52 protein-coding genes (2 of these 52 cut by a window edge) are annotated in these 55,549 nt (G+C 72.3%); 29 read left to right on the top strand and 23 right to left on the bottom strand.

The genetic code is table 11. The features are described from left to right. The 5 genes in view from ACFVN5_RS17360 to ACFVN5_RS17380 are tightly spaced (at most 1 nt apart) and all read right to left on the bottom strand, a layout consistent with a single transcriptional unit that may run on beyond the window. Nucleotides 1-943, bottom strand: the 5' portion of a protein-coding gene (locus ACFVN5_RS17360) for a DUF58 domain-containing protein (protein WP_376956665.1). 395 nt of this gene lie to the left of the window's left edge; 943 of the gene's 1,338 nt are visible here — the first part of the coding sequence; it begins with the start codon at nucleotides 941-943; the stop codon falls past the left edge of the window. A 1-nt stretch (nucleotide 944) separates the two neighbouring features. Continuing rightward, on the bottom strand, nucleotides 945-1,919 hold the full coding sequence (locus tag ACFVN5_RS17365) for an AAA family ATPase (protein WP_376956666.1): 975 nt from the start codon (nucleotides 1,917-1,919) through the stop codon (nucleotides 945-947). Further along, the gene (locus tag ACFVN5_RS17370) at nucleotides 1,916-3,214 is read right to left on the bottom strand and encodes a DUF4350 domain-containing protein (protein ID WP_376956668.1); all 1,299 of its coding nucleotides are present in this window, start codon (nucleotides 3,212-3,214) and stop codon (nucleotides 1,916-1,918) included. The genes ACFVN5_RS17365 and ACFVN5_RS17370 overlap by 4 nt, the downstream gene beginning before the upstream one ends. Beyond that, nucleotides 3,211-3,867, bottom strand: a complete 657-nt coding sequence (locus tag ACFVN5_RS17375) for a DUF4129 domain-containing protein (protein WP_376956670.1) — start codon at nucleotides 3,865-3,867, stop codon at nucleotides 3,211-3,213. The genes ACFVN5_RS17370 and ACFVN5_RS17375 overlap by 4 nt, the downstream gene beginning before the upstream one ends. Beyond that, nucleotides 3,858-5,255: a hypothetical protein gene (locus ACFVN5_RS17380; protein WP_376956673.1), complete on the bottom strand. Its 1,398-nt coding sequence runs from the start codon at nucleotides 5,253-5,255 to the stop codon at nucleotides 3,858-3,860. The genes ACFVN5_RS17375 and ACFVN5_RS17380 overlap by 10 nt, the downstream gene beginning before the upstream one ends. A 204-nt stretch (nucleotides 5,256-5,459) precedes the next feature. On the opposite strand from ACFVN5_RS17380, the gene mtrA reads away from it, so the two are divergent. The 6 genes from mtrA to secA all read left to right on the top strand — a co-directional run bounded on the left by mtrA (nucleotide 5,460) and on the right by secA (nucleotide 14,073). Then, nucleotides 5,460-6,140 (top strand): MtrAB system response regulator MtrA, encoded by a 681-nt coding sequence (mtrA, locus tag ACFVN5_RS17385; protein ID WP_376956675.1) that lies wholly within the window; start codon nucleotides 5,460-5,462, stop codon nucleotides 6,138-6,140. Nucleotides 6,141-6,150: 10 nt separating this feature from the next. Then, the gene (mtrB, locus tag ACFVN5_RS17390; RefSeq protein WP_376956677.1) at nucleotides 6,151-7,824 is read left to right on the top strand and encodes an MtrAB system histidine kinase MtrB; all 1,674 of its coding nucleotides are present in this window, start codon (nucleotides 6,151-6,153) and stop codon (nucleotides 7,822-7,824) included. After that, on the top strand, nucleotides 7,817-9,490 hold the full coding sequence (locus ACFVN5_RS17395) for a GerMN domain-containing protein (RefSeq protein WP_376956679.1): 1,674 nt from the start codon (nucleotides 7,817-7,819) through the stop codon (nucleotides 9,488-9,490). The genes mtrB and ACFVN5_RS17395 overlap by 8 nt, the downstream gene beginning before the upstream one ends. Before the next feature lie 121 nt (nucleotides 9,491-9,611). After that, entirely contained in the window at nucleotides 9,612-10,361 is a 750-nt protein-coding gene (locus ACFVN5_RS17400) for a ComF family protein (protein ID WP_376956681.1), read from the top strand. Between the two features lie 23 nt (nucleotides 10,362-10,384). After that, a complete protein-coding gene (hpf, locus tag ACFVN5_RS17405; protein ID WP_376956683.1) occupies nucleotides 10,385-11,086 on the top strand; it encodes a ribosome hibernation-promoting factor, HPF/YfiA family in 702 nt (233 codons plus the stop codon). A 194-nt stretch (nucleotides 11,087-11,280) separates the two neighbouring features. Further along, on the top strand, nucleotides 11,281-14,073 hold the full coding sequence (gene secA, locus ACFVN5_RS17410; protein WP_376956685.1) for a preprotein translocase subunit SecA: 2,793 nt from the start codon (nucleotides 11,281-11,283) through the stop codon (nucleotides 14,071-14,073). 90 nt (nucleotides 14,074-14,163) lie between these two features. Here secA and ACFVN5_RS17415 read toward each other — a convergent pair whose 3' ends face one another. Then, complete coding sequence (locus ACFVN5_RS17415; protein ID WP_376956687.1) at nucleotides 14,164-14,610, bottom strand: Rv3235 family protein; 447 nt, start codon at nucleotides 14,608-14,610, stop codon at nucleotides 14,164-14,166. 176 nt (nucleotides 14,611-14,786) lie between these two features. Here ACFVN5_RS17415 and ACFVN5_RS17420 point away from each other — a divergent pair, with 176 nt between their 5' ends. Further along, on the top strand, nucleotides 14,787-15,392 hold the full coding sequence (locus tag ACFVN5_RS17420) for a hypothetical protein (RefSeq protein WP_376956689.1): 606 nt from the start codon (nucleotides 14,787-14,789) through the stop codon (nucleotides 15,390-15,392). On the opposite strand, the gene ACFVN5_RS17425 is transcribed toward ACFVN5_RS17420, so the two are convergent. Then, nucleotides 15,389-15,682, bottom strand: a complete 294-nt coding sequence (locus tag ACFVN5_RS17425; protein ID WP_148731936.1) for a helix-turn-helix domain-containing protein — start codon at nucleotides 15,680-15,682, stop codon at nucleotides 15,389-15,391. The two genes, ACFVN5_RS17420 and ACFVN5_RS17425, sit on opposite strands and share 4 nt — an antisense overlap. A 120-nt stretch (nucleotides 15,683-15,802) precedes the next feature. Here ACFVN5_RS17425 and ACFVN5_RS17430 point away from each other — a divergent pair, with 120 nt between their 5' ends. Genes ACFVN5_RS17430 through ACFVN5_RS17440 form a run of 3 tightly spaced genes read left to right on the top strand, consistent with a single transcriptional unit; the run spans nucleotide 15,803 to nucleotide 19,222 of the window. Further along, nucleotides 15,803-16,432: a hypothetical protein gene (locus ACFVN5_RS17430; RefSeq protein ID WP_376956691.1), complete on the top strand. Its 630-nt coding sequence runs from the start codon at nucleotides 15,803-15,805 to the stop codon at nucleotides 16,430-16,432. After that, on the top strand, nucleotides 16,432-17,679 hold the full coding sequence (locus ACFVN5_RS17435) for a CpaE family protein (RefSeq protein WP_376956693.1): 1,248 nt from the start codon (nucleotides 16,432-16,434) through the stop codon (nucleotides 17,677-17,679). Before ACFVN5_RS17430 ends, ACFVN5_RS17435 begins: the two co-directional genes overlap by 1 nt. Nucleotides 17,680-17,728: 49 nt before the next feature. Continuing rightward, nucleotides 17,729-19,222 (top strand): sensor histidine kinase, encoded by a 1,494-nt coding sequence (locus ACFVN5_RS17440; protein WP_376956695.1) that lies wholly within the window; start codon nucleotides 17,729-17,731, stop codon nucleotides 19,220-19,222. 45 nt (nucleotides 19,223-19,267) lie between these two features. Here ACFVN5_RS17440 and ACFVN5_RS17445 read toward each other — a convergent pair whose 3' ends face one another. Beyond that, nucleotides 19,268-19,516, bottom strand: a complete 249-nt coding sequence (locus ACFVN5_RS17445) for a WhiB family transcriptional regulator (RefSeq protein ID WP_055859573.1) — start codon at nucleotides 19,514-19,516, stop codon at nucleotides 19,268-19,270. Between the two features lie 231 nt (nucleotides 19,517-19,747). On the opposite strand from ACFVN5_RS17445, the gene ACFVN5_RS17450 reads away from it, so the two are divergent. Next, on the top strand, nucleotides 19,748-20,179 hold the full coding sequence (locus tag ACFVN5_RS17450) for a hypothetical protein (RefSeq protein WP_376956839.1): 432 nt from the start codon (nucleotides 19,748-19,750) through the stop codon (nucleotides 20,177-20,179). Between the two features lie 47 nt (nucleotides 20,180-20,226). Here the strand turns inward: ACFVN5_RS17450 and bcp are convergent, their stop codons facing one another. The 3 genes from bcp to aroA form a co-directional block, all read right to left on the bottom strand. Next, nucleotides 20,227-20,697: a thioredoxin-dependent thiol peroxidase gene (gene bcp / locus ACFVN5_RS17455; protein WP_376956697.1), complete on the bottom strand. Its 471-nt coding sequence runs from the start codon at nucleotides 20,695-20,697 to the stop codon at nucleotides 20,227-20,229. 79 nt (nucleotides 20,698-20,776) lie between these two features. Further along, a complete protein-coding gene (gene rsgA, locus ACFVN5_RS17460; protein ID WP_376956699.1) occupies nucleotides 20,777-21,811 on the bottom strand; it encodes a ribosome small subunit-dependent GTPase A in 1,035 nt (344 codons plus the stop codon). Continuing rightward, a complete protein-coding gene (aroA, locus tag ACFVN5_RS17465) occupies nucleotides 21,808-23,178 on the bottom strand; it encodes a 3-phosphoshikimate 1-carboxyvinyltransferase (RefSeq protein WP_376956701.1) in 1,371 nt (456 codons plus the stop codon). Before aroA ends, rsgA begins: the two co-directional genes overlap by 4 nt. Before the next feature lie 109 nt (nucleotides 23,179-23,287). Between aroA and ACFVN5_RS17470 the strand changes: the two genes are divergently transcribed. The 3 genes from ACFVN5_RS17470 (at nucleotide 23,288) to ACFVN5_RS17480 (ending at nucleotide 26,598) form a co-directional block, all read left to right on the top strand. Beyond that, entirely contained in the window at nucleotides 23,288-23,950 is a 663-nt protein-coding gene (locus ACFVN5_RS17470; RefSeq protein ID WP_376956703.1) for a sigma-70 family RNA polymerase sigma factor, read from the top strand. Then, nucleotides 23,947-24,204, top strand: a complete 258-nt coding sequence (locus ACFVN5_RS17475) for a zf-HC2 domain-containing protein (protein ID WP_376956705.1) — start codon at nucleotides 23,947-23,949, stop codon at nucleotides 24,202-24,204. The genes ACFVN5_RS17470 and ACFVN5_RS17475 overlap by 4 nt, the downstream gene beginning before the upstream one ends. A 117-nt stretch (nucleotides 24,205-24,321) precedes the next feature. Continuing rightward, entirely contained in the window at nucleotides 24,322-26,598 is a 2,277-nt protein-coding gene (locus ACFVN5_RS17480; RefSeq protein ID WP_376956707.1) for an MMPL family transporter, read from the top strand. Between the two features lie 75 nt (nucleotides 26,599-26,673). On the opposite strand, the gene ACFVN5_RS17485 is transcribed toward ACFVN5_RS17480, so the two are convergent. Next, the gene (locus ACFVN5_RS17485; RefSeq protein WP_376956709.1) at nucleotides 26,674-30,525 is read right to left on the bottom strand and encodes a multifunctional oxoglutarate decarboxylase/oxoglutarate dehydrogenase thiamine pyrophosphate-binding subunit/dihydrolipoyllysine-residue succinyltransferase subunit; all 3,852 of its coding nucleotides are present in this window, start codon (nucleotides 30,523-30,525) and stop codon (nucleotides 26,674-26,676) included. Nucleotides 30,526-30,672: 147 nt separating this feature from the next. On the opposite strand from ACFVN5_RS17485, the gene ACFVN5_RS17490 reads away from it, so the two are divergent. The 5 genes from ACFVN5_RS17490 to ACFVN5_RS17510 all read left to right on the top strand — a co-directional run bounded on the left by ACFVN5_RS17490 (nucleotide 30,673) and on the right by ACFVN5_RS17510 (nucleotide 35,879). After that, entirely contained in the window at nucleotides 30,673-32,112 is a 1,440-nt protein-coding gene (locus ACFVN5_RS17490) for a GuaB1 family IMP dehydrogenase-related protein (RefSeq protein WP_376956711.1), read from the top strand. A 61-nt stretch (nucleotides 32,113-32,173) separates the two neighbouring features. Continuing rightward, the gene (locus tag ACFVN5_RS17495) at nucleotides 32,174-32,602 is read left to right on the top strand and encodes an ArsR/SmtB family transcription factor (protein WP_376956713.1); all 429 of its coding nucleotides are present in this window, start codon (nucleotides 32,174-32,176) and stop codon (nucleotides 32,600-32,602) included. A gap of 381 nt (nucleotides 32,603-32,983) precedes the next feature. After that, entirely contained in the window at nucleotides 32,984-34,318 is a 1,335-nt protein-coding gene (locus tag ACFVN5_RS17500) for a hemolysin family protein (RefSeq protein WP_376956714.1), read from the top strand. After that, the gene (locus ACFVN5_RS17505) at nucleotides 34,315-35,352 is read left to right on the top strand and encodes a hemolysin family protein (RefSeq protein ID WP_376956716.1); all 1,038 of its coding nucleotides are present in this window, start codon (nucleotides 34,315-34,317) and stop codon (nucleotides 35,350-35,352) included. Before ACFVN5_RS17500 ends, ACFVN5_RS17505 begins: the two co-directional genes overlap by 4 nt. A gap of 92 nt (nucleotides 35,353-35,444) precedes the next feature. After that, nucleotides 35,445-35,879, top strand: coding sequence for a VOC family protein (locus ACFVN5_RS17510; protein ID WP_376956718.1), 435 nt, complete (start codon nucleotides 35,445-35,447; stop codon nucleotides 35,877-35,879). A gap of 9 nt (nucleotides 35,880-35,888) precedes the next feature. Here the strand turns inward: ACFVN5_RS17510 and ACFVN5_RS17515 are convergent, their stop codons facing one another. Both ACFVN5_RS17515 and ACFVN5_RS17520 read right to left on the bottom strand, forming a co-directional pair. Beyond that, nucleotides 35,889-36,998 carry an NADH:flavin oxidoreductase/NADH oxidase gene (locus tag ACFVN5_RS17515; RefSeq protein WP_376956719.1) on the bottom strand — a complete coding sequence of 370 codons (1,110 nt, stop codon included), beginning with the start codon at nucleotides 36,996-36,998 and terminating at the stop codon, nucleotides 35,889-35,891. After that, nucleotides 36,995-37,630, bottom strand: a complete 636-nt coding sequence (locus tag ACFVN5_RS17520) for an HAD family hydrolase (RefSeq protein WP_376956721.1) — start codon at nucleotides 37,628-37,630, stop codon at nucleotides 36,995-36,997. Before ACFVN5_RS17520 ends, ACFVN5_RS17515 begins: the two co-directional genes overlap by 4 nt. 23 nt (nucleotides 37,631-37,653) lie before the next feature. Here ACFVN5_RS17520 and ACFVN5_RS17525 point away from each other — a divergent pair, with 23 nt between their 5' ends. Continuing rightward, nucleotides 37,654-38,496, top strand: a complete 843-nt coding sequence (locus ACFVN5_RS17525; protein WP_376956723.1) for an NAD(P)H-hydrate dehydratase — start codon at nucleotides 37,654-37,656, stop codon at nucleotides 38,494-38,496. Between the two features lie 34 nt (nucleotides 38,497-38,530). Here ACFVN5_RS17525 and ACFVN5_RS17530 read toward each other — a convergent pair whose 3' ends face one another. From ACFVN5_RS17530 to ACFVN5_RS17540, 3 genes are read right to left on the bottom strand one after another with little or no spacing between them, the layout of a single operon-like run. Beyond that, entirely contained in the window at nucleotides 38,531-39,325 is a 795-nt protein-coding gene (locus ACFVN5_RS17530) for an amino acid ABC transporter ATP-binding protein (RefSeq protein ID WP_376956724.1), read from the bottom strand. Beyond that, a complete protein-coding gene (locus ACFVN5_RS17535) occupies nucleotides 39,322-40,197 on the bottom strand; it encodes an amino acid ABC transporter permease (protein WP_376956726.1) in 876 nt (291 codons plus the stop codon). Before ACFVN5_RS17535 ends, ACFVN5_RS17530 begins: the two co-directional genes overlap by 4 nt. After that, complete coding sequence (locus ACFVN5_RS17540; protein WP_376956727.1) at nucleotides 40,194-41,033, bottom strand: ABC transporter substrate-binding protein; 840 nt, start codon at nucleotides 41,031-41,033, stop codon at nucleotides 40,194-40,196. Before ACFVN5_RS17540 ends, ACFVN5_RS17535 begins: the two co-directional genes overlap by 4 nt. A 103-nt stretch (nucleotides 41,034-41,136) precedes the next feature. On the opposite strand from ACFVN5_RS17540, the gene ACFVN5_RS17545 reads away from it, so the two are divergent. The 3 genes from ACFVN5_RS17545 to ACFVN5_RS17555 all read left to right on the top strand — a co-directional run bounded on the left by ACFVN5_RS17545 (nucleotide 41,137) and on the right by ACFVN5_RS17555 (nucleotide 44,150). Further along, nucleotides 41,137-42,411 carry a glycosyltransferase 87 family protein gene (locus ACFVN5_RS17545; protein WP_376956729.1) on the top strand — a complete coding sequence of 425 codons (1,275 nt, stop codon included), beginning with the start codon at nucleotides 41,137-41,139 and terminating at the stop codon, nucleotides 42,409-42,411. 61 nt (nucleotides 42,412-42,472) lie between these two features. Then, a complete protein-coding gene (locus ACFVN5_RS17550) occupies nucleotides 42,473-42,793 on the top strand; it encodes an MTH1187 family thiamine-binding protein (protein ID WP_376956730.1) in 321 nt (106 codons plus the stop codon). Between the two features lie 82 nt (nucleotides 42,794-42,875). Beyond that, nucleotides 42,876-44,150, top strand: coding sequence for an MFS transporter (locus tag ACFVN5_RS17555; protein WP_376956732.1), 1,275 nt, complete (start codon nucleotides 42,876-42,878; stop codon nucleotides 44,148-44,150). Nucleotides 44,151-44,220: 70 nt separating this feature from the next. Here the strand turns inward: ACFVN5_RS17555 and ACFVN5_RS17560 are convergent, their stop codons facing one another. The 6 genes from ACFVN5_RS17560 to ACFVN5_RS17585 form a co-directional block, all read right to left on the bottom strand. Beyond that, the gene (locus tag ACFVN5_RS17560; RefSeq protein WP_376956733.1) at nucleotides 44,221-44,871 is read right to left on the bottom strand and encodes a response regulator; all 651 of its coding nucleotides are present in this window, start codon (nucleotides 44,869-44,871) and stop codon (nucleotides 44,221-44,223) included. Further along, a complete protein-coding gene (locus ACFVN5_RS17565) occupies nucleotides 44,864-46,135 on the bottom strand; it encodes a hypothetical protein (protein WP_376956735.1) in 1,272 nt (423 codons plus the stop codon). The genes ACFVN5_RS17560 and ACFVN5_RS17565 overlap by 8 nt, the downstream gene beginning before the upstream one ends. Next, the gene (locus tag ACFVN5_RS17570) at nucleotides 46,132-47,292 is read right to left on the bottom strand and encodes a sensor histidine kinase (protein WP_376956736.1); all 1,161 of its coding nucleotides are present in this window, start codon (nucleotides 47,290-47,292) and stop codon (nucleotides 46,132-46,134) included. Before ACFVN5_RS17570 ends, ACFVN5_RS17565 begins: the two co-directional genes overlap by 4 nt. Nucleotides 47,293-47,413: 121 nt before the next feature. Then, a complete protein-coding gene (locus tag ACFVN5_RS17575) occupies nucleotides 47,414-48,619 on the bottom strand; it encodes a homoserine O-acetyltransferase (protein ID WP_376956738.1) in 1,206 nt (401 codons plus the stop codon). A 152-nt stretch (nucleotides 48,620-48,771) separates the two neighbouring features. Then, nucleotides 48,772-50,097, bottom strand: a complete 1,326-nt coding sequence (locus ACFVN5_RS17580) for a bifunctional o-acetylhomoserine/o-acetylserine sulfhydrylase (RefSeq protein ID WP_376956740.1) — start codon at nucleotides 50,095-50,097, stop codon at nucleotides 48,772-48,774. 116 nt (nucleotides 50,098-50,213) lie between these two features. Further along, nucleotides 50,214-51,374 (bottom strand): acyltransferase family protein, encoded by a 1,161-nt coding sequence (locus tag ACFVN5_RS17585; protein WP_376956742.1) that lies wholly within the window; start codon nucleotides 51,372-51,374, stop codon nucleotides 50,214-50,216. Between the two features lie 120 nt (nucleotides 51,375-51,494). Here ACFVN5_RS17585 and ACFVN5_RS17590 point away from each other — a divergent pair, with 120 nt between their 5' ends. The 6 genes in view from ACFVN5_RS17590 to ACFVN5_RS17615 are tightly spaced (at most 26 nt apart) and all read left to right on the top strand, a layout consistent with a single transcriptional unit that may run on beyond the window. Further along, complete coding sequence (locus ACFVN5_RS17590) at nucleotides 51,495-52,280, top strand: SDR family NAD(P)-dependent oxidoreductase (protein ID WP_376956744.1); 786 nt, start codon at nucleotides 51,495-51,497, stop codon at nucleotides 52,278-52,280. Further along, nucleotides 52,280-52,987, top strand: coding sequence for a potassium channel family protein (locus ACFVN5_RS17595; RefSeq protein WP_376956746.1), 708 nt, complete (start codon nucleotides 52,280-52,282; stop codon nucleotides 52,985-52,987). Before ACFVN5_RS17590 ends, ACFVN5_RS17595 begins: the two co-directional genes overlap by 1 nt. Nucleotides 52,988-53,013: 26 nt before the next feature. After that, nucleotides 53,014-53,532, top strand: coding sequence for a phosphoribosyltransferase (locus ACFVN5_RS17600; RefSeq protein WP_376956748.1), 519 nt, complete (start codon nucleotides 53,014-53,016; stop codon nucleotides 53,530-53,532). Next, the gene (locus ACFVN5_RS17605; RefSeq protein ID WP_376956750.1) at nucleotides 53,529-54,254 is read left to right on the top strand and encodes a Type 1 glutamine amidotransferase-like domain-containing protein; all 726 of its coding nucleotides are present in this window, start codon (nucleotides 53,529-53,531) and stop codon (nucleotides 54,252-54,254) included. Before ACFVN5_RS17600 ends, ACFVN5_RS17605 begins: the two co-directional genes overlap by 4 nt. A gap of 7 nt (nucleotides 54,255-54,261) precedes the next feature. Next, entirely contained in the window at nucleotides 54,262-54,987 is a 726-nt protein-coding gene (locus ACFVN5_RS17610; protein ID WP_376956841.1) for a uracil-DNA glycosylase, read from the top strand. A 9-nt stretch (nucleotides 54,988-54,996) separates the two neighbouring features. Further along, nucleotides 54,997-55,549: the 5' portion of a GNAT family N-acetyltransferase gene (locus ACFVN5_RS17615; RefSeq protein ID WP_376956752.1), read on the top strand. Its footprint extends 26 nt past the window's final position; only the first 553 of its 579 coding nucleotides appear in the window; the start codon lies at nucleotides 54,997-54,999; its stop codon lies beyond the right edge, outside the window.

A 55,549-nucleotide genomic window follows, 5' to 3' on the forward strand; every position in this document is an offset into this window, starting at 1 on the left:
CGGCCATGGTGTCGACGAGCCGGGCGAGCAGCTCGGCGCCGCTCGCACCGTGCACGCGGCCGCGCACGCGCCGGTCCCACGCGAGGAAGTCGATCCGGTCGCCGGCGTGCGACGCGAGCGCCGAGAGCAGCAGCGTCGACTCCCACGCGGTGTCGAGCCGTGGCTCGTCGGCGATGCGGGCCGCGGCGGTGCGCGACGTGTCGGCCACGATCACGATGCGCCGGTCGCGCTCGGGACGCCACGTGCGCACCATGAGGCGTGCGCTGCCGGGCACCTCGAGGTTCGCGTGGCGGGCGGTCGCACGCCAGTCGATCGAGCGGATGTCGTCGCCGCGAACGTACTCGCGGATCGAGTCGAACTCGGTGCCCTGGCCGCGGATGAGCAGCGGCGTGCGACCGTCGAGCTCGCGCAGCCGCGTGAGCCGCGACGGGAGGTGCGCGCGCGAGCGGAAGGGCGGCAGCACCCGGATCCGGCCGGGGGCGGCGAGCGTCGCCTGCTGCGACCAGAGGCCGAGCGGTCCGGCCGAGCGGATCGTCACGTGCTCGACCCGACGGTCCCCGCGGCGCCACGGCGTGAGCTGGAGCGTCATCCGCCGCCGCTCACCCGGCGGGATGCGCAGGCGCGTGCGGTTGGGGCCGGCGACCCCGGCCGAGGGCTCCCAGCCGTCGCGGACGGTGGCCCGCAGCATCCGCGGGCCCGTGTGCTGCAGGGCGAGCTCGGCCGTCACGGTCTCGCCGAGCCGCACCCGGTCGGGCAGGCCGCGCTCGAGGATCACGCGTCGCGGCGACGCCGCGAGCGACAGGTCCACGATGCCCGCGACGAGCGCGAGCCCGAGCCACGCAACCAGCGCGAGCCACGCCGCGCCGGCGTCGCCGAGGCCCGCCGCGACGACGGGGACCACCCCGAGCGCGACGAGGAGCGCGAACCGACCGGAGACCGCCATGTCAGAGGGGCACCTGCACCTGCTGGACGATCGAGCGCAGCACGGCGTCGACGGCCACGCCCTCGAGCTCGGCCTCGGGCCGAAGCTGCACTCGGTGCCGCCACACCGGCAGGAGCATCGCCTGCACGTGGTCGGGCGTGAGCGAGTCGTAGCCCGTGAGCCATGCCCACGCCTTCGAGGCCGCGAGGAGGCCCGTCGTCGCACGCGGGCTCACCCCGAGCCGCATCGACGGGCTCCGGCGCGTGGCGCGGGCGAGGTCGACGACGTACGCGAGCACGTCGTCGGAGACGCGGACGGATGCCGCGGCGGCACGCGCCGCAGCGAGCTCCTCGGCGCCGAGCACGGGCGTGACGCCCGCGGCCGCGAGGTCGTGCGGATCGAAGCCGTCGGCGTGCCGGCGGAGGAGCGACACCTCGGCGTCGCGCTCGGGCACGTCGAGCACGAGCTTCAGGAGGAAGCGGTCGAGCTGCGCCTCGGGCAGCGCGTACGTGCCCTCGTACTCGATGGGGTTCTGCGTGGCCGCGACCATGAACGGGACGGGCAGCGGCCGGGTCACGCCGTCGGCCGAGACCTGGCGCTCCTCCATGGCCTCGAGCAGCGCGGACTGCGTCTTCGGCGGCGTGCGGTTGATCTCGTCGGCGAGCAGGATGTTCGTGAACACCGGCCCCTCGCGGAACGCGAACTCGCCCGTGCGCGGGTCGTAGGCGAGCGAGCCCGTCACGTCGCCGGGCATGAGGTCGGGCGTGAACTGCAGGCGACGGGTGTCGAGTCGCAGAGTGCGGCTGAGCGTGCGCACGAGCAGCGTCTTCGCCACGCCCGGCACGCCCTCGAGCAGCACGTGGCCGCGCGTGAGCAGGGCGATGATGAGGCCCGTCACGGCGCCGTCCTGGCCCACGACGGCCTTGCCGACCTCGGTGCGCACGCGGTTCAGCGCGGCGCGCAGCTCCTGGTCGGTGGTCGTGGTCGCGTCGGTCATGGTCGCCTTCCTGTCGGGTGCGGTCGGTCGTCGGAGTCGGAGTCGGAGCCGGCCGGGCCGGCGGACGCGGGTCGCACGGAGTCCGCGACCTCGTGCTCGAGTCGGTCGAGCTCCACCGCGAGGTCGACGAGCTCGCGATCGCCGGCGGGCTCGGTGCCGATGAGCAGTCGGGCGACGGATGCCGCGTCGCGTCCGGTCGCGACCGCCGCGGCCTCCGCGACCGCGTGCGCCGGTGCCGATCGCGGCAGCTTCAGGACCGACGCGATGCGCCCGACCGCGCCGATGCGCAGCTGGTCGAGCGCGTGCCCGCGCGCGCAGCCGCGCGCATAGAGCCGCGCCCGTCCCTCGCTCGTCTCGCCGGCCGGGACCTGCACGGGCAGGCGTTCGACGACGAGCGGTCCGAAGCGTCGTCCCCGCCAGATGCCGGCGACGACGGTCACGACGATGACGAGCACGAGCACCGGGCTCACCCATCCGGGCGTGAGCTCGGCGATCGTCGGCGCGGACCCGGCGTCGGCGTCGGCCGGGCCGGGGAGGTACCAGGCGAGCTCCGCGGATGCCCCGAGCAGCCCGATCGCGAGCGCGGCGTTGCCCGCCTCGTCGACGTGCTCGTTCTCGAACACGGTGGTCGCGGCGACGATCGTGACCTCGGCGCCCGACGGACCCGGTCCGGCGGCCACGGCGAATGCCTCGCCGTCGCGGAAGCACCCCTGCCAGCCCTCCGCCGCCGCCTCGTCGTCGACGGTGACGAGCCGCTGCCCGTCGGACAGCTCGCCGGCTCGCTGGGCGGGCCGCACGTCGCAGGCCACGTCGTCGAGCGCGCCGCTCGCGACCCCGCCGAGCCGCACGCCCGGGGCGAGCGTGCGCAGGGCCGCGAACCCGGGCTCGACGACGACGAGCCGGTCGGATGCCGCGGCGAGCTCGCCGAGGCCGTCGGCGTCGAGGATGCCCAGCTCGTCGGAGAGCAGCACCGTGGCGCCGCCGTGCGCGAGGTCGACGGCGGCGTCGAGCGAGGAGGCCTCGGTCACCTCGACGCCCTGCTGGCGCAGCACCTCGACGAGGGCCTTCGACCCGGCGGGCGCGGCGTTGGCCGGACCGAGCAGTGGGCCAGGCGCGCGGACGCCGCCCTGCACCACGAGGAGCACGAGGGCGCCCACGACGAGCACGATCCCGATCACGATCCACGGGCGCCGTCGCCGCAGCTGCTCGCGGACCGTCGGCGTGAGGGCCTCGGCGGTCGGCGAGCCGTCGGCGGATGCGGGGGCGGGGGACGCGGCTGGTGCGGTCACGGTCATGCCGGCGCCCCCGCCGTCCCGGCGTGCTCGGGCACGGCCGCCTCCACGGCGAGGTCGAGGCGCACGATCGCCTCGTAGCGCTCGCGCGAACCCGCACGACCCAGGTACCGCACCGCGTCGAAGTCGGCGGCGGCCGCCCGCAGCGCCTCGGCGTGCGCGGGCAGCGGGCGGCCCGCGGCATCCGCGAAGCCGTGCGCCGTCGTGCCCGGATGCACCTGCACGAGGTCGCGGTCGACGACGCCCCGCACGATCGCCCGGAAGCGCTCCTCGATCGCGAGCGCCCAGTCCTCCGACCCGGCGGCCGCCTCGGCGGCGCGGCGGAGCGTGCGGAGGTCGCGCAGGTCGTGGTCGTCGAAGAGCGGCGCAACCGCGCGCCGGCGCCGACGCAGGCGGGGGAGGCCGTACACGAGGAGCGCGACGACGAGCAGCACGGCCACCACGATCACGGCGAGCAGGGCGAGCAGCGGGCCGGGAACGCCCGTCGCGCCCTCGAAGAGGCTCGCGATCCAGTCGCGGATCGCCTGCATCGCGAGGTCGAACGGCGTCGGTTGCGCACTCGCGTACTCGGGCTTCGAGAGCTCCTCGACGACCCAGCGTCGCGCCTCGGGCGCGTCGGGATCGAGCGGGATCTCGAAGTGCGGGATCAGGACCACGTCGCCGGCTGCTCGCTTCCGGCCGCCGGCGCCTCCGGGGCGGGTGCACGGTACGGGTCGTCGCTCGGCTGTCCGGCCTCGCGACGCTCGACGAATCGCTGGAGCTCGAGGTCGAGACCCTCCTTGCGCATGCGGAGGTCGATGTAGATGACGGCGACGAGCGCGGCCTGCACGACCGCCGTGATCGCGCCGATGAGCAGCGACAGCACCGTGGTGACCACCGTCGTGATGATCGTGATGGTGAGGTACGCGCCGGTGCCGGTGGGGTCGATCACGACCCCGAGCAGGGTGCCGACGATCGAGACCGGCTGCACGACGACCTGGGCGGCGAAGTTGAGGATGGCCCCGACGAGCAGGAGCACGCCGAACGTGCGCCAGAAGTACCCGTCGGTGAGCCGCCACGAGCGTGCCACGGCCTGGCGGATGCCCGCGTGCTCGAGCACGATGACGCTCGGCACGAGCGAGAGCTTGACGCCGATCCAGGCTCCCAGCACGGCGAGGCCGAGGCCGAGCAGCACCGCGATGACGATGCCGACGACGAGCCCGGTCGTCGAGACGGATGCCGCGAGCACGACGATGAGCACCAGGAACGCGACGCCGACGATGAGCGCGAGCCCGACGAGCAGCGTCCAGCCGATGAGGGGACCGATCCGCTTCGCGGCCCGCTTCCACAGGGCCGCGAAGCCGAGGCGGTCGCCGACCGTGCCGGTCGCGACGTCGACGACCATGACGCCCTGGAGGAAGGCGCTCGCGACGAGCGAGATGCCGACGGGCACGAGGAAGAGCAGCAGCAGCGCGCCGACCGTGCCGGACGTGATGGCGTCGAGATCGTCCGCCGTCGCGCCCTCGATGCGGGAGAACGTGTAGAGGAAGAACGGGACGAACACGGCGGCCGTCGCGACGACCGACACGAGCTGCACGACGAGGCCGCTGCCGAACGTGGCGGCCGGGTTGCGTCGCAGGGTGCGGAACGGCGCCCAGAGCAGCGTGCCGAACCCGAGCGGGCGGAGCGGGAGCAGGCCCGGCTTGGGCGGCGGCGTCCACCCGCCGGGCGCGGTGGGAGGGTACGTGCCGGGTGCGGCATACGACGGCTCCGCGTAGGCGGGGTTCCCGTAGGCGGGCTGCCCGTAGGCGGGCTGGCCGTAGGCCGGCTGGCCCGGGGCCGGCGGCGGGGGATACGCCGGCTGTCCGTAGGTCGGCTGCCCGTACACCCGCTGGCCGGAGGGTGGCGGGTACGCGGGCGGAACGGGCGGCGGCGGCGGTGCCGCGGCGGGGCCGGACGGAGGCGCGGGCGGCCCGGATGCGTCGTCGGGCGCGGGCTCAGCGGCATCCGATTCGTTCGAGCGCGGCGCCGGTGCGCCGGGTGCCTGCCAATCGTGATCGGACACCTGCATGCGCTCCTTCCGGCGGGGTGTCCCCATGCTCGCATATTTCCGGTCGGCGAGGGCCGTCGAGCGGCGCCGCGACCCGCTGCGAGGCGGGTTCGGCGCGCAGGCGGCGTCCAGCGCGCTTCCGGGCGACTCACGGCCTGGAGCGGATACAGTGGAGCCACCAGTGGCCTGCCCTCGCGGGCCCAGACGGAGACCGGACGGATGACCCCACGCGTACTCGTCGTCGACGACGACACGGCCCTCGCGGAGATGATCGGCATCGTGCTGCGCACGGAGGGCTTCGAACCCGTGTTCTGCGCCGACGGTTCCGGTGCGCTCGCGGCGTTCCGCGAGTCGAAGCCCGACCTCGTGCTGCTCGACCTCATGCTGCCCGGCATCGACGGCATCGAGGTGTGCGGTCGCATCCGCGCGGAGTCCGGCACGCCGATCATCATGCTCACGGCCAAGACCGACACGGCCGACGTGGTCAAGGGCCTCGAGTCCGGCGCCGACGACTACATGGTGAAGCCGTTCAACCCCAAGGAGCTCGTCGCCCGCATCCGCACGCGCCTGCGGCCGGCGCCCGAGCCGGTCGTCGAGACGCTCGCCGTCGGCGACCTCACGATCGACGCGGCCGGCCACGAGGTGCGCCGCGGCGACGAGCGCATCAACCTCACCCCCCTCGAGTTCGACCTCCTCCTCACCCTCGCGTCGAAGCCGCAGCAGGTCTTCACGCGCGAGATGCTGCTCGAGCAGGTCTGGGGGTACCACTACAAGGCCGACACCCGGCTCGTGAACGTGCACGTGCAGCGGCTCCGCGCGAAGGTCGAGCACGACCCCGACAATCCGCGCATCGTCATGACCGTGCGCGGCGTCGGCTACCGGGCCGGCGCGACGACGTAGGCCGGTCGGGATGTCTGCGGCCGACACCTCCAAACTCCTCGCCGCGGGCCCGTGGCGGGAGGTGCCGCGTCGGCTCGCCGCACTCTGGCGGCGCTCGCTGCAGTTCCGGACGGTCATCATCACGCTCGGCCTGTCGGGGCTCGCGATCCTCGTGATCGGCCTCTACATCTCGTTCAGCGTGGCCTCGAACCTGTTCCAGGCGCAGCGCGAGAGCGTGCTCGAGGCTTCGAACAACGCCACCGCCGCCGCGCAGAGCATCCTCGACTCGTCGGCTGCCGCGGACCGGGCGTCGCTGCAGTCCCTGATGGGCGACGCGGTCTCGACGATCACGAGCATCTCGGGGAGCTCGGACTACGCCATCTTCCGCGCGCCGGGCCAGGCCGTGAACACGAACGCACCGCCCGACCAGCTCAGCCGCGGGCTCGGCGGCGTCATCACGCCCGAGCTCCGCCAGCAGGTGCAGGAGAACCCGGGCGGGCAGTACTGGCAGTCGGTCGCGCTGACGAACGCCGACAGCGGCACCGACCCCGGCATCGTCGTCGGCAGCACGCTGAACGTGCCGGCCGCCGGTCGCTACGAGCTGTACCTCGGCTACAACCTGGCCGAGGCCGAGGAGACGCTCGCCTTCATGCAGGTCACCGGGATCGTGGGCGCGGCCGCGCTGCTCGCGCTGCTCAGCGCGATCACGCTCGTCGTCGTGCGCGGCGTCATCGAGCCGATCCGGGAGACCGCGGCGACGAGCCGGCGGCTCGCGGCCGGCGACCTCGGCGTGCGCATGCCCGAGCGCGGGGAGGACGAGCTGGCGACGCTCGCCGCCTCGTTCAACGGCATGGCCGACAGCCTGCAGGCGCGCATCCGCGAGCTCGCCGAGCTCTCGGTCATGCAGCAGCGCTTCGTGTCCGACGTGTCGCACGAGCTGCGCACCCCGCTCACCACGATCCGCCTCGCGGGCGACGTGCTCTACGGGCAGCGCGAGGACTTCCCCGGGCCGACCTCCCGCACGGTCGAGCTCCTGCACACGCAGACCGACCGGTTCGAGCGACTCCTCGCCGACCTGCTCGAGATCAGCCGCTATGACGCCGGCAGCGTGACGCTCGCGACCGAGCCGACGAACCTCGTGCACCTCGCGGGCGACGCGATCGAGTCGATGCACGAGCTCGCCTTCGAGCACGGCAGCGAGCTGCGGCTGGTCGCGCCGGGGGGCCACCTCGACGCCGACGTCGATCCGCGCCGCATCAAGCGGATCGTGCGCAACCTCATCGGCAACGCCATCGAGCACGGCGAGGGCCGGCCGATCGTCGTCGCCGTCGACAGCAACGAGACGGCCATCGCGCTCTCGGTGCGCGACTACGGCATGGGCATGACCGAGGAGGAGGCGGCGCGGGTCTTCGACCGGTTCTGGCGCGCCGACCCGAGCCGCACCCGCACGATCGGGGGCACCGGCCTCGGACTCGCGATCTCGCTCGAGGACGCCGTCGCCCACGGCGGCGGCCTCGACGTCTGGTCGAAGCCCGGACAGGGCACCGTGTTCCGCCTCACGCTGCCGCGCACTCCGGATGCCGCGACGGTCGTGTCCCCGCTGCCGCTCGAGCCCGACGACCCCGCCGCCGACGGGCCGCCGCCCACGGGCGCGACCGGCGCGATCGAGGCCGAGCTCGCCGAGCGGGAGGTGCACGATGCGTAGGGGACTCGCCGCGGCATCCGTGGCCGTCATCGCACTGCTGCTGTCGGGCTGCGCCTCGATCCCGAGCTCGGGCCCGGTGCAGGCGGGCGATCCGCAGCCCGCCGACGCCGCCAACGACGTCGACATCCTGGTGCCCGGACCCGCGGCAGGCGCCAGCCAGCGGGACGTCCTCGAGGGCTTCATCACCGCGGCCCTGAGCCCGCGCAACAACTACCAGGTCGCGCGCGAGTTCCTTACCACCGAGTTCGCCGACGAGTGGCAGGCCGACGCCGGGGCGACGATCGACGTGCTCGCCGATCGGGAGCTCGTCACCGTCGACGACACGACCATGCGCGTCGACGCGACCCCCGCGGCCGCGCTGCTCGAGAACGGGCAGTACGAGGAACCCGACGTGCGCACGCCGATCCCGCTCGACTACCGGTTCGAGCAGGTCGACGGCGAGTGGCGCATCTCGAGCGCGCCGACCGGGATCCTCATCGACCAGATCGGGTTCACGCAGGTGTTCCGCGAGTACCCGCTCTACTTCCTGGATCCGACGTTCGGGTACTTCGTGCCCGACGTGCGCTGGTTCTCGGGGCCGGAGTCGGCGCAGACGAGCATCGTGCAGGCGATCCTCGCCGGGCCCGCGGAGTGGCTCGCGCCGGGCGTCGTCTCCGCATTCCCCGAGGGCGTGGAGCTCGACCCCGCCGCCGTACCCGTGTCGGGCGGCGTCGCGAGCGTCTCGCTCGTCGGCGCGGCGTTCGAGGACCTGTCGACCGTGCAGCGCATGGAGGCGCAGCTCGACGCCAGCCTCGTCGGCGTCCGCAACATCGACTCGGTCGCGCTCACGCTGAACGGCGTGGATCCGGCCGCGCCGCCGCTCACGCCCGAGCCCGTGCGGACCCCTCGCGTCGATCCCCGCAGCGTCGTCTACGACGGCGAGACGTTCGGCTACCTCGCGACCTCGGGCGAGGGGGTCGACCCCATCGCGGGCATCTCCGACCAGGTCGCGTCGCTGACCCCGACCGGCGCATCTCTCGGGCTCGACGCCGAGGCGGCCGCCGTGCGGAACGCCGACGGCGTCTGGGTGGTGCGCGCCGGCGAGGAGGCGGTGCTGCTCGACCCGCGCGAGGGGCTCGTGACGCCGGCGATCGACGGGCAGGGCGTCGTCTGGTCCGTGCCCGCGGACGCGCCCGACCAGCTCGCGTGGTTCGCGCCCGACGCCACCTCGGAGCAGGTCCCAGTGCCGTGGACGGGCTCCTCGATTGCGGCGATCGAGATCTCGCGCGACTCGACGCGCATGGCGGCGCTGCTCTCCGAGGGCGGGCGGACGCACTTCGTCGTCGCCTCCATCGAGCGCGGACGCGACGGCAAGCCGGTGGGGCTCGGCCCGACCGTGCTCGAGCTCGCCGACGTCGCCGGAACGCCGCTCGACGTGGCCTGGCTCGACTCCCGCAGCGTCGCCTCGATCACCGGAGTCGACGGCGGCGCCACGCGCATCGTCACGCAGGAGCTCGGCGGCTTCGCCCGCGACCGCGATGGCCCCCCGAACGGCGTGCTCATCGACGGCGGCAACAACGACCTCCGCGTGCTCACAGCCGTCGGCGACCTCGACGTGGCGAGCGGCGTGGGCTGGCAGGTGCGCGCGGGCGGCATCCGGTTCGTCGCGTCGCAGCAGCCCGGCTGACGCGCGGCGGTCGGCGGCCGGCGGCCGGCTCTCGTCCTCCCCAGCGGTGCGACGCGAGTCGGTCGGATGCCGCGAGGCGGCGTCGGGCGCGGGCTGCGGCGCCGTTCGCGAGGCTCGTCGCATGCCCGCGCTCGCGTCCGTCCGCCGCTCCGCCCTCGACGCGCTCGCGCTGCTCGTGCCGGTCGCCTGCGCCGGGTGCGGCGACCCCGACCGCTCCGTGTGTCCGGCGTGCGTCGCCGCCCTGCGGCCGGCGCCACGGCTCGCGCACCGCGACGCCGTGTCGGCCTGGGCTGCCCTCGACTACGCGGGCGCGGCGGCGGCGGTCATCGGCGCATACAAGGACGGCGCGAGGACGGATGCCGCAGCGCCGCTCGCCGAAGCCCTCGCCGCGTCGATCGCCGCCGCGCTCGCCGCGCTGCCGTCGGGCTCCGTCGAGGTGTGCACCGTGCCCTCGACGCGTGCCGCGATGCGGCGGCGCGGGTACGCGCCCGTCGACGCGCTGCTCGCCCGCTGCGGCATCCGACCGTCGCGCGTGCTGCGGCCCGCCCGCGCCCGCGACGACCAGGCCGGACTCGGCGCCGACGCCCGCCGGCTCAACGCGCAGGGCGCGTTGGTCGCCCGCGCCGACCTCCGCGGGCGGCGCTTCCTCCTCGTCGACGACATCCTCACGACGGGCGCCACGCTCGCCGAGGCGGCCCGCGCGGTGACGGCCGCGGGCGGATCCGTGGCGTCCGCGGCGGTGCTCGCGCAGACCCCGCTGCGACATCCGGGACGCTTGGTCGCTTCTCGGGACGCACTCCGTGACATCGCGAGCGAGTCCGGCTACGGTGGCAGGACAGGCGTGGTCGATCCACCCTTCAGATCCGGGTGACACGCCGGTGGATGGAGGTCGTCATGGAACTGAACATCGTTGGACGAAACCTGGGAATCACCGATCGATTCCGCGCCTACGCAGCGGAGAAGGCCGAGAAGGTGACCAATCTCGCCGAACGGGCGATCTCCCTCGACGTCAAGCTGAGTCGTCACAACGAGAAGAACGGCAACACCGGGCTCGACCGCGTCGAGCTCACCCTGGTCGGCAAGGGGCCCGTCGTGCGGGCGGAAGCCGACGGATCCGACAAGTACGCCGCGTTCGACGTCGCCCTCGGCCGACTGCTCGAGCGCATCCGCCGCGCCAAGGACCGCCGCAAGGTCCACCGCGGCCAGCGCCGGCCGACCTCGCTCCGCGAGGCGACCGACATCGGCTTCGCCGAGGTCGGCGTGCAGGCCGCAGCGCCCGAGGTGCTCGAACAGGTGCGCACGGGCAGCATTCCGATCGTCGAGGAACAGCCCCAGGCGACCGAGGAGGACGACGTCTACTGCCCGGTGGTCATCCGCCGCAAGGTCTTCGCATCCACCCCCATGACCGTCGACGACGCGCTCTACTTCATGGAGCTCGTCGGCCACGACTTCTACCTCTTCGTCGACTCCGAGACGGGGCGGCCCAGCGTCGTCTACCGCCGCAAGGGCTGGGACTACGGCCTGATCGGCATCGACGACCGCGCGGACGTCCCGTCCGACGCATCCGTCGACGAGTACGAGCGCGCCACCGCCTGAGACCGGGCGCCGTCGCGGGCCGGACGCGAGCCGAGGGCTCGCCTCCGGCCCGCTCCATGTGCGGCGGGCTCCCCGTCGGCACCCAGCTTGCGGCCCGCTAGCATGGCTATGATGACCGTCTGCACGGCGGTGACGGGCGCGCCCTGCCGTTCCGAACGAGGAACGCGGCGCCCGACGACTACAGGAGACAATTCGTGGCTTCGATTCTGGAAAAGGTCCTGCGCGTCGGCGAGGGCCGAACCCTCCGACGACTCGAGAACTACGCAGCGGCGATCAACGCGCTCGAAGACGACTTCCAGGCCCTCAGCGACGAGGAGCTGAAGCACGAGACGGTCGAGCTCCGCGAGCGCTACGGCAACGGCGAGTCCCTCGACGACCTGCTGCCCGAGGCGTTCGCGGCCGTCCGTGAGGCGAGCCGTCGCACGCTCGGCCTGCGCCACTTCGACGTCCAGCTCATGGGCGGCGCGGCGCTGCACCTCGGCAACATCGCGGAGATGAAGACCGGTGAGGGCAAGACCCTAGTCGCCACGACGGCGGCCTACCTCAACGCGCTGACCAGCCGCGGCGTCCACGTCGTCACGGTCAACGACTTCCTCGCGAGCTACCAGTCCGAGCTCATGGGCCGCGTGTTCCGCGCGCTCGGCATGACCACCGGATGCATCGTGGCCGGCCAGACGCCGACCGTGCGCCGCGAGCAGTACGCGGCCGACATCACCTACGGCACGAACAACGAGTTCGGCTTCGACTACCTGCGCGACAACATGGCGTGGCAGGCGGCCGACATGGTGCAGCGCGGCCACCACTTCGCCATCGTCGACGAGGTCGACTCGATCCTCATCGACGAGGCCCGCACGCCGCTCATCATCTCGGGCCCCGCCTCCGGCGAGGCGAACCGCTGGTTCACCGAGTTCGCGCGCCTCGCGCAGCGTCTCGTGCCCGGCGACGATTACGAGGTCGACGAGAAGAAGCGCACCGTCGGCGTACTCGAGCCCGGCATCGAGAAGGTCGAGGACTACCTCGGCATCGAGAACCTCTACGAGTCGGCGAACACCCCGCTCATCTCGTTCCTCAACAACTCGATCAAGGCCAAGGCGCTCTTCAAGCGCGACAAGGACTACGTCGTGATGAACGGCGAGGTGCTCATCGTCGACGAGCACACGGGCCGCATCCTCGTGGGCCGCCGCTACAACGAGGGCATCCACCAGGCGATCGAGGCGAAGGAGGGTGTGCAGGTCAAGGCCGAGAACCAGACCCTCGCCACCGTCACGCTGCAGAACTACTTCCGCCTCTACGAGAAGCTCTCGGGCATGACCGGTACCGCCGAGACCGAGGCCGCCGAGTTCATGTCGACGTACAAGCTCGGCGTGGTGCCGATCCCCACCAACAAGCCGATGGTGCGCATGGACCAGCCCGACCTCGTCTACAAGAACGAGGAGGCCAAGTTCGCGCAGGTCGTCGAGGACATCGTCGGCCGGCACCAGAAGGGCCAGCCCGTGCTCGTCGGCACGACGAGCGTCGAGAAGAGCGAGTACCTCTCGCGGCTCCTCGCGAAGAAGGGCGTGCGCCACGAGGTGCTGAACGCCAAGAACCACGCGCGCGAGGCCGCGATCGTGGCGCAGGCCGGGCGCCTGGGCGCGGTCACCGTGGCCACCAACATGGCCGGCCGCGGCACCGACATCATGCTCGGCGGCAACGCCGAGTTCATGGCCGTGCAGCAGATGCACGAGCGCGGCCTCAGCCCGGTCGACACCCCCGACGAGTACGAGGCGGCCTGGGACGGCGTCTTCGACGGCGTCAAGGCCGAGGTCGCGACCGAGGCCGACAAGGTCATCGGCGCGGGCGGGCTCTACGTGCTCGGCACCGAGCGCCACGAGTCGCGCCGCATCGACAACCAGCTCCGCGGCCGCTCCGGCCGTCAGGGCGACCCGGGCGAGAGCCGGTTCTACCTGTCGCTGACCGACGACCTCATGCGCCTGTTCAACGCCGGCGCCGCCGAGAGCCTGATGTCGCGCGGGGTGCCCGACGACGTCGCGATCGAGTCGAAGGTGGTCACCCGCGCCATCCGCTCGGCCCAGTCGCAGGTCGAGGCGCGCAACGCCGAGATCCGCAAGAACGTGCTGAAGTACGACGACGTCCTCAACCGCCAGCGCGAGGCGATCTACTCCGACCGCCGCCACATCCTCGAGGGCGACGACCTGCACGAGCGCACGCAGAACTTCCTCGAGAACGTCATCGACGAGGTGCTCGACCAGCACACCGCCGACGGCAACCCAGACGAATGGGACTTCGACGCGCTCTGGACCGAGCTGAAGACGCTCTACCCGATCGGCATCACGATCGACGAGGTCGTCGCCGAGGCGGGGGAGAAGGGTCGGATCAACCGCGAGTTCATCCGCCGCGAGATCCTCTCCGACGCGAAGCTCGCCTACCGGCGCCGTGAGGAGCAGCTCGGCAGCCCCGCGATGCGCGAGCTCGAGCGCCGCGTGGTGCTCTCGGTGATCGACCGCCGCTGGCGCGACCACCTCTACGAGATGGACTACCTCAAGGACGGCATCGGACTGCGGGCCATGGCCCAGCGCGACCCGCTCGTGGAGTACCAGCGCGAGGGCTACGCGATGTTCCAGCAGATGATGGGCTCGATCCGCGAGGAGACCGTCGGCTTCCTGTTCAACCTCGAGGTCGAGGTCGCCGCCCAGGGCGCGACCGGTGCGACGATCGAGGCGAAGGGCCTCGGCCGCCAGGGCGCCTCGGACGACAGGCTGAGCTACTCCGCGCCGAGCGACTCGGGCGGCGTCGAGGTGCGCAACCAGCGCGGCCAGGTGCAGCAGGCGGCGACGCAGCGCGCCCGTCGCGCGGTGGCGCAGGCGCAGGCGCCCCAGGCCGAGCCGTCGCGCGGGGCCTTCGGCCAGCGCACCGACGGCGGCGGCGGGGAGCTCCAGCCGCAGAACCGCGCCGAGCGGCGCGCCCAGGACCGCAAGGGCCGCTGAGCTCGAACGGATGCGCCGCGCCCCCGGTGTGGGGCGCGGCGCATCCGTCGTTCGTGCGCCGGGCGGGGATCGGCGCACGGCGAAGACCCGCTAGAGGACGCTGATGGCGCTGGCGCGCCAGCGCTGGTCGAGGCCCTCGAGTCGGATGGCGACTGCGCGCGAACGTGCTCGCTGGTGCACCATCACCACGGCCTCGACCACGCCGTCGGCGGGCTCGCAGGTGCGCACCCGCCCGACGGTGAACGCCGGACGCTGCGGCGCCTGCCCCTTCACGCGGCGGGCGCGGGCGGCGAGCACGACGCGCTTCGACAGGTTGCGGTAGACGTCGTCGTTGACCCAGCGCGCGAGTTGCTCGAGGTCGCGCGCACCGGCGAGCACTTCGATGACGCAGTGCGTGAGGCTGCGCAGCAGCTGCTCGGGGTCGGGGAGGTCGGTGCGTCGAGCGGGCTGACGTCCGAAGTACTCGTCGTCATCGTCGAGGAACTGGCGGGCAGAACCTCGCGCCGGGGCGTGGCCGGCGGCAGGGCGTGCGGTCATCTCGGCTCCATGAGGGGGTGGCCACGGCCTCGCGGCCGACGACAGGATCACCCCCGATCGGGGGTGTTCGAGGGATCCTGACTGAACCGTATTGATCGGGCCCGAGGCGTGTCAAGGAAATTCCCCGACTGTGGACAACCGCGGGCCGGATCGATCGCCGGGGGTAACGTTCCTGCATGCGCTGGGACCTCCTGTTCGACGACCTCGAGTCCCAGCTCGACCAGGAGCAGCGCGACGAGGAGCGGGCGCTGGCGCTCGAGGAGGAGCGCCTGCGGCTCGCGCGGCTGACGCTGCGCGACCGCCTGACCGCATTGGCGCGCGTCGACGACGGTGGTCCGGTCGCGATCCGCGTCGAGCTGCACGGCGGCGCGGAGCTCGAGCTCCGGCCGCTCGCGTTCGGGCGCGACTGGATGAGCGCGACGGTCGTGGAGTCAGGTCGGGGACCCGGCCAGTGCCTGGTCCCGCTGGGCGCGATCGCCGCCGTGCTCCCGTCGCGCGCGCAGGTCCTCTCGAGCCTCGAGGCCGGCGCCGAGGGGTCGGGTCGCCTGTCCGAGCGCATCGGTCTGCCGTTCGTGCTGCGCGACCTGTGCCGCCGCCGCACGCCCGTGCATGTCACGACGCACGAGGGTCGCGTGCACGGGACGATCGATCGCGTCGCGCGCGATCACCTCGACCTCGCCCTGCACGAGCAGGGGACCGCACGACGGGACCGCGACATCCGCGGCATCCGCATCGTGCCGATCGCCCGGATCGTGCTCGTCGCGTTCGACTCGGCGACCTAGTCGACCGGGCGGAGCCGCGCGGTGCGGGCACCCGAGAGCTCGACGATGTTCGCGAACTCGCCCTGCTGCCACGCGGAGTGCCGGCGCGTGAGCTCGTACTGCTCCTCGATCCACACCTCGAGCTGCGTGCGCTCGATGCGCCACGGACCCGAGCTGCCCACGCGGATGGCCGGGAGCTCGCCGGAGCGGATCAGCTCGTCGACGGCCGCGACGTCGACGGCGAGGATCTCCGCCGCGTCGGCGACGGTGAGGAACCGGCCGATCTGGTCGCCCGAACCTGGAGCGGTCATGCATCAAGTATCGACCCGACGCCCTCGGGCGGACGCCGGTGTGGATAACTTCGCGGCGTCCTCTCGGATTCACGCCACCATGAATTCCGGCGCGAGAGCGCCCCGACCGGAAGGATCACGATGCCCCGTCGACCGGAACGCTCGGAGCGCGGCGCGCTCCGGCTCGACCCGCGCCTCGTCATCGGCGTGGTGCTCGTCGCCGCGTCGACCACGGGCGTGTGGGCGCTCGTGAACGGGCTCGACGACTCGATCGACGTGTACGCGGTACGCGACACCACCGTGCCCGGCACGCGCATCACGGTCGACGACCTCGCAGTCGAGTCGGTCCGGCTCGGGCACCTCGCCGAGGCGTACCTCGCTCCGGGCGACGTGCCCGACGACGGCCTCGTCGTGGTCAGGACGATCGAGTCGGGGGAGCTGGTGCCCACGACCGCGGTCGACGACGCCGACCGCACGGGGCTCGCCACCGTGGTCGTGCCGAACCGCAGCTCGCTCCCGGGCGGGCTCGGCGCCGGCTCCACGGTCGACGTCTGGTCGGCACGGCTCGTCGAGCGCGGCGAGTACGAGCCGCCCGCCGTGCTCGTCGCGGCCGCCGAGATCGCGGCGATCCAGGAGCCCGAGGGCATGGTCGAGACGGGCGGTCCGGCCGTGGAGCTCCTCGTGCCGCGTGAGAAGGTCGCCGCCCTGCTCGAGGCGCTCGCCGCGGGCGACGCCATCGACCTCGTGCCCGCCCGGCCGAGCGGCCGCTGATGGCACGGCTCGCGCTGGCCCTCGACCCGGCGACGGAGGATCGCCTGCTCGCCGACGTCATCGAGCACGGCCACACCGTCGTCGCCCGGCTCGTGGGCTGGCGCGACCTCGTGGAGAGCCTCGACGTGCTCGCCCCCGAGGTCGTGCTGGTCGGCGCCGCGCGCGTGAGCCTGAGCGCCGACCTGCTCGCGGCGTGCGACGAACGCGGCATCCGCCTCGTCGCCCTGGCCGCGACCGATGCGGAACGCGCCCACGCCGCCCAGGTGGGACTGCACGAGGTCCTCGATCGCGCCGCCGACTGGCGCGAGATCGAGGAGCTCGTGAGCGGCGGCGTGCCCCTGCCCTCGCGGCTCGGCGACGCCCGCCGCGCCCAGCGTCGCGCCGGAGAGGTGGTCGCCGTGTGGGGCCCGGCGGGTGCACCCGGCCGCACCACGATCGCCGTCAACCTCGCCGCCGAGATCGCCGCCGCCGGCCACTCGGTGGCGCTCGTCGACGCCGATCCCTATGGCGGCGCCGTGGCGCCGTCGCTCGGCCTGCTCGACGAGGCGCCCGGATTCGCCTCCGCCTGTCGGCTCGCGGGCGGCGACGCGCTCGACCGCACGGAGCTCGAGCGCATCGCCCAGCGCTACTCCGCGCCCCGCGGCTCGTTCGACGTGTTCACCGGGCTCGTCGGTCCGAGCCGCTGGCCCGAGCTGGCGCACGACCGGGTGACCGCCGCGCTGCAGGCCATCGCCGCACGATCCGAGTTCGTCGTCGTCGACACGGGGTTCAGCCTCGAGCGCGACGAGGAGCTCACGAGCGACCAGTTCGCGCCACGGCGCAATGCGGCCACGTTCGCCGCACTCGGCGCCGCCGACCGGGTCGCCGCCGTGGGACTCGCCGACCCGGTCGGCCTGTCCCGCCTCCTGCGCGGCCACGGCGACCTCGTCGAGGTCGTCGAGCCCGACCGCATCGACGTGATCGTCAACCGCGTGCGCTCGGGCGCCCTCGGCATCGATGCGCACGCGCAGGTGCGCCAGACGCTGCGCCGGTTCGCGGGCATCGCCGACGCAACGCTGCTGCCGCACGACGGCCGGGCGACGGATGCCGCGATCCTCACCGCACGCACCCTGCGCGACGCGGCGCCGCGCAGCCCGCTGCGCACTGCGCTGCGCGAGTACGCGCTCGACCGCATCGTGCCGGTCCCCGAACCCGCGAAGCGCCGCGGATTCGGGTTCGCTCCGGCCCGTCGCGCCGTCGCCGGCTGAGCGCCGTCACCCGGCAGGACGCACAGGGGCCACGCACTACGCTGGGTCTGTGTCGACCCTCAGTGAACTCGTCCTCGCCCAGGGCCGCAGCAGTCAGGCAGACGTCGACTGGCTGCACATGCTCGTCGGCGACCTGCAGCTGCTCGCCGATCTCGCCTTCGCCGACATCGTGCTGTGGGTGCCGTCGGGCGACGACGACTTCGTGGCGGTCGCGCACGCGCGGCCGTCGAGCGCGGCGACGCTGTTCTACCGGGACTTCGTCGGCCAGCCGATCAAGTCGCAGTGGCGCGACCTGGTGACGCTCGCCTTCGGGACCGCGGCCATCGCCGACTCGTCCGCGCCCGACTGGTACGAGGAGATGCCCACGCGCGTCCGCGCCGTGCCCGTGATGCGCCGCCTCTCGGCGACGGGCACCGAGCTCGCCCCCGAGCCCGTCGCCGTCATCACCCGGCACACCAACCTCGGCGCGACCCGCACGCCGAGCCGGCAGGAGCTCACGTTCAACGAGTGCGCCGAGGAGCTCTTCCAGATGATCGCGTCGGGCGACTTCCCCGACCTCGGCGCGCCCACGGGACCGCGTCGCGGCGCGCCGCGCGCGTCGGACGGCCTCATCCGCCTCGACGTCGACGGCACCACCACCTTCGCCAGTCCGAACGCCCTCTCGGCGTTCAACCGCATGGGCTTCGACGACGAGCTCGAGGGGCAGTCGCTCGCCGAGGTCACCACTCGGCTGCTCAGCGGCAAGCTCGTGGTCGACGAGTCGCTGCCGCTCGTCGTGACCGGACGGGCCCCGTGGCGCACCGACGTCGAGTCGCGCGGGGTCACCGTGTCGCTCCGGGCGATCCCGATCCGGCGTCGCGGCGAGCGGATCGGCGCCATCGTCCTCAGCCGCGACGTCACCGAGCTCCGCCACCAGGAGCAGGAGCTCATCACGAAGGACGCGACGATCCGCGAGATCCACCACCGCGTCAAGAACAACCTGCAGACGGTCGCGTCACTCCTGCGCATCCAGGCGCGTCGCACCCACTCCGACGAGGCGCGCGACGCCCTCACGCAGGCGATGCGTCGTGTCGGCGCGATCGCGGTCGTGCACGACACCCTCTCCGAGGGCCTCACGCAGAATGTCGACTTCGACCAGGTGTTCGACCGGGCGCTGCTCCTCGTCGCCGAGGTCGCCTCGGCCCACAACACGACGGCGCACCCGAAGCGCTCGGGCTCGTTCGGCGTACTGCCGAGCGAGTACGCGACGCCGCTCGCCCTCGCGCTCACCGAGCTCGTGACGAACGCGGTCGAGCACGGCCTCGCCGGTCAGGAGGGCGACGTCGAGATCACTGCGGACCGCTCGCCGACCATGCTCACCGTCCAGGTCCGCGACACCGGGTCGGGCCTGCCCGAGGGCAAGGTCGGCGAGGGCCTCGGCACGCAGATCGTGCGCACCCTGATCCAGGGCGAACTCGGCGGCACGATCGACTGGCACACGGTCGTCGGTCGCGGCACCGAGGTGACGATCGAGGTGCCGCTGCGGTGGATCACGGCGGAGTAGGGCTGGTGCGGCGGATGCCGCGCGGGCGATGACGCCCGCCGGCGATCAGCCCGCCCGACGCGCGCGAGCCGCGCGACGCTTCAGGGCGCGTCGCTCGTCCTCGCTGAGGCCGCCCCACACGCCCGAGTCCTGACCGGTCTCGAGGGCGTACTGGAGGCAGATCTCGGTGACGGTGCACCGGGCGCAGACAGCCTTCGCCTTCTCGATCTGGTCGACGGCGGGACCAGTGTTGCCGACCGGGAAGAAGAGTTCCGGGTCAGCGGTGAGGCAGGCGGCTTTGTCGCGCCAATCCATGGAGATGCTCCTTGTGTGTTGCTTCGTTCGCAGACGCGCACGATTGCGCGAAGCCCGGGTCGGGCTGTGCTGCAGGGGGAAAGGCCGAATCTCGGGAAGTAGGATCATGACTGATCGGCTCACGTCCCTGTGAGCATCAACTCGGCCTCATAAATGGTCGCATAGCGGAGAGATCGAATCAATAGTCGTGCTTGGGATAACGCTGTGAATGAGGACCGTCCCGTGGGAGACATGCCGCCCGCGGCATCCGCTTCGACCGGGGTGAAGGCCGCCCTGGTGGTCGTCTCTGCGATCCTCGTGCTGGAGGCGCTGGCGCTCATCGCCGTGGTGATCTGGCTCGTCGTCGACCTGCTCGCGCTGCAGCCGTCGTCGTACGCCACGGCCATCGCGCTCATCGTGCTCGTGCTGATCGCCGCCGTCTGGGTCTCGGCGGTCGCGGTCGGGTCACTGCGCCGTGCGCCGTGGACGCGGGCGGGCGCGATCGTCTGGCAGATCCTGCAGGTGTCGATCGCGGTCGGGGCGTTCCAGGGGCTGTTCGCCCGTCCCGACATCGGCTGGCTGCTGCTCGTGCCGGCGGTCGTCGTGGCGGGACTCCTGCTCTGGACGCCGGTGCGGCTCGCCTACACGCGCACCGAGCACGAGTCGGCGCCCGGCGCCGACTGAGGTCGGGCACCGGGCGCCGAGGAGGAACGAGCGGGACCCGGGCGGTGCTACAGGCCGAGCTCGCGGCGCACGCGCGCCACGTGGCCCGTCGCCTTGACGTTGTACCAGGCCTTCTCGAGGCGCCCGTCGGCGCCGACGACGAAGGTCGAGCGGATGCTGCCGACGACGATCTTGCCGTAGAGCGACTTCTCGCCCCACACGCCGTAGCGCTGCTGCACGCCGAGGTCCTGGTCGGAGAGCAGGGTGTAGTTCAGGCGGTCGCGCTCGGCGAACGTCTTGAGCTTCACGACGTCGTCCTTCGAGACGCCGAGCACCCGCACGCCGGCGGAGGCGAACGAGTTGAGGTTGTCGCGGAAGTCGCACGCCTCGGTGGTGCAGCCGGGGGTCATCGCCTCGGGGTAGAAGTACAGCACCACGCGCGAGCCGCGCAGCGAGGAGAGGGTCACCGGGTTGTCGTCCTGGTCGTGGAGCGTGAAATCGGGAGCGAGGTCGCCGGGGGCGAGACGTGCTTCGGTCATCCGTCCATGCTAGGCAGCGAGCCTGAGTGCGACGTGCGACGGGTGCCCTCGGACGCGGCGGGCGCGCGGCATCCGCTGCTCAGGCGAACGTCGCGAGCAGGCGCTGGAGCGAGTCGAGGCGTGCTCGCCCGGTCTCGCCGAGCTGCCCGGCCTCGACCGCCTCGATGATGGCGCAGTCGGGGGAGTCGGGCAGGTGGGTGCAGCCGCGGGGGCAGTCCTCGGCGATGCGGGCGAGGTCGGTGAACGCGCCGAGGATGTTCGCGGGGTCGACGTGCCCGAGCCCGAAGGAGCGGACGCCGGGGGTGTCGATGACCCAGCCGGTGCCGCCGTCGCCCTCGATGCGGAGCGACACCGTGGACGACGACGTGTGCCGCCCGCGGCCGGTCACCTCGTTGACGCGGCCGATCGCGCGTTCGGCGCCGGTGAGGGCGTTCACGAGGGTCGACTTGCCGACGCCCGAGTGCCCGACGAACACGGTGCGGTGGCCGATGAGCGCGCGGGTGATCTCGTCGAGCGGCATGTGCTCGCTGCTCGAGCGGAACACGGGGAGGTCGAGGCCGGCGAAGTTCTCGAGGAACTCGGCGGGGTCGGCGAGGTCGGTCTTCGTGATGCAGAGGATCGGCTGGATGCCGGCGTCGTAGGCCGCGACGAGGTATCTGTCGACGAGCCGGATGCGCGGCTCGGGATTCGCCGCGGCGACGACGATGAGCATCTGGTCGGCGTTCGCGACGATGATGCGCTCGACCTCGTCGGTGTCGTCGGCGCTGCGCCGGAGCAGGGTGGAGCGCTCGCCGACCCGCACGATGCGGGCCAGGGTGCCCGGCTCGCCGGTGGTGTCGCCGACCAGGTCGACGTGGTCGCCCGTGACGACCGACTTGCGGCGCAGTTCGCTCGCGCGAGCGGCCGTGATGTCGCGCTCGTCGGGCTCGCCCTCGTCGACGAGGACCGCGTATCGGCCCCGGTCGACGCCGAGCACGGTTCCGGAGACGGCGTCGGCGTGCTCGGGGCGCACCTTCGTGCGCGGCCGGCTGCCGCGGCGGTTGGGACGCACGCGCACGTCGGACTCGTCGTACTCGGGCTCGTCCTCGTCGTCGTCCGCGTCCCACCAGCTCATGCCAGCATCTGCTCCCAGAGCTTGGTGAACTGCGGCAGGGTCTTCGACGTGGAGCCGATGTCATCGACGACGACGCCGGGCACGGCGAGGCCGATGATCGCGCCGGTGGTGGCCATCCGGTGATCCGCGTAGGCGCGCCACGGCCCGCCCGAGAGCTCGACGGGCTCGATGCGCAGCCCGTCGTCGAGCTCGGTGACCCGGCCGCCGAGGCCGTTGAGCTCGGCCGCGAGGGCGGCGAGCCGGTCGGTCTCGTGGTGGCGGATGTGGCCGATCCCCGTGAACGTCGAGGGGCCGTCGGCGAACGCGGCCAGCGCGACGAGGTTCGGCACGAGCTCGCCCGCCTCCGAGAGGTCGAGGTCGACGGCGCGGATGCCGCGACCGCCGTCGGCGGCCCGGTCGGGCGCGTGCACGGTGAGCCGGTCGTCGTCGAGGGCCACGCGGGCGCCGAACCGGGGGAGGAGATCGGCCAGCTGCGCCCCGACCTGCGTGGTCTGCGCGGGCCAGCCGGTGATCGTGACGTGGCCGCCTGCGACGAGCGCAGCCACGAGGAAGGGTGCGGCGTTCGAGAGGTCGGGCTCGATCGCCACGTCGACGGCGGCGATGCGACCGGGCTCGACGACCCAGCGACCCGGCTCGGGAGTCGCCACCTCGACGCCGCGGGTGCGGAGCGTCTCGATGGTCATCTCGATGTGCGGCAGGCTGGGCAGCCGCTCGCTCGTGTGGCGGAGGTCGAGGCCGCGCTCGAAGCGCGCCGCCGAGAGGAGCAGGCCCGACACGAACTGGCTCGAGGCGGAGGCGTCGATGGCGAGCTCGCCGCCCTCGACCCGTCCGGTGCCGTGGACCGTGAAGGGGAGCGCGCCGCGGCCGTCGTCGTCGAGGTCGACGCCGAGCGCCTGCAGGCCCTGGATCGAGCCGCCCATCGGGCGGCGCCGGGCGCCCTCGTCGCCGTCGAACGTCGTGGGGCCGAGCGCGAGCGCCGCGACCGGCGGGAGGAAGCGCATGACCGTGCCGGCCAGGCCGCAGTCGATCGTGGTGGAGCCGAGGAGTTCGTCGGCCGGGAGGACGCGGAGGTCGTCGCCGAATCCGCCGGTGCCCGGCATCCGCTCGAATCGCGTGCCCAGCGCACGCAGGCCCTCGACCATGAGCTCGCTGTCGCGCGACCAGAGCGGCGCGTGCAGCGTGGACGGCCCGTCGGCGAGGGCGGCGAGCACGAGTTCGCGGTTCGTGAGCGACTTCGAGCCCGGGATGGCCACGACCGACTCGAGCTGGGCCGTCGCGGTCGGCGCGAGCCATCCCGCGTCGGGCTCCTGCTGGCGGTTGTCGCCGTAGGGGTCGAACTCGGGTGCGGAATACCTCGAAATCTGCATCGGTTATCAACAGTAGCGTCCGAGACAGCAGAAGGAGTTGGTGCGCGTGGCGGTGGCGATGCTCGAGCGCCCGGCGGTCGTCGAGAGAGACGATCTAGTATGGCCGGTGATGACTGGCGACGAGATCGAGACCACGCCGGACGACGCGGCAACCCCTGACGAGGAGCGCAGCCTCGGTGAGCTCTTCGAGGAGCAGGCGCTGCCGTTCCTCGACCAGCTGTACGCCGCTGCCCTCCGCATGACCAAGAATCCCGCCGACGCGCAGGACCTGGTGCAGGAGACGTTCGTGAAGGCGTTCGCCGCGTTCGGGCAGTTCAAGCAGGGCACCAACCTCAAGGCGTGGCTGTACCGCATCCTCACGAACACCTTCATCAACAGCTACCGCAAGAAGCAGCGCGAGCCCTACCAGGGCACGATCGACGACCTCGAGGACTGGCAGCTCGGCGGCGCCGAGTCCACGACCGCGCGGTCGAGTCGCTCGGCCGAGGCCGAGGCGATCGACCACCTGCCCGACAGCGCCGTGAAGGACGCGCTGCAGGCGCTGCCCGAGGACTTCCGGCTCGCCGTGTACTTCGCCGACGTCGAGGGCTTCTCCTACCAGGAGATCGCCGACATGATGAACACCCCCATCGGGACCGTGATGAGCCGCCTGCACCGTGGCCGGCGGATGCTGCGCGAGTCCCTCGCCGACTACGCCAGCGAGCAGGGCTTCGCGGGCGCCACGGCGCAACCCACCACCAGGAGGCAGAGCATGCCCAGGAGCGCGAGATGACCGACTGCGGCTGTGAGAAGGCTCGGGCCGAGCTCGAGGAGTACCTGCACCACGAGCTGTGCCGTGAGGACGCCGCGGACATCCGCGAGCACATGGAGAATTGCGCCGACTGCCGGGGCGAGTACCGCGTCGGCATCGCGATCACCGAGGTCGTGCAGCGCGCCTGCAAGGAGAGCGCTCCCGAGCAGCTGCGCACCGTCGTGCTCGCGCGCATCCGCGACATCCAGTCGGAGCACGGCGTCCTCGTCGACTGACCGCCCGACCCCGCCGGAGCCGCGGCTTCGGCGCGCGACTCGTCGTCGCGACCCGTCGCACGGTTCCGTCTTTCGGTGGAAGCGAGTGAGCCGCCGGCGGCCGTAACGTCGGTCGGGATGGAACCCTCGAACCGCTCGCGTCCCGAATCGACGCCGTCCCGTGTGCCCACCTGGCTGCGGGCCCTCATCCCCACCGTCCTCATCCTGGTCTGGTTCGGCGCGTTCGGCGCCGGCGGGGCCTCGTTCGGGGCGCTCAGCGACCTCGTCGAGAACGAGCAGGCGCAGTTCCTGCCGGCCGACGCCGAGTCCACGCGCGCGCTGGACCTCCAGTCGGAGTTCCGTTCGGAAGACGTGATCCCGGCGATCGTCGTGTACGAGCGCGACGGCGGCATCACGGCGGCCGACGAGCTGGCGATCGAGGCCGACGCGGCCGCGTTCCAGGACGTCGAGGGCGTCGTCGACGACGGCGTCTCCCCGCCGGTCGCCTCGGACGACGGCGAGGCCGTCGAGGTGTTCGTGCAGGTCGACGCCGCGGCCGAGACCGACGTCGTGGTCGGCGAGCTGCGCGACCGCGTCGCGGAGACCACGGGCGACGGACTGCAGGGTGCGGTCACCGGACCCGCCGGATTCACCACCGACCTCGTCGCGGCGTTCGCGGGCATCGACGGGCTGCTGCTGATCGTGGCGTTCGCCGCGGTCTTCGTGATCCTCGTGATCGTCTACCGGTCGCCGCTCCTGCCGGTCATCGTGCTCGGGACGAGCCTGACCGCGCTGTGCGGCGCCGTGCTCACGGTCGTCGCGCTCGCCCGCGCCGACGTGCTCGTGCTGAACGGGCAGACGCAGGGCATCCTGTTCATCCTCGTGATCGGCGCGGCCACCGACTACTCGCTGCTCTACATCGCCCGCTACCGCGAGGCGCTGCACGTGCACGAGCGCAAGTGGGATGCCACGTGGGCGGCGCTGCGCGGGTCGTGGGAGCCCATCCTCGCGTCGGGCGGCACGGTCATCGCGGGCCTGCTCATGCTGCTCGTCTCGGAGCTGACGAGCAACAAGATCCTCGGCCCCGTCTCGGCCATCGGCATCGTGTTCGCCCTGCTCGCCTCGCTCACGCTGCTGCCCGCGCTCATGCTGTGGGCCGGACGTGCGGCGTTCTGGCCGGTGCGGCCGCGGTTCGGCGCGCACGTCGAGTCCGACGACGTGGTCGCGCGTCGCGGGTTGTGGTCGAAGGTCGCGCGCCTCATCGCCCGCCGGCCCCGTGTCACGTGGATCGCCTCGACGCTGCTCCTGGCCGTCATGGCGATCGGGATGACCCAGTTGAAGGCGGACGGCGTGCCGTCGAGCGAGTTCGTGCTCGGCGAGTCGCAGGCCCGCGACGGCCAGGCCCTGCTGAGCGATCACTTCCCGGGCGGATCCGGCACTCCCGCGGTGGTGTTCGCGCCCGAGGAGGACCTCCAGGCCGTCGCCGACGTGCTGCTCGCCACCGACGGCGTCGAGTCCGTCGCGGTCGTGTCGGCCGACTCGCCGAGCGGCTCCCTCCCCGTGACCGGCGACGGCATCCAGCCGCTCGGACCTCCCGGCACGTCCGCAGGCGACCCCACCGTCGTCGACGGACGCGTGCAGCTCGACGCCACGCTCGCCGCACCGAGCGACTCCGACGCGGCCGAGCAGGTCGTCGCCACCCTGCGCGCCGAGCTCGCCGACGTCTCGAGCGGCGATCCTGTGCTCGTCGGCGGCACGACGGCCGTCGCCCTCGACACGAAGGAGGCGTCGATCCGGGACCGGAACCTCATCATCCCGCTCGTGCTCGCGGTGATCCTCGTGATCCTCATGCTGCTGCTGCGCGCGATCGTCGCGCCGTTGCTGCTCATCGGCACCGTGGTGCTCTCGTTCGCCGCGGCCCTCGGCGTCTCGGCCCTCGTCTTCGACGGCATCTTGGGGTTCCCGGGCGCCGATCCCGTCGTGCCGCTGTTCGGCTTCGTCTTCCTCGTCGCGCTCGGCGTGGACTACAACATCTTCCTCATGACCCGCGTCCGCGAGGAGAGCGTGCGCCACGGCACGCGCGAGGGCGTGCTGCGCGGGCTGGTCGTGACCGGCGGCGTCATCACGTCCGCCGGCCTGGTGCTCGCCGCGACCTTCGCGGCGCTCGGGGTGCTGCCGATCCTGTTCCTCGCGCAGATCTCGTTCATCGTCGCGTTCGGCGTGCTGCTCGACACGTTCCTCGTGCGGTCGCTGCTCGTCCCGGCGCTCTCGTACGACCTCGGGCGTGCGATCTGGTGGCCGTCGCGGCTGTCCCGGTCGGGCGGCGCCGAGCCGTCGCGCGACGACGCGCCGGTCGCAGTCGAGCCCGAGGCCGGCGAGCCCGCCGAGCACCGCGAGCCCGTGCACCGCGCCTGATCGGCCCGGGCTGCGCCCGGAGACGCGAAGAGCGGATGCTGCGAGGCATCCGCTCTTCGTCGTCGGACGTGCCGGCTACAGCTCGAGCGCCCGGCGCACGAGCTCGGCCTGCTGGGCCGCGTGGCGCTTGGCCGAACCCGTCGCCGGCGACGCGGCCGCGGGACGTGCGACGACCGAGACCGGACGCGGGCCGAGCTTGTTCGTCTCGATGATGAAGAACGGCCAGGCGCCCTGGTTCTCGGGCTCCTCCTGGGCCCACATGAGCTCGGCGTTCGGGTACGAGTCCGCGATGGCCTTCAGCTCACGGCCCGGGAGCGGGTAGAACTGCTCGAGGCGCACGACCGCGACCTCGGGGTTGGGATTGCGCTCGAGCTCGGCGATCAGGTCGTAGTAGAACTTGCCCGAGAGGAACACGACGCGCTTGACGGCGGCCTTGTCGGTGATCCGGGCGTCGTCGATGACCGGCTCGAACCGGCCGCTCGTGAAGTCGGACACCTCGCTCGTGGCGCCGCGCAGGCGCAGCATCGCCTTCGGGGTGAACACCACCAGCGGACGGCGGGGCCGCGCGTACGCCTGGCGGCGCAGCAGGTGGAAGTACGACGCCGGCGTCGACGGCCGGGCGACCGTCATGTTGTCCTCGGCGCAGAGCTGCAGGTAGCGCTCGATACGGGCACTCGAATGGTCGGGGCCCTGGCCCTCGTAGCCGTGAGGGAGCAGCAGCACGACGCTCGAGCGCTGGCCCCACTTCTGCTCGGCCGACGAGATGAACTCGTCGATGATGACCTGCGCGCCGTTGGCGAAGTCGCCGAACTGCGCCTCCCACATGACGAGCGCGTCGGCCCGCTCGACCGAGTAGCCGTACTCGAAGCCCATGGCGGCGTACTCGCTGAGGAGCGAGTCGTAGATCCAGAACTTGGCCTGGTTCTCCGAGAGGTTCTGCAGGGGCAGCCACTCCTGGCCGTTGGTGCGGTCGTGGAGCACCGCGTGCCGCTGCACGAACGTGCCGCGGCGGGCGTCCTGGCCCGCGAGGCGCACGGGCGTGCCCTCGAGCAGGAGCGATCCGAGGGCGAGCAGCTCGCCGAAGCCCCAGTCGATCTTGCCGTTTCGGCTCATGTCGAGCCGCTTGGTGAGCAGCTGCTGGATCTTCGGGTGCACCGTGAAGCCGGCCGGCTTGTTCTCGAAGGCGTCGCCGATCGCGTGCACGACCTCGAGCGAGACGCCCGTGGTCTCGAGCTCGCCCGAGGCGGGCTCGGGCTCGCGGGTCGACTCGGTCGCGCCGACGATCGGGATCGCCCCGGTCTGCGCGGCGTGCGTCTCGGCGAAGGCGCGCTCCATGCGGTCCTGGAAGTCGCGGTGCGCCTCCTCGTACTCCTCCTCGGTGATGTCACCGCGGCCGACGAGGGCCTCGGTGTACAGCTTGCGCACCGAGCGCTTCGCCTCGATGAGGTTGTACATGAGCGGCTGCGTCATCGACGGGTCGTCGCCCTCGTTGTGACCGCGGCGGCGGTAGCAGACGAGGTCGACGACCACGTCGCGCTTGAACTCCTGGCGGTAGCGGAAGGCGAGCTCCGCGACCCGGACGACGGCCTCGGGGTCGTCGCCGTTCACGTGGAAGATCGGGGCCTGGATCGTCTTCGCGACATCCGTCGAGTAGATCGACGACCGTGCGTCGCCGGGAACGGTCGTGAAGCCGACCTGGTTGTTGATGTTGACGTGGATCGTGCCGCCCGTGCGGTAGCCGCGGAGCTGCGACATCTGCATGGTCTCGACCACGATGCCCTGGCCGGCCATGGCCGCGTCGCCGTGGATGAGGATCGGCAGGGTCGAGAACGTGCCGATGGGCTTTCGGTCCTGCTTGGCGCGGACGATGCCCTCGAGCACGCCGTCGACGGCCTCGAGGTGCGAGGGGTTCGCGGCGAGCGACACGGGAACCTGGTTGCCGTCGTCGGCGGTGAAGGTGCCCTCGGTGCCGAGGTGGTACTTCACGTCGCCGGAGCCCGAGAAGGCCCGCGTGTCCTGGGTGCCCTCGAACTCGCGGAACACCTGGCCGTAGGTCTTGCCCGCGATGTTCGTGAGCACGTTGAGCCGGCCGCGGTGCGCCATGCCGATGGCGACCTCGTCCATGCCCTCCTTGGCCGCGCCCTGGAGGATCTCGTCGAGCAGCGCGATGACGGACTCGCCGCCCTCGAGGCTGAACCGCTTCTGGCCGACGTACTTCGTCTGCAGGAAGGTCTCGAACGCCTCGGCCTCGTTGAGCTTGCCGAGGATGCGCATCTGCTCGTCGTGCGACGGCTTCTCGTACTTGCGCTCGACCTCGCCCTGGATCCACTTGCGCTGCACCGGGTCCTGGATGTGCATGTACTCGATGCCGATGGTGCGGCAGTACGAGTCGCGCAGCACGCCGAGGATGTCGCGCAGCAGTGCCGTGCGCTTGTCGCCGAAGCCGCCCGTGACGAACTCGCGGTCGAGGTCCCAGAAGGTGAGGCCGTGGCTCGCGATGTCGAGGTCGGGGTGCGAGCGCTGCACGTACTCGAGCGGGTCGATGTCGGCCATCATGTGGCCGCGCACGCGGAACGAGTTGATGAGCTCCTGCACGCGTGCGGTCTTGTCGATCGCGCTCGCGATGTCGACCGAGATGTCGGGCGCCCAGCGGATGGGCTCGTAGGGGAGGCGCAGCGCGGCGAAGAGGTTCTCGTAGAAGTCGCGCTGGCCGATGAGCAGCTCGTGCACCTTCTTGAGGAACTCGCCCGAGCCGGCGCCCTGGATGACGCGGTGGTCGTAGGTCGACGTGAGGGTGATCGTCTTGCCGATCGCGAGGTTCGCGAGCGTCTTCTCCGAGGAGCCCTGGAACTCCGCCGGGTACTCGAGGGCACCGGCGCCGATGATGCAGCCCTGGCCCTTCATGAGCCGCGGAACCGAGTGCACGGTGCCGATGCCGCCCGGGTTGGTGAGTGAGATCGTGGCGCCCTTGAAGTCGTCGGCCGTGAGCTTGTTGGTGCGGGCGCGCGTGACCAGGTCCTCGTAGGCGGTGAGGAACTCGTTGAAGGTCATCGTCTCGGCGCGCTTGATCGCGGGCACGAGGAGGGCGCGGGTGCCGTCGGGCTTCGGGATGTCGATCGCGATGCCGAGGCCGATGTGCGCGGGCTTCACCATCGCCGGCTTGCCGTCGGCCTCGGTGTAGTACACGTTCTGGCTCGGGAACTCCTTGAGCGCCTGGATGAGCGCCCACCCGATGAGGTGCGTGAACGAGACCTTGCCACCGCGGGTGCGGCGGAGGTGGTTGTTGATCACGATGCGGTTGTCGATCATGAGCTTCGCCGGCACGGTGCGCACGCTCGTCGCGGTCGGCACGGTGAGGCTCTGGTCCATGTTGGCCGCGAGGGTCTTGGGGAGGCCCTTCAGCACGACGACCTCGTCTTCGAGGACCATGTCGGCGACGACCGGCTGCGGGCTCGTGATGGGCACGTCGGCCGGCACGGGCGCGGTGCGCGGGGCGACCGACGTGGTGCGGGCCTCGGGGGCCTGCCCGATGACGGGCGAGGGCGCCGTGGCCGGCGCGGGTTCGACGGCGGCGGATGCCGCGGGCGGCGCAGCCTCGGAGACCGGAGCCTCGGGCGCGGCGGGTGCCGCCGGTGCGGCAGGAGCAGACGGCGCGGGCTGGGCCGCATCAGCGGCCGGAGGGGCGGGCTGGGCGGGCGCGGATGCCTCGGCGGGAGCGGCCTCGGTGGTCGGCGCCTCCTGTGTGGCGGCGCCGTCGCCGCCGGCGCGCACCTGGCGGTAGTGCTCGAGGACCGGCCACCACGTGCGGTCGACGGAGTCGGGATCGGCGACGTACTTCTCGTACATCTCGTCGACGAGCCATTCGTTGGCTCCGTACTCGCCCGCGGTCTTCTCCTCGGACCCCGACCCGGTCAATTGGCTCGACACAGCCTCTCGCCCACTCTCTCCGTTGATGCTGGATTCCTCTGCCGGCGATCGGCACGTGCGCGCACGCACCCGTGCCCGATCACCCACACAAGCCTAAACCCCTCGCGGAGGGTCGGGTGCCCCTTGCGCGACGGTAGCGTGGGGCGCATGGAGTTCTACCGGACGACCCCGCGCCACGACCTCACGTACTCCGACGTCTTCCTCGTGCCGAGTCGGTCGGGCGTGACGAGCCGCCTCGACGTGTCGCTCGCGCCCGACGACGGCTCCGGGGCATCCGTGCCCATCGTCTCGGCGAACATGAACTCGATCACGGGGCCACGGCTGGCGGCCACGCTGGCGCGGCGCGGCGGGATCGGCGTGCTGCCGCAGGACCTGCACCTGCAGGAGCTCGACGAGGCGATCCGGTGGGTGAAGGCGCAGTCGCCCCGGTTCGACACGCCCCACGACTTCTCGCCCGACGACACGGTCTCCGACGCGCTCGCCGTGCTGCCGCCCGTGCCGGGCCACGGGATCGTGCTGCACGACTCGCGCGGCGCGTACGTCGGCACCATCACCGCCGAGCGCCTCGCGACCGCGCTCTCGGACGCGCGACTCGGCGACCTCGTGCACGGCGGCCTCGCGTCGATCGACGCCGACGACGTGGACTCCCCGCGCCGGGCGTTCGACCTCATGGTCGACGCCGACCTCGACTTCGCCCCGGTCATGGAGCACGGCCGCGTGGTCGGCACGCTGAGCCGGCGCAGCGCCCTGCGCAGCACCCTGTACGAGCCGAACGTGGATGCCTCGGGCCGCCTCCGGGTGGCGGCGGCGGTCGGCATCAACGGCGACGTGGCCTCGAAGGCCAAGGCGCTCGTGGGCGCCGGCGTCGACATGCTCGTCATCGACACCGCGCACGGCCACCAGGAGGGCATGATCCGCGCGGTCGGGATCGTGAAGGAGCTCGACCTCGGCGTGCCCATCGTCGCGGGCAACATCGTCACGGCCGACGCCGTGGGCGACCTCGTCGCCGCGGGTGCCGACGTGCTGAAGGTCGGCGTCGGCCCGGGTGCGATGTGCACGACGCGCATGATGACGGCGGTGGGTCGGCCCCAGTTCTCCGCGGTGCTCGAGACCGCCGAGGCGGCGCGCGAGCTCGGCGCGAAGGTGTGGGCCGACGGCGGCGTCAGGTACCCGCGCGACGTTGCGCTCGCGCTCGCCGCCGGCGCGGCATCCGTCATGATCGGCTCGTGGTTCGCGGGCACGATCGAGGCGCCCGGCACGCTGCGGCGCGACTCCTCGGGCCGGCTCTTCAAGGAGAGCTGGGGCATGGCCTCGACGAAGGCGGTGCGCGAGCGGTTCGACCGGCTCTCGCCCTACGAGCTCGCGCGCAAGGAGCTCTTCGCCGAGGGCATCTCGTCGTCGTCGATCTACCTCGACCCTCTCCGCCCGTCGCTCGAGGACCTGCTCGACATGATCACCTCGGGCGTGCGCAGCTCGTTCACGTATGCGGGCGCGCGCTCGATCGAGGAGTTCCGCGAGCGGGCGCTCGTGGGCGTGCAGTCGGCCGCCGGCTACGAGGAGGGCAAGGCGCTGCCGGTCAGCTGGTAGCTGCCGCCTGGGCTGGGGACAACCTGCTCGCCGCCCTCGATGGCAACGCTACCTTGGCGGCGTGGTGCATCCGTTCGAGCTCGTCGCCAACCCGGTGCGGCGCCGGATCCTCGAGGTCCTCGCCGTGGGCGACCACGATGCGGGCACGCTGAGCGACATCGCGTCGATGGAGTTCGGGACGAGCCGGACCGCCGTTTCGTACCACCTCCGGACCCTCCGTGAGCACGGCGCCGTCTGGTCGTCGGTCGGTGCAGATGATCCCCGCTCCCGTTCCTACCGACTGAATCCCGAGTTCCTCGCAACCCTCGACGTCGCCGTCGGCGAACTCTTCGACCTGTGGGAGCAGCGGTACGGAACGGCCGAGGGCCGCGCACCTGTCGGACCACGACCGATGGACCGCGTGCATCGCTTCGGCGACGCGGAACGTCGACGTCGTCGCGCCGCGCTCGCCGAATGGCGCGTCAGTGGCGACGATACGGATCTCGACTGATCGGACGCCGTCTCGGCGAGGGATCGTGCGGTCGACCGATGCTCGCCGGGAACCGCAGGAACTGTTCCTCGATCGCTCGTTTCACATTCGCCTCATGTGAGGCGTTCTCGACATGGCGAGGTGGGCGCTGTCGGAGGTCGGCGTGACGATCAATTCGCCTCATGTGAGGCGGATTGGACACGGCGCGGAGGGGAACCGAAACCCGTGAGGGCGGTCGCCGCACCCGGAAACTCACCGGGCCTGCGGCGGCGTGTGTCAGGGGCGTTACGGCTCAGGAACGAGCCGGGCGCCGCCGATATACTGGGCGGACAATGGACGATCCTCCCTCTGCGAATACGCCCGACCATAGACCCTCGCCCGTGACCGAACGGGGTGGTGGAGATGTCTGAGTGGATCCTGCTCGGCATCGGACTCCTCCTCACGATCGGCACGGGCTTGTTCGTTGCGAGCGAGTTCGCGCTCGTCAACCTCGACCGCTCGGAGCTCGAAGCCCGGCGGGCACGGGGCGAGACGCGACTCGGACTCACCATCTCGGCGTTGAAGATCACGTCGACGCACCTCTCGAGCGCGCAGCTCGGCATCACCCTGACGACGCTGCTCACGGGTTACACGATGGAGCCCGCGATCAGCTCGCTCCTCGCCGGGCCGCTCACCGCGATCGGCCTGCCCGAGGGCATGATCCGGCCCGTGGGCGCGACCACGGCGATCATCATCGCCACGCTCCTCTCGATGGTGCTCGGCGAGCTCGTGCCGAAGAACTTCGCGCTCGCGCTGCCGCGGCAGACCGCGGTCGTCGTGATGCCGTTCCAGACGGCGTTCACGTGGGTGTTCCGCCCCGCGATCGCGGTCCTCAACGGCAGCGCCAACGCGCTGCTGCGCGCCGTCGGCATCGAGCCGAAGGAGGAGCTCTCCGCCGCTCGATCGGCCGAGGAGCTCTCGTCGCTCGTGCGCCGATCGGCGAGCGCGGGCCTACTCGAGCAGGACACCGCCACGCTGCTGGGCCGCACGCTGCGCTTCGCCGACCACGACGCATCCGACGTCATGACCCCCAGGCCGCGCGTGGCCGCCGTGCAGCGGCAGGAACCGGCCGAGGCCGTGCTCGAGCTCGCCCGGCAGACCGGCTTCTCGCGCTTCCCCGTCTACGACGAGAACCTCGACGACATCGTCGGCGTCGTGCACGTCAAGCAGGCCGTGGCAGTGCCGCGTGAGCGGCGATCGGATGTCCCGAGCTCGGCCCTGCAGTCGGAGGCGCTGCGCGTGCCCGAGACGATGAAGCTCGGCATGCTGCTCGGCGAGCTGCGCGGCCGCGGCTTCCAGATGGCGGTCGTGGTCGACGAGTACGGCGGCACCGCGGGCGTCGCGACCCTCGAGGACCTCGTCGAGGAGCTCGTGGGCGAGGTGGCCGACGAGCACGACCGCACCCGCGCGGGCATCGTCCGCCGCGGCGACGAGGTCAGCTTCCCCGGGATCCTCCGGCCCGACGAGCTCGTCGAGCGCACCGGCATCCGCGTGCCCGAGAACGGCGACTACGAGACGGTCGCCGGCTTCGTCATCGCGAGGCTCGGCCACCTGCCCGCCGTCGGCGACGAGGTCGAGATCGACGAGGGCACGCTCATCGTGCGCCGCCTCGACGGGCGCCGCATCGACCGGCTCCGGTTCGTGCCGAAGCCGCCGCCCGAACCCGACAGCCTCGACGAGCGGGAGGAGGACCGATGAGCGACTGGGCCGGAATCGTCTGGCTGTTCGTGCTGCTCCTCGCGAACGCCTTCTTCGTCGGCGCGGAGTTCGCCGTCATCTCGGCGCGCCGATCGCAGATCGAGCCGCTCGCCGAGCAGGGCAAGCGGAGTGCCAAGACCGCCCTGTGGGCGATGGAGCACGCCACCCTCATGCTCGCCATGAGCCAGCTCGGCATCACGATCTGCTCGCTGCTGATCCTGAACGTGTCGGAGCCGGCCATCCACCACCTGCTCGAGGTGCCGCTGCACCTCACGGGATGGTCGGAGGGCGTGGTCTCCACGATCGCGTTCATCGTCACGCTCGTGCTCGTCTCGTACCTGCACGTGGTGTTCGGTGAGATGGTGCCGAAGAACCTGTCGTTCTCGGTGCCCGATCGCGCCGTGCTGCTGCTCGCGCCGCCGCTCGTGTTCATCGCCCGGATCTTCCGCCCCATCATCGTGGCCCTCAACGCCACGGCCAACGGGGTCCTGCGCCTCGTCGGCGTCGAGCCGAAGAACGAGGCGAACTCGACGTACACGCTCGAGGAGGTGCAGACCATCGTCGACCAGTCACGTCGCGAGGGGATGCTCGAGGACGCGAGCGGCACGCTGACCGCGGCTTTCGAGTTCACGACCAAGCGCGTGCACGACGTGGCGGTGCCGATGTCGGGGCTCGTCAGCCTGCCGCCGACCGCGACGCCCGGCGACGTCGAGCGCGCCGTGGCCCGCCACGGGTTCTCGCGCTACGTGATCCTCGGCGATGACGGCGAGCCCGACGGCTACGTGCACCTCAAGGACGTGATCGACCTCGACGACGACGAGTTCGACGACCCGATCCCCGCGAAGCGCGTGCGCCGCCTGGTGTCGATCTTCGACGGGACCGACCTCGAGGACGCCCTCGCGACCATGCGCCGACTCGGCACGCACGTCGCCCGGGCGTTCGACGAGCAGGGCGCCACGACCGGCGTGATCTTCCTCGAGGACATCATCGAGGAGCTCGTCGGCGAGGTGCAGGACGCCACCCGACGCGGTTGAACCGGGGGCCGCGCATCACCCGGAAACGGGTGGCGCGGCCCGCCTCGGGTCGGCGTAAACTGACGCCGACCCGAGGGAACCGAGGAAACATCATGTTCGACAAGATGATGGCCACGGCCGTGCTCGCCGCATCCGATCTCGACCGTGCGAAGGCATGGTGGCACGACGTGCTCGGTCGCGACCCGGTCTACGAGGAGCCGGAGGGCGAGGCGGTCTTCTACGACATCGGCGGCACCGGGGTGATGGTCTACCGCAGCGACTTCGCGGGCACCGCCAAGAACACGGTCCTCAACCTCATGACCGACGACCTCGACCGCGACATGACCATGCTGCGCACGCACGGGGTCATGTTCCACGACTACGACATGCCCGGCCTGAAGACGGTCGACGGCGTCGCCGAGCTCGGCGACGAGCGCAGCGCATGGTTCAGCGACAGCGAGGGCAACATCTTCGCGATCGGCCAGGCCCCACCGCAGATGATGGAGATGGCCATGAAGATGCGCTCCGCGGCGGCCGGGATGGGATGATCCGGGGGATCACCACTCGCCGTCGTTGACCTCCGGTCGCGCCCGGAGGTACTGCGGCGGCCACATCGAGGGATCTGCACCCAACTCGTACGCGGCCCGCAGTGCGAAGTGCGGGTCGCGCATCATCGCCTTGCCGAACATGACCGCGTCGACCTCGCCGTCGGCGACCAGCCGCTCGGCCTGCTCGGGCATCGTGATCCGTCCGACCGCCGAGACGGGCACGTCGGCGCGGTCGCCCACGTACTCGGCGAGGTGCGCCTGGTAGCCCGGGCCGACCGGGATGCGCGCGTGCGCGACGAGGCCACCGGTCGAGACGTCGAAGAAGTCCGCACCGGCGTCCTGCGCCCAGCCGGCGACGATCGCGGTCTGCTCCTCGTCCCAGCCGCCCTCGGTCCAGTCGGTCGCGGAGAAGCGCACGAAGAGCGGCATCCGCTCGCCGACCTCGAGGCGCACGCCGCGGACGAGCTCGAGGAGGAGCCGCGCGCGGTTCTCGAGGCTGCCGCCCCAGCGGTCCTCGCGCCGGTTCGACAGCGGGGAGAGGAACTGGTGCACGAGGTAGCCGTGCGCGGCGTGCACCTCGACCACGTCGAAGCCGGCCGCGACCGCGCGACGTGCCGCGCTGCGGAAGTCGTCGATGACCTGCTGGATGCCGGCCTCGTCGAGCGCGGTCGGCTCGCGCAGCCCGTCGAACGCGACGGCCGACGCCGAGACGGTCGGCCAGCCACCGTCCTCGATCGGCTGCGAGCCCGGGCGGCGCAGGGGCTCGGGCCATACCGAGGCCTTGCGGCCGGCGTGGGCGAGCTGGATGCCGGAGGCCGCGCCCTGCGAGCGGATGAACCGGGTGATCCGGCTCCACGCCTCGGCCTGCTCGTCGTTCCAGAGCCCGGTGTCGTAATCGGAGATGCGGCCCTCGGGGCTCACGGCGGTCGCCTCGGCGACGACGAGCCCCGCGCCGCCGGCGGCCATCGACCCGAGGTGCACGAGGTGCCAGTCGTGCGGCACGCCGTCGCGGTCGGTGACCGAGTACTGGCAGAGCGGCGGCACCCACACGCGGTTGCGGATCGTGAGGCCGCGGAGCGTGATCGGCTGGAACAGCGCGGGCTGGTCGTTCGTGCTCATGCCTGCAGGCCCCGCAGCCAGGCCTCGAGGCCCGCGGCATCCGTGAACACGTGCCCGTCGCCGCCCACGGCGCGCGCACCCTCGACGTTCTCGGACTTGTTGTCGACGAAGAGGAGCTCGGCCGGCGTGATGCCGAGCTCGGCGATGACGTGCTCGTAGATGTCGGCGTTCGGCTTCACCAACCCGAGCTCGCCGCTCACGAACACGCGCTCGAAGAGCGGTGCGAACGATCCGGAGCGCAGCCAGCCCGAGAAGTCGGCGCCGGCGTTCGAGAGCAGCGCCATCCGCGTGCCGCCGTCGGCGAGGGCGTGCAGTACCCGAAGCGTGCCGGGGTCGACGCTGAGCCAGCCGCGGTGGTCGAGCGCCCAGAGCTCGTGCACGTCGACCGCGTCCCACTCGACGCCGAGGTCGGATGCCACGGCGCCCCAGTAGTCGGCGATCGACAGGGTGCCCTGGTCGAGGGGTTCGCGATGCGCCCAGTACGCCGTCCAGAACGGCTCGGCGTCGACGCCCGCGCGGGCGACGAGCGCGGAACGGTCGGCCTCGGTCGGCTCGCGGGAGATCACCTCGCCGTAGTCGAAGACGACGACGTGCGGGGCGAGGCTGATGGGGGCTGGGGCTGTCGGAGGCATCCACCCCAACCTATCGTTGGAGCATGACGACGGGGTGGCAGGAGTGGACCGCCGAGGACGCGGCCGAGTGGATCTCGGCGCCGAGCACCGGCGACGACAAGTACACGCGCGGCGTGCTGGGGGTCGTCACCGGCTCGCAGGACTACCCCGGGGCGGCGGTGCTCGGCGTCGAGGCGGCGCATCGCACGGGCGTCGGCATGGTGCGGTTCACCGGACCGCGGGCGCTGCGGCAGGCCGTGCTCGCCCGGCGACCCGAGACGGTGACCGTCTCGGGGCGCGTGCAGGCGTGGCTCATCGGATCGGGCATCGACCAGAACCGCCGCTCGTTCGTGCTCATCGGCGACCTCGAGCACGCGCTCGCCGACAAGGTGCCCGTCGTGCTCGATGCGGGCGCGCTCGACCTCGTCGGCACGCACACCGCGCCGACGGTGATCACCCCGCACGCGCGGGAGCTGGCCGGCGTGCTGACGTCCCGGGAGATCCGCACGACGGTCGAGGAGGTGGCCGCCGATCCCGCGACGTGGGCGGAGCGCGCCGCCCGCGAGCTCGGCGTCGCGGTGCTGCTGAAGGGCGCCGTCACGCACGTCTGCGATCCCGACGGGTCGCGCTACACGGTCACCGCGCCGACGCACTGGCTCGCGACCGCGGGCAGCGGCGACGTGCTCGGCGGCATCCTCGGCGCGCTCACGGCCACGCATCACGCCGAGCTCGCATCGGATGCCACGGTGCTCACGCAGCTCGGGGCGACCGCCGCATGGGTGCAGGGCGAGGCCGCCCGCCGGGCGAGCGCCGACGCGGGCGGCGGCCCGGTGACGGCGCTCGACATCGCGGAGGCGGTTCCGGGCGTCATCGGCTCGCTGATCTGAACCTCGCCGATCCGAGCGGGGCGCTCGGGTGCGCTCAGGCCTCGGGCGGCAGGAACCTCGTGAGGAACGCACGCGTCCGCGCCTCGCGCGGCGTTGCGAAGAACTCGTGCGCGGGGGCGTCCTCGATGATCAGGCCGTCGTCGAGGAAGACCACGCGGTCGGCCACGTCGCGTGCGAACGCCATCTCGTGCGTGGCCATGACGATCGTGGTGCCGCGGTCGGCGAGCGAGCGCACGAGCTCGAGCACTTCGCCGACGAGCTCGGGGTCGAGCGCGCTCGTCACCTCGTCGAGCAGGAGGAGCTCGGGCGACGTCGCGATGGCGCGCACGATCGCGACGCGCTGCTGCTGTCCGCCCGAGAGCCGATCGGGATAGGCGCGGGCGAGGTCGCCGAGCCCGATCGAGCCGAGCAGCTCGAGCGCCCGCGCCTCGGCGGCCGCCCGCGGCATCCGGTGCACGAGCCGTGAAGCCAGCGTGACGTTGTCGAGCACGCTGAGGTGCGGGAACAGGTTGTAATGCTGGAAGACGATGCCGATGCGGGCGCGGACGCGGTCGGCGTCGACGCGCGGGTCGCTGACGTCCTCGCCGGCGAGGCGGATGACCCCGTCGTCGATCGGCTCGGTGAGGTTCACGGTGCGCAGCAGGGTCGACTTGCCCGATCCGCTCGCGCCGACGAGCGCGACGACCTCGTGCGCCGCGACGTCGAGGTCGATGCCGCGCAGCACGAGCCGGTCGCCGTAGGCGCGACGCACGCCGCGCAGGCTGAGTACGGGCCCACGATCGACGGATGCCGCGCCGCCCGCGCCGGGGGCTCCAGCGCTCGCCGTCACAGGATGCTCCCGGCCTGCTCGCGGGCGCGCGTGCGGGCGGTCAGCCAGTCGGTGAAGCGGATCGTCGGCAGCGCGAGCAGCACGAACAGCAGGCCCGCCACGACGTACGGCGTGAAGTTGAAGTAGTGCGCCGTCTCGATCTGCGCGGCGCGCACCGCGTCGACCGCGCCGAGCACCGAGATGAGGCCCACGTCCTTCTGCATCGCGACGAAGTCGTTCATGAGCGCCGGCGTGACCCGGCGCACGGCCTGCGGGAGCACCACCCGGCGCATGGTCTGGCCGTGGCTGAGCCCGAGCGAGCGCGCCGCGAGGCGCTGCGACGGATGCACCGACTCGATGCCCGCGCGGAAGACCTCGGACACGTAGGCCGAGTAGACGAGGATGAGCGCGATCGTGCCCCAGAAGGCCGCCGGCATGCGCTGGAAGAAGTCGAGACCGGGGATGCCGTAGCCGACGAGGTAGAGCACGATGATGAGCGGCATCCCGCGGAACAGGTCGGTGTACCCGGCCGCGAGCGCTCGCAGCGGGAAGAACACCGGGCCGCGCAGCGTGCGCAGCGTCGCGAGGAGCAGGGCGACGACGAGCACGCCGAGGCTCGCGACGACGAGCACCTGGATGTTGAGCCAGAGCCCCTCGAGCACGCGGGGGAACGAGGCCACCGCGACGTCGAGGTTGAAGAACGTCTCGCGCACGCGCTCCCAGCCGGGGGAGCCGATGAGGACGGCGCCGAGCGCCACCGCGAGCACGATCGTCGAGATCGCGCTGATGAGCACCGAGCGCCGCGTCTGCCGGCGCCGGAACGCCCGCCGGTCGAGCTCGAGATCGCTCGGCCGCGACGCGGCGTCGGCCGCGGCGGGCGCGGCATCCGTCATTCGAGCACGGGAGCCGCGTCGTCGCCGCCCAGCCACTCCGCCGCGAGCTCGTCGAGCGTGCCGTCCTCCCGCAGGGCGTCGACGGCCGCCGTCACGCGCTCGGTGAGCGGCGAGCCCTTGGCCAGCACCAGCCCGAACTGGTCGCCGCCGGCGCTCGACTCGGGGAGCTGGCCGATGATCTCGCCGCCGTCGAGCTCGACCGCGGTGAGGTAGAACGCGGTGGGCAGGTCGACGACGATCGCGTCGACCGTGCCGCTCTGCAGCGCGAGCTTGGCGTCGTCGTTCGTGTTGAACACCTGCGCGCCGGCCGTGGGGGCGATGACCTCCTCGATCGCGTCGAGGCTCGTCGTGCCGGTCTGGGCGCCGATCAGAAGGCCCTTCAGGTCGGCGATGCTCGAGGCGCCCGCCGCGGGGGAGCCGTCGACCGTGATCACGACCTGCGTGGTCTCGTAGTACGGCGAGGAGAAGTCGACGGCCTCCTCGCGCTCGGGCGTGATCGAGAACTGCTGGAGGTTGAAGTCGAAGTCCTTCGGGCCGGGTGCGATGGCCTGGTCGAACGTGGTGCGCACCCACTCGACGTCGCCCTCGTCGAAGCCGAGCTGCGCGGCGACGGCGTACGCGACCGCGGCCTCGAAGCCCTCGCCCGACTCGGGGTCGTCGTCCTGGACCCACGGGTAGTAGGCGGGTTCGCCCGTGCCGATGGTGAGCTTGCCCGGCGTCACGTACTCGCCGCCCGCCTCGGACGAGGCGTCGGACCCGCCCGACGAGGCGCAGCCGGCGAGGGCGAGGCCGGCGGCGGCGAGGAGGGCGATGGTGGCGAGGGAGCGTCGGGGCATGGGTTCCTCCGGAGGTCGCTGTGGGCTGGGCTCCAGCATGGCGCACGAGGCGTCGGTGCGTCGACCGCGTGGCGCACTGTGACGCTCGGCTAGGCTCGTCGGCATGACGGCGGAGGACGTGCGCGAGGCATCCGCGCCCGGCCGGAACCGCGTCCGCCGCTTCCTGGGCGGCCGTGCCGCCCTCTGGATCGCGTTCCTCGTGGTGCACGCGGGCCTCGTGGTGCTGAACCTCTACGGCCAGGGGTGGCCGCTCGGCGACGTCGTGTCGGTCTACCGGGTCTGGGCCGAGAACGCGGCCGACGGCTACGTGCGCATGGGCATCGACGTGCCGTGGGTGTACCCGATCCTCGCGTTCGGCCCGATGGCGGCCGCGCTCGCCTTCGGCTCGGCCTGGTACGGGCAGACCTGGCTCGCGATCGTCGTGCTGCTGAACGCCGCGGCCTTCGTCATCCTGCTCGGCACGCGCCGGCTCTCGCGCACGCGCCGGATCGCGGCGTGGTGGTGGCTCGCCTTCCTGGCCCTGCTCGGTCCGATCGCGCTCGGGCGCATCGATGCGGTCACGGTGCCGCTCGCGATCACCGGCATGCTGTGGGCGGCGACGCGTCCGCGCCTGGCCGCCGTGCTGCTCACGGTGGGCATGTGGGTGAAGGTGTGGCCGGCGGCCGTGCTCGCGGCGCTCGTCGTCGCGTCGCGCAAGCGCTGGGAGGTCGTGACGGTCGCGGTCGCCCTCAGTGCGGGCATCGTCGGCGTCAGCCTGCTGGCGGGCGCGGGGATCAACGCCGTGGGGTTCGTGGCGGAGCAGGCGGGCCGCGGGCTCCAGATCGAGGCGCCGCTCGCGGTCGCCTGGCTCTGGCGGATCGTCGCTGGCGACCGCGCCGTCGAGGTCGTCTACAACCGCGAGATCCTGACGTTCCAGATCTCGGGCCCGGGTGCCGAAGTCGCGGCATCCGTGACCACCCCGCTGATGGCGATCGGCGTGGTCGCCGTGCTCCTGCTCGGGATCCGCGCGGTGCGACGCGGCGCCGCGTTCGGCCGGCTGTTCCCGCCGCTCGCGCTGTCGTTCATCGTCGTGCTCATGCTCGCGAACAAGGTGGGCTCGCCGCAGTTCGTGACCTGGCTCGCCGCGCCGATCGTGCTCGGCCTCGTGCTGAGCCCGCGCCGCTTCCTCGTGCCGGCCGCGCTCGCCGCGGCGATCGCGCTGCTCACCCAGGTCATCTACCCCTACTGGTACGGCTGGCTGATGGCGGCGACGCCCGGGTTCGTGCTCGTGCTGACGGTCAAGATCGCCCTGCTGGCGGTGCTGCTCGTCTGGGGCATCCGGGCACTGTGGCAGGCTGGGAGGGCCCGCGACCGCGTCGTGGTCCCCGCGGACGCCTGACCACGCGGGTCCGCCGACGTACGACACCGGATGCCGCGGGCCGACCACCCGAGGAGGGACCATGCTCGTCGCATTCTCCGTCGCCCCGAGCGGCACCGGCCGTTCGGACGGCTCCGTGCACGACGCCGTGGCGGCGGCCGTGCGGATCGTGCGGGAGTCGGGACTGCCGAACCGCACCACGTCGATGTTCACGGAGCTCGAGGGCGAGTGGGACGAGGTCTTCGACGTCGTGCGACGCGCGACGGAGGCGGTCGCCGAGTACGGTTCGCGGGTGTCGCTCGTCCTGAAGGCGGACATCCGGCCGGGGTACTCGGGCGAGCTCGACGCGAAGGTCGAGCGGCTCGAAGCGGCGATCGACGAGCCCGGCGCCGGCGCGGAGTAGCGCGCCCCGAACCGCGTGGGCGGTGTCGAATCGTTGCGAGCCGCGGTTGTCGAATCGATTCGATCCGTGCGAGAATCGACGGGTGACCCACCCCATCGACGGGCCGACGACGTTGTCGCCGGCCCGTATCCGTTTCGCGCTGCTGGCACTCGCCCTCGGCGGCTTCGGCATCGGCTCCACCGAGTTCGTCGCGATGGGGCTGCTGCCGAACATCGCCGCCGACCTGATGCCCGGCCTCTCCGCGCAGTCGCCCGACGAGGCGAACGCCGCGGCCGGCTGGATGATCTCGGCCTACGCGCTCGGCGTCGTCGTCGGCGCGCCGACCATCGCCGCCGCGGCGGCACGTTGGCCGCGCAAGCGCCTCCTGCTCGCGCTGCTCACCGCGTTCGCGCTCGGCACGCTCGCGTCCGCGCTGCTCCCGTCGTTCGGGCTCGTGCTCATCGCCCGGTTCATCGCCGCGTTGCCGCACGGCGCCTACTTCGGCATCGCCTCGCTCGTGGCGGCGAGCCTGATGGGCCCGGGCAAGCGCGCCCGCGGCGTCGCCCTCGTGCTCTCGGGCCTCACGATCGCCAACGTCATCGGCGTGCCCGCGATCACGTGGCTCGGCCAGGCCGCCGGATGGCGCGTCGCCTACGTCGCGGTCGCGGGCATCTTCGCGCTCACCTTCCTCGCCGTCGCCCTCGCGGTGCCGTGGCAGGCGGGCGACCCGCACGCGACCATGAAGCGCGAGCTGAAGGCCTTCAGCCGCGTGCAGGTGTGGTTCGCGCTCGCGATCGGCGCCATCGGCTTCGGCGGCCTGTTCTCCGTCTACAGCTACGTCGCGCCGCTCGCGACGAACGTGACCGGGCTGCCCGAGGCGGTCGTGCCGCTCGTGCTCGTCATGTTCGGCATCGGCATGACGATCGGCAACCTCGTCGGCGGCCGGCTCGCCGACTGGAGCGTGCGCCGCAGCATGTACGTCTTCTTCGGCATCCTCGCCGCCGCGCTCGTGCTCCTGGCCTTCACCGCCTCGAACCCGGTCGGCCTCTTCGCCGGCGTGTTCCTCATCGGCGGCTCGTCGGCCGCGCTCTCGCCGACGATCCAGGCACGCCTGATGGACGTCGCCCGCGACAGCCAGTCGATCGCCGCCGCCCTCAACCACTCGGCGCTCAACCTCGGCAACTGGCTCGGCGCGTTCCTCGGCGGGATCGCGATCGCGGGCGGCCTCGGCTACGTCGCGCCCATCTGGATCGGGCTCGTGCTCACGATCGCGGGCGTCCTGCTCGCGCTCGCGACGTTCGCGCTCGATCGCGCGCGCGGCCGCCGTGGCGTGACCGTGCCGTACGCCACGGGCGCGGTCGAGGTCGTCGAGTCGTAGGCGCGCCGAGGCTCACGAGTCCGCCGGCCGGGCGCGTGCGCGTCCGCCGGCGTGCCGGCGCGGCATCCGCTCAGTCGGACTGCAGCAGGATGCCGTCGAGGATCGCCCGCTTGCGCAGCGCCACCTTGGTGCCGACGTCGAACCCGGCGACGCGGTACTTCTCCCGGATGCGCTTGAGGTAGCTCTTGGCGGTCTCCTCGGAGATGCCGAGCTGGAACGCGACCGCCTTGACCGGCTGGCCGGCGCCGTACAGCGCCATGACCCGGCGCTCCTGCGCCGAGAGCTTCGGCACCGCGCCCTCGTCGGCCAGCGCCACCTCGAGCTCGGGCGTGAGGTAGGAGCCGCCGGTGCGGGCTGCGCGGATCGCCTCGATGATGTTCTCGACGGGCTCGGACTTCACGAGGTAGCCGAGCGCGCCCGAACCGAGCGCCTCGCGCACGACCGCGGGCTCGGAGTAGGTGCTCATGAGCATGGTCTGCACCCCGGCCGTCTTCAGCATCGAGAGCTTCAGCGAGATCGGGATGTTGTCGCGCAGGTCGAGGTCGAGGAGCACCACGTCGACCGGGAAGCCGGGATGCGCCAGGAGCTCCGACCATGACGGCACCGCCGCCACGAGCTCGATGTCGGGTGCCGCACCTCGGATCCACTCGGTGAGCGCCCCGAGCAGCATGCGGTGGTCGTCGACGATCGCCAGCCGGATCGGTGGATCGGTCTCAGCCATTCAGCGTCCCCCTCGGTCGAGCGGCCCCACGGGCCGACGGACTCCCTGCATGCGGGTTCGGTTGCACCCGGCAGGTGATGTCGATGCGGAAGCCGTCGGCCCCCGCGGTCACGTTCTGTTCTCCGACACTACCGATAGCGTCCCACGTCCCGGGGTCCACACGGCGTCGTGAGACGCCCGACACGTCGATGGACATCTCGAATGCGGGTTCGGCGAGGGTGTCGTCGGATGCCTCGCGGCAGGTCACCTGCACGCCGAGGGGAGGTCCTGAGCCCTTCGGGTGCTCCGCCACGAGGAGCCAGAGGGCGAGCAGCAGCCCGTCGCGCTGGGACTGCGAGAGCAGGCCGGCCGACCCGGTGGGGTCGGTGACGGTGACCCGATCGCTGAGGTAGGCGGACTCGGTGACGGCGTGGCGCAGCCAGGTGTCGGTGCGGCCCTCGATCAGGCGCACCCGCAGCCGCGCGGCCAGCGATCCGGCCCGTTCGGCGGCGTCGGGTGGCACGGGGATCGCGATGCGCCCGGAGCCGACGTCGTCGAGGAGCGTCTCGGCGTCGAAGTCGAGCTGCGCCAGCTCCTCGGAGGCGCGCATGCCCACGGCCGAGCGGGCGGTGCCGACCGTGCTCTGCACGAGCGAGAGGTCGAGCTCGCGTCCGACGAGCCGGCGGAAGCCCTCGAGCGCGAGCATCACCAGCATGGTCGGTACCACGGCGGATGCCGCGACGGCGAGCCCCGGCACGACGAACGGCCCGGCCCGGCCGACCTGCACCACGGCCTCGACGGCGAGGACCCCCGCGATGATCGAGGCGACGAGCAGCGGGATCCGGCTGCCGCGGATCGCCGCGACGGGCATCAGCACCGCGCCCGCGGCCGCCGCGGCCGTCGGCGTGACGCCGTTGTGCAGCTGCCCGGCCGTGGCCGAGACGTCGAGCCAGACCGGCACCGCGAGGCCCGCGAGCAGCACGATGTAGAGCCAGTCGGGCAGTTGCCGCGACACGGACCGCGCGATCACGCCGACGCCGACCACGGCGCCGAGCGCGATCCACGCGGGCCATGGTCCGGGAGCAGGCGGCACGTAGTAGGGGGCGAGCGCGATCGCGTGCACGAGGTGCGCCGCGATGACGAGGGCGGCCGCGATCGTGATGCCCGTCGCGAGCCGGCGTCCGCCGTGGCTGTCGCGGACGTCGCCCGCGGCCCGTGCCGACCGGGAGGGTCGCCGGAATCCGCGGTCCCGGAGGCCGAGGGTCTCGCGCCCGCGCAGGCTCATGGCTTCGGCACCTCCAGCATCACGGTGGTGCCGGAGCCGGGGGAGGAGAAGATGCGGGCGCGGCCGCCGACCGTGTGCAGGCGGCCCACGACGGACTCCGCGTAGCCGAGCCGACGGTGGTCGACGGCGTCGGGCTCGAACCCGCTGCCGGCGTCGGTGACCATGGCGCGCACGGTGTGGTCGTCGTCGGTGACCGTGACATCCGCCTCGCTGACGCCGGAGTGGCGCCGGACGTTCTCGAGGCACTCGCCGAGGGCGCCGAGGAGGGCGTCGAGCGTCTCGCGGGGCAGGGCGAGCTGGCCGGCGCCGTGCCAGTTCACGTCGAGGCCCATGCGGGCGAACCGCTGCCGCACCGACTCGAACGTCGTCGACAGCACGTCGTCGGCGTCGGACTCGGGGGAGAAGATGGCCGTGGAGCCGGCGTCGAGCGGGGCCCCGAGGCGCAGCTGCCGCAGCAGCCGGGCGTCGTCGCCGGCCTGCTGGCGCAGGGCGCTGACGCCGACGCCCACGCCCGAGTGGGCGAGCAGCGAGAGGGTCGCGAGCACGGTGTCGTGCAGCACGCGGGCGTCCTGACGCTGCTGCGACTCGAGCTCCGACGCGATTCGCTCGGCCTCGTGCGCCCGGCCGACCTCGGCGATGCGGTCGGCGGCGTCGGCGATCGCCCGGTCGATCCAGGCGCCGATCACGGCGCACGCGCCCCAGCCGGCCGCCGTGGCGACCGCGGGCGCGCGCAGGTCGTGTCCCCAAGCGGCCACGACCCACGTCGTGGCGAGGACGGCGGCGAGGAGCCCGGCGACGAGCAGTCCGCCGCGGGGGCGGACGACGAGCGGGATGGCGACGGAGGCCGAGGCGACGCCCCCGAGGATGCACATCGCGGTGACGGTCGGCGGGTCGAGCACCGACCCGGTGCCGAGGATGGCGATGAGCCCGATGGCGACGGCGACCACGCCGAGGGCCGGCAGCACGGCACCCCGCGAGGTGTGCAGGATGACGAGCAGCGCCATGGCCGCGCAGAGGACCACGCCGACGACCAGCTCGCCCGTGGTGGCCGCACCGGGCCAGAGCAGGCACGCGAGTGCGCCACCGGACCCGACGAGCCCGGCGACGCGTGCGAGGCGACGCAGGAGCCGGTCGCGTTCCTTGTGGATGCGCTTCACGCCACCCCCAACCGCATGTTCGGGCACCGCGACACGCGGGTGCCGTCCCTCGAACTGTAGCGGAGTCGAGGCGGAAGTCGCGCACCTCTTGCGCGAAGGGGTCGTGACGGGTTCGGGCGTGTCACGCCTCGAGGAGCAGCCGGAGGGCGTCGCCGACCACCGCGTGCTCGATGAGGAACGCGTCGTGGCCGTACTCGGAGTGCACGAGCACGGGCTCGGACCCGTGCACGCTGCCCCGCAGTCGGCGCGCGACCTCGACCTGCCCGTCGAGGGTGAAGTAGCGGTCGCTGTCGATGCCGAGCACGAGGCTCGTCGCGCGCACCGCGTCGAGCGCCGCCCCGACGCCGCCCCGGCCGCGCCCGATGTCGTGCGAGTTCATCGCCTCGGTGAGCACGAGGTAGCTGTTGGCGTCGAAGCGGCGGGTGAACTTGTTGCCGTGGAAGTCGAGGTAGGACTCCACGGCGAACCGGCCGCCCCCGCCGAGCGGGTCCAGGTCGGACTGCCAGTGCCGCTCGAAGCGGCCGTTGAGCTCGGCCGCGGTGCGGTAGTTGAGCATCGCCATGCGACGGGCGAGCGCGAGGCCGCGCGTGGGCCCCTCGCCGTCGGGCGCGTCGTAGTACTCGCCGCCGCGGAACGCGGGGTCGGTGCGGATCGCCTCGATCTGCACCGAGTTGAGCGCGACCTGGTCGGCGGTCGCGGCGGCGGGCGCCGCGAGCACGGCGATGCGCTCGACCGCGTCGGGCGCCATGATCGCCCACTCGAGCACGTGCATCGCGCCCATCGAGCCGCCGACGACGGCGTGGAACCGCTCGATGCCGATCTCCCGGGCGAACGCGACCTGCGCCCGCACCTGGTCGCGGATGGTGAGGAACGGGAACCGCGTGGCCCACTCGACCCCGTCGGGCGCGAGCGAGGCGGGGCCGGTCGACCCCTGGCATCCGCCGATGACGTTCGGGGCGACGACGAAGTACCGGTCGGTGTCGATCGGGAGCCCCGGCCCGACGACGCCCGGCCACCACCCGGCGCTCGGGTGCGCGGGGCCGGCCGGCCCGACGACGTGGCTGTCGCCCGTCAGGGCGTGCAGCACGAGGATCGCGTTGTCGCGCGCCGGCGACAGCGTTCCCCAGGTCTCGTACGCGATGCGCGCGTGGGGGAGCACCGCGCCCGACTCCAGCGCGACGTCGCCGACGGACACGAACCGGCGATCGCCCACGGGGTCGCCCTCGCGCCAGGCGCCCGTGGCGGGGGCGCGGCCCTGCAGCGACTGGGCACGCGCCTCCGAGACGATGCGCGCGGGCACCGCGTCGGCCGTCGTCTGCCAGTCCATGTTCCGATTCTCTCGAAGGAGCGGGTGCGGCACCCGTTTGTTACACGACGTGCTCGTCGCGTGACGGATGCCGCGACGAGGCGACGCGTCGCCGGGACGACGGATGCCGCGGACCGGTGCGGCCCGCGGCATCCGTCATGCGTCGGCGGTCGTCAGACCCGGGCGGCCTCCGTGGCCGCTCGGGCGGCGGCGAGGCCGGCCTCGAGGTCGGCCTTGAGGTCGTCGATGTTCTCGATGCCCACCGAGAGGCGCACGAGGCCGGGCGTGACGCCCGTCGTGAGCTGCTGCTCGGGCGTGAGCTGCGAGTGCGTCGTCGACGCCGGGTGGATGACGAGCGAGCGCACGTCGCCGATGTTCGCGAGATGGCTGAACAGCTGCAGGTTGTCGACGAGCGCGCGACCGGCGTCGACGCCGCCCTTGAGCTCGAACGACAGCACCGCACCGACGCCCTTCGGGGCGTACTTGTTGGCGGCGGCGTACCACGGGCTCGAGGGCAGGCCCGAGTAGTTCACGCTCGCGACGTCGGGGTGGTTGTCGAGCCACTCCGCGATCTCCTGCGCGTTCTGCACGTGCCGCTCGATGCGCAGCGAGAGCGTCTCGATGCCCTGGATGAGCAGCCACGCGTTGTTCGGCGCGATGGCCGCACCGAGGTCGCGGAGCAGCTGCACGCGCGCCTTGATGACGTAGGCGATCGCGTCGCCGACGGCCGCGGTGTAGCTCGCGCCGTGGTACGACGGGTCGGGCTCGGTGAGGCCGGGGAACTTCTCGACGTTCTTCGACCACTCGAACCTGCCGCCGTCGACGATGACGCCGCCGATGACGGTGCCGTGACCGCCGAGGAACTTCGTCGCCGAGTGGATGACGATGTCGGCGCCGTGCTCGAACGGGCGGATGAGGTACGGCGTCGCGATCGTGTTGTCGACGATGAGCGGGATGCCGGCCTCGTGCGCGACGCCCGACACGAGCTCGATGTCGAGGATGTTGATCTTCGGGTTGCCGATGGTCTCGGCGAAGAAGAGCTTGGTGTTCGGGCGCACCGCGCGGCGCCACTCGTCGGCGTCGTCCTGGTTCTCGACGAACGTGGTCTCGATCCCGAGCTTCGCGAGCGTGTACTTGAAGAGGTTGTACGTGCCGCCGTAGATCGACGACGACGAGACGATGTGGTCGCCCGCCTGCGCGATGTTCAGCACGGCGAACGTCTCGGCCGCCTGGCCCGAGGCGACGAGGAGGGCGCCGGTGCCCCCTTCGAGCGCGGCAATGCGCTCCTCGACGACGGCCTGGGTCGGGTTCATGATGCGCGTGTAGATGTTGCCGAACTCGGCGAGCGCGAAGAGGTTCTGCGCGTGCTGCGCGTTGTCGAACACGTAGGACGTGGTCTGGTAGATCGGGGTGGCCCGGGCGTTGGTCACCGGGTCGGGTGCGGCGCCTGAGTGCACCTGCTTCGTCTCGAAGCGCCAGTCGGCGGCGTGCTCTGCCATGAGGTCTCCTTCTCGGTCGGGTGTGCGGACCCGCCGCAACCGCGAGACACGTTACGACCGCTCCCTGAGACGGGCAACGGATGCCGACACACGGCGTCATCCTTGGCGACGCGCCGTCACGCGGGGGGCTTCGGCGCCTCCGGGGCGGACGGGTCCTCGGGCGCCGACGGCGGCGGCAGCGGCGGCATGGCGCCGGGAGGCAGCACGAGGGTGCCGGTCGCGGTGGACGGCTGCGGCCGGAACAGCCAGCGCGCCCGCGGCTCGACGAGCGGGCGGAAGACGCGCCGCACGGGCTTCAGCGACAGCACGACCGAGATGCCGATGCAGAACAGGATCATCGCCGGCAGCACCCAGAACGGCTGCTCGCCCGCGAGGATGCCCGTCTCCCGGAACGGGAACAGCACGAACGAGTGCAGCAGGTAGATGTACATGGTCGCGGTGCCGAAGGCCGTGAACCACGTCGTCCGGCGCGGCATGAGCACGAGGAACGCCACCGAGAAGAGCATCGCCGAGAGCAGCAGCACGAGCCGGATGGCGCCCGACCACGGCTCGTCGTAGCCGATCGCGACGTACGACTCGTCGTAGAGCATGAAGCGGCGCAGCTTCAGGTCGCGCCAGGTCTCGATGGCGATCGGCATGAGCACGAGCACCGCGGCGAAGAGCGCGATCGCCCCCGCCCGCCAGCGCCAGGCGACCCGGGTGGGTAGAGCGAGCCAGCGGCCCGTGAGCTGCCACTGCCGGAGCTTCCAGCCGAACACGAAGAACGGCAGCATGCCGATCGTGCGCGACAGGGCGAGCGTGGAGTCGATCGTCTCGGTGTACCCCGCGCCGATCGAGATCGCGATCGCGATGAGGAGCGGGAAGCGCAGCAGCACGAGGTAGGGCAGCGAGATGCGCCAGAGCGCGAGCGCGATGAGGAACCACAGCGTCCAGGACGCGGTCGTGTAATCGAGGGAGAACCCGCCGCCGAGCACCCAGCGCAGCACGGTCCAGATCGTCTCGAAGATGAAGTACGGGAAGACGATGTCGGTGAGGATCTGCCGCAGCGACCGAGCGTTCGGCGGCCCCGACTTCGCGAAGTACCCGGCCACCGTCACGAACACGGCGACGTGGAACGAGTAGATGAACAGGTAGACGCTGTAGGCGAGGTCGTCCTCGGAGATGAGCGGCAGGATGCCGTGCCCGATCACGACGAGCGTGATCGCGATCCAGCGCGCGTTGTCCCAGAGCGGCACCCGTCGCTTGGTCGCGGTCGTCGCGGGCGGCGTCGTCTGCATCGCTCCATTCAACCGCACCGCGTCCGCCGGGCGCACGGCGAGCGGATGCCGCGGGCCGCCCGCGCGAGGCCACGGCACGCCGTTCGCGGCATCCGCCGTCGGCGCGGCACAATGGGCGCCATGGGAGTGCTGCGGGTGGTCGTGACCGGTGCGAGTTCGGGGATCGGGGCGGCGACCGTGCGCGCCTTCCGCGCCGCCGGGTGGGACGTGGTGGGCGTCGCCCGCCGCGAGGACCGGCTGCGCGAGCTCGCCGAGGAGACCGGGGCATCCGTCTTCACCGCCGACCTCACTCGGCAGGAGGACGTCGACGCCCTGCGCGACCACCTCGAGGCGACCGGCCCCGTGCACGCGCTCGTCAACAACGCCGGCGGCGCGAAGGGCCTCGACTCGGTCGAGCACGGCTCGATCGAGGACTGGATCTGGATGCTCGACGTCAACGTGATCGCGCTCAAGCGCGTGACGAGCGCGCTGCTGCCCGTCCTGCGCCGGGGCGCCGTCGAACGGGGCGTCGCCGACATCGTCAACGTCACGTCGGTCGCCGGCCACGAGCCCTACGTCGGCGGGGCCGGCTACAACGCCGCGAAGTTCGCCGCGCACGCGCTGACGGCCGTGCTGCGACTCGAGCTGAACGGCGAGCCGCTGCGCGTCGTCGAGGTGGCGCCCGGGATGGTGCGCACCGACGAGTTCGCGCTCGTGCGCTTCGGGGGCGACCGCGAGCGCGCCGACAAGGTCTACGACGACGTCCCCGAGCCGCTCGTCGCCGACGACGTCGCCGCCGTCATCGCCGACGCCGTGCTGAAGCCCCGGCACGTGGACCTCGACCTCATCGTGGTGCGGCCCGTCGCGCAGGCCGCGGCCACCCGCCTCGCCCGCGGTCCGCTCGAGGTGCGGAAGGATCCGGAGTGATGGCCGCCGAACGGACCACCGCACGACGGACGGCCTGGGAGCGGTACACCGCCACCCCGTTGGTCGTGCTCGGCATCCTCTTCATCGTCGCGTACTCGTTCTGGGTCCTCCTCCCCGAGGAGCGGGGGCAGGCGCGGGCGTGGATCGGGTGGACGCTGCTCATCTCGTGGGCGGTCTTCCTGGTCGACGTCGTGGTGCGGATCGTCCTGACCCCGCGGGGCCACAAGTGGCGCTTCGTCTGGCGGCATCCGGTGGAGGTGCTCTCCGCGGTGCTGCCGATCTTCCGTGCGCTGCGCGTGCTGGTGCTGCTCCGGGAGGTGCCGTACCTGCAGCGGCGCAGCGGGAACGCGGTCCGCACGAACATCCTCATCTACGCCGCGAGCTACGCGGTGGTGTTCGTGTACTTCATCTCGCTCGCGACCCTGAACGCCGAGCGCGACGCGCCGGGCGCGAACATCACGACCTTCGGCGACGCGATCTGGTGGGCCATCGTCACGGTGGCCACCGTGGGCTACGGCGACGAGTATCCGATCACCGCGGCGGGACGCTTCTACGCGGTCTTCCTGATGGCCGGCGGCATCGCGATCGTCGGCACGGCGTCGGCGACGATCATCTCGCTCATCAACGAGCAGATCGGATCCGCCAGGGACCAGGAGAAGCAGCGCCGCTCGACCGGCGGCTCGGCGCCGACCGACCCGACGGACTGACGCCCGCCGCCGACTACCCTGAATCCATGACCTTCGACGCGAATGACGCCGGCCTCGACGAGCCCCGGCGCGAGGTGCTGACCTGGGACGACTTCGAGGGCGCCTCACGCTCCCTCGCGAGCGAGGTGCTCGCCTCGGGATTCCGTCCCGACGTCGTGATCGCGATCGCGCGGGGCGGCCTGCTGCTGGCCGGCGCCATCTCGTACGCGCTCGGCACCAAGCAGTGCGGCTCGATCAACGTGGAGTTCTACACGGGCGTCGACGAGCGCCTGCCCGAGCCCGTGCTGCACCCGCCGATGCTCGACGTCCCGGCGGTCGCCGGCAAGTCGGTGCTGCTCATCGACGACGTCTCGGACTCGGGTCGCACGCTCGCGAAGGTCGTCGACCTGCTCGTCGAGGCCGGCGCCGAGGTGCGCTCGGCCACGCTCTACGTGAAGCCGCGCACCGTGCTCGTGCCCGACTTCGCCTACCGCGAGACCGAGGACTGGATCGTGTTCCCTTGGTCGGCGCGCCCGCCGGTCACCGTCGGGGAGGGCGCCGCGTGAGCGTGCACCTCGTCGGCGGCGGCGCGACCGAGCGATCGGATGCCCCGCTGTACGCGCCGTTCGTCGCGGAGGCCGCCCTGCGGGCGCGTGCGGCCGGTCGCGAACGGCCCCGCATCGCCGTGATCTCGTTGCACCCCGAGGCCGAGGAGAAGGCCGCGGCGCTCGCGGAGCTGCTCGCCGCGGCCGGCGGCGGCACCGAGATCGAGGCGCACCCGACCACGGGGGGGCCCGGCGAGCCGATCGGGCTCACCGCGATCGCCGACGTCGACGGCATCGCCGTGGGCGGCGGCATCGTCGAGGAGGTGCGCGCCGGACTCGAGCCCGTGTCCGGCGAGCTGCGTCGGCTGGTCGCCGGCGGAGTGCCCTACCTCGGGGTCTCGGCCGGCGCGATGATCGCGGCTGAGGGCTCGTTCGGCGGCGGCTCGCGCATCGGCGGCGTGCGCGTGTCGCCGGAGGATCCCGACGAGCCGGGCATGGAACTGGAGATCGAGGCCGGACTCGGCCTCGTCGACGTGGCCATCGAGGTGCACGTCGCCGAGCGCGGCATGCTCTCCCGACTGGTCGCCGCGGTCGAATCCGGGCTCGTCGCCGGCGGTCTCGGCATCGACGAGCGCACGGCGCTGATCGTGGGCGACGGCGGCCTCCGGGTGGAGGGGGCGGGCAGCGTCTGGCGCGTCCTGCCGACGGACCAGGGCGTGCTCGTCTCCACGATCGGGGCCTGACGTGGCGATGTCCCTCGACCAGCTCGCCGCGGCCGGCCTGATCGACCCGGGCTGGGCCGGCGCGCTCGCGCCCGTCGCCCCGAGGATCGCGGAGCTCGGGGACTTCCTCCGCGCCGAGACCGCCGCGGGCCGCGGCTACCTGCCGAGCGGCGATCGCGTGCTCCGTGCGTTCGGGGCGCCGATGGAGGACGTGCGGGTGCTCATCGTGGGGCAGGATCCGTACCCGACGCCGGGGCATCCGATCGGCCTGTCGTTCGCGGTCGACCCGCACGTGCGCCCGGTCCCGCGGAGCCTCGCCAACATCTACACGGAGCTCGGCGACGACCTCGGCGTGCCGACGCCCGACCACGGCGACCTCACCTCGTGGAGCACCAACGGCGTCATGCTGCTCAACCGGGTGCTCACCGTGCGCCCTGGTACGCCCGCCTCGCACCGCGGCAAGGGCTGGGAGGACGTGACCGACCACGCCATCCGCACGCTCGTTGCACGCGGCACGCCGCTCGTCGCGATCCTGTGGGGGCGCGACGCGCAGAACCTCAAGCCGCTGCTCGGCGCGACGCCCGTCATCGAGTCGGTGCACCCCAGCCCGCTCTCCGCGAGCCGCGGATTCTTCGGGTCGAAGCCGTTCAGCCGGGCCAACGCGCTGCTCGAGGCCCAGGGCGGCCGAGCGGTCGACTGGCGCCTGCCCGCGACGCCCGCACCGCGTCATCCGGCTGTCATCTCCGCGGAGTAGTCTGGCGCGATGCTCGAGGAGGAATACCAGGAACGCCGGGTGCTGCCGCGCCACCTGCGCAAGGCCGAGGCGCCCGAGGCGACCTTCGAGTACGCCATCCGCGAGGCCCGCCTCGCCGACATGCCCGCGGTGCGCGAGATCTACAACTACTACGTCGCGAACTCGACCGTGACCTTCGACGAGGACGCCATGACGCTGCGCGAGTGGAAGCACAAGTTCGCGCAACTGCAGAAGCTCGGCCTCCCGTTCCTCGTCGCCGAGTCGCCGACCGGGCAGCTGCTCGGCTACGCGCTCGTCGCCCCGTGGAAGCAGAAGCGCGCCTACCGGTACACCGTCGAGGACTCGATCTACCTCGGGCCGGCGGCATCCGGCAAGGGCCTCGGGCGGGCACTGCTCGGGGCGCTCATCGACGCCAGCCGGGCGGCGGGACTCAAGGAGATGCTCGCGGTCATCGCCGACCAGGGCGCCGACGCATCGATCGCGCTGCACGAGAAGTTCGGCTTCACCGAGATCGGCCGCATGGGCCGCGTCGGCTTCAAGTTCGACCGGTGGCTCGGCACGG

Origin of the sequence: Agromyces sp. NPDC057865, assembly GCF_042796995.1 — a bacterium.
Lineage (GTDB): Bacteria > Actinomycetota > Actinomycetes > Actinomycetales > Microbacteriaceae > Agromyces.

Bases quoted from the DNA above. Each gene is read 5' to 3' on its own strand.
- ACFVN5_RS17450 (WP_376956839.1), top strand. From the start codon at position 19,748: ATGCCGCCCGCGGCATCCGCTTCGACCGGGGTGAAGGCCGCCCTGGTG.
- ACFVN5_RS17580 (WP_376956740.1), bottom strand. From the start codon at position 50,097: ATGGCAGAGCACGCCGCCGACTGGCGCTTCGAGACGAAGCAGGTGCAC.
- ACFVN5_RS17560 (WP_376956733.1), bottom strand. From the start codon at position 44,871: ATGGCTGAGACCGATCCACCGATCCGGCTGGCGATCGTCGACGACCAC.
- mtrA (WP_376956675.1), top strand. From the start codon at position 5,460: ATGACCCCACGCGTACTCGTCGTCGACGACGACACGGCCCTCGCGGAG.
- ACFVN5_RS17535 (WP_376956726.1), bottom strand. From the start codon at position 40,197: ATGACGGATGCCGCGCCCGCCGCGGCCGACGCCGCGTCGCGGCCGAGC.
- hpf (WP_376956683.1), top strand. From the start codon at position 10,385: ATGGAACTGAACATCGTTGGACGAAACCTGGGAATCACCGATCGATTC.
- mtrB (WP_376956677.1), top strand. From the start codon at position 6,151: ATGTCTGCGGCCGACACCTCCAAACTCCTCGCCGCGGGCCCGTGGCGG.
- ACFVN5_RS17490 (WP_376956711.1), top strand. From the start codon at position 30,673: ATGGAGTTCTACCGGACGACCCCGCGCCACGACCTCACGTACTCCGAC.
- ACFVN5_RS17420 (WP_376956689.1), top strand. From the start codon at position 14,787: ATGCGCTGGGACCTCCTGTTCGACGACCTCGAGTCCCAGCTCGACCAG.
- ACFVN5_RS17415 (WP_376956687.1), bottom strand. From the start codon at position 14,610: ATGACCGCACGCCCTGCCGCCGGCCACGCCCCGGCGCGAGGTTCTGCC.
- ACFVN5_RS17540 (WP_376956727.1), bottom strand. From the start codon at position 41,033: ATGCCCCGACGCTCCCTCGCCACCATCGCCCTCCTCGCCGCCGCCGGC.
- ACFVN5_RS17585 (WP_376956742.1), bottom strand. From the start codon at position 51,374: ATGCAGACGACGCCGCCCGCGACGACCGCGACCAAGCGACGGGTGCCG.
- ACFVN5_RS17575 (WP_376956738.1), bottom strand. From the start codon at position 48,619: ATGGACTGGCAGACGACGGCCGACGCGGTGCCCGCGCGCATCGTCTCG.
- ACFVN5_RS17510 (WP_376956718.1), top strand. From the start codon at position 35,445: ATGTTCGACAAGATGATGGCCACGGCCGTGCTCGCCGCATCCGATCTC.
- ACFVN5_RS17520 (WP_376956721.1), bottom strand. From the start codon at position 37,630: ATGCCTCCGACAGCCCCAGCCCCCATCAGCCTCGCCCCGCACGTCGTC.
- ACFVN5_RS17475 (WP_376956705.1), top strand. From the start codon at position 23,947: ATGACCGACTGCGGCTGTGAGAAGGCTCGGGCCGAGCTCGAGGAGTAC.
- ACFVN5_RS17550 (WP_376956730.1), top strand. From the start codon at position 42,473: ATGCTCGTCGCATTCTCCGTCGCCCCGAGCGGCACCGGCCGTTCGGAC.
- aroA (WP_376956701.1), bottom strand. From the start codon at position 23,178: ATGCAGATTTCGAGGTATTCCGCACCCGAGTTCGACCCCTACGGCGAC.
- ACFVN5_RS17610 (WP_376956841.1), top strand. From the start codon at position 54,262: ATGTCCCTCGACCAGCTCGCCGCGGCCGGCCTGATCGACCCGGGCTGG.
- ACFVN5_RS17365 (WP_376956666.1), bottom strand. From the start codon at position 1,919: ATGACCGACGCGACCACGACCACCGACCAGGAGCTGCGCGCCGCGCTG.
- ACFVN5_RS17430 (WP_376956691.1), top strand. From the start codon at position 15,803: ATGCCCCGTCGACCGGAACGCTCGGAGCGCGGCGCGCTCCGGCTCGAC.
- ACFVN5_RS17525 (WP_376956723.1), top strand. From the start codon at position 37,654: ATGACGACGGGGTGGCAGGAGTGGACCGCCGAGGACGCGGCCGAGTGG.
- ACFVN5_RS17435 (WP_376956693.1), top strand. From the start codon at position 16,432: ATGGCACGGCTCGCGCTGGCCCTCGACCCGGCGACGGAGGATCGCCTG.
- ACFVN5_RS17480 (WP_376956707.1), top strand. From the start codon at position 24,322: ATGGAACCCTCGAACCGCTCGCGTCCCGAATCGACGCCGTCCCGTGTG.
- ACFVN5_RS17515 (WP_376956719.1), bottom strand. From the start codon at position 36,998: ATGAGCACGAACGACCAGCCCGCGCTGTTCCAGCCGATCACGCTCCGC.
- ACFVN5_RS17505 (WP_376956716.1), top strand. From the start codon at position 34,315: ATGAGCGACTGGGCCGGAATCGTCTGGCTGTTCGTGCTGCTCCTCGCG.
- ACFVN5_RS17500 (WP_376956714.1), top strand. From the start codon at position 32,984: ATGTCTGAGTGGATCCTGCTCGGCATCGGACTCCTCCTCACGATCGGC.
- ACFVN5_RS17395 (WP_376956679.1), top strand. From the start codon at position 7,817: ATGCGTAGGGGACTCGCCGCGGCATCCGTGGCCGTCATCGCACTGCTG.
- ACFVN5_RS17445 (WP_055859573.1), bottom strand. From the start codon at position 19,516: ATGGATTGGCGCGACAAAGCCGCCTGCCTCACCGCTGACCCGGAACTC.
- ACFVN5_RS17400 (WP_376956681.1), top strand. From the start codon at position 9,612: ATGCCCGCGCTCGCGTCCGTCCGCCGCTCCGCCCTCGACGCGCTCGCG.
- ACFVN5_RS17425 (WP_148731936.1), bottom strand. From the start codon at position 15,682: ATGACCGCTCCAGGTTCGGGCGACCAGATCGGCCGGTTCCTCACCGTC.
- ACFVN5_RS17470 (WP_376956703.1), top strand. From the start codon at position 23,288: ATGACTGGCGACGAGATCGAGACCACGCCGGACGACGCGGCAACCCCT.
- ACFVN5_RS17590 (WP_376956744.1), top strand. From the start codon at position 51,495: ATGGGAGTGCTGCGGGTGGTCGTGACCGGTGCGAGTTCGGGGATCGGG.
- ACFVN5_RS17545 (WP_376956729.1), top strand. From the start codon at position 41,137: ATGACGGCGGAGGACGTGCGCGAGGCATCCGCGCCCGGCCGGAACCGC.
- ACFVN5_RS17370 (WP_376956668.1), bottom strand. From the start codon at position 3,214: ATGACCGTGACCGCACCAGCCGCGTCCCCCGCCCCCGCATCCGCCGAC.
- ACFVN5_RS17595 (WP_376956746.1), top strand. From the start codon at position 52,280: ATGGCCGCCGAACGGACCACCGCACGACGGACGGCCTGGGAGCGGTAC.
- ACFVN5_RS17565 (WP_376956735.1), bottom strand. From the start codon at position 46,135: ATGAGCCTGCGCGGGCGCGAGACCCTCGGCCTCCGGGACCGCGGATTC.
- rsgA (WP_376956699.1), bottom strand. From the start codon at position 21,811: ATGAGCTGGTGGGACGCGGACGACGACGAGGACGAGCCCGAGTACGAC.
- ACFVN5_RS17600 (WP_376956748.1), top strand. From the start codon at position 53,014: ATGACCTTCGACGCGAATGACGCCGGCCTCGACGAGCCCCGGCGCGAG.
- bcp (WP_376956697.1), bottom strand. From the start codon at position 20,697: ATGACCGAAGCACGTCTCGCCCCCGGCGACCTCGCTCCCGATTTCACG.